This is a genomic window from Nonomuraea sp. H19 (assembly GCF_052068215.1).
Lineage (GTDB): Bacteria > Actinomycetota > Actinomycetes > Streptosporangiales > Streptosporangiaceae > Nonomuraea.
In genome coordinates, this window is record NZ_JBQHCV010000015.1 from 171,995 (window position 1) to 228,457 (window position 56,463).

General features: G+C 71.3%; 52 protein-coding genes and 2 pseudogenes (2 of these 54 only partly in view). 21 read left to right on the forward strand and 33 right to left on the reverse strand.

Annotation, left to right across the window (positions count from 1 at the left end; genetic code table 11):
* Positions 1-216: the beginning of an ROK family protein gene (locus ACTMTI_RS31265; protein ID WP_441124219.1), read on the reverse strand. The gene continues 1,098 nt to the left of window position 1, outside the view; 216 of the gene's 1,314 nt are visible here — the first part of the coding sequence; it begins with the start codon at positions 214-216; its stop codon lies off the left edge, out of view.
* A 158-nt stretch (positions 217-374) separates the two neighbouring features.
* Between ACTMTI_RS31265 and ACTMTI_RS31270 the strand changes: the two genes are divergently transcribed.
* From ACTMTI_RS31270 to ACTMTI_RS31290, 5 genes are all read left to right on the forward strand, one after another.
* Complete coding sequence (locus ACTMTI_RS31270) at positions 375-1,649, forward strand: Gfo/Idh/MocA family protein (RefSeq protein WP_441124220.1); 1,275 nt, start codon at positions 375-377, stop codon at positions 1,647-1,649.
* 70 nt (positions 1,650-1,719) lie between these two features.
* A complete protein-coding gene (locus tag ACTMTI_RS31275; RefSeq protein WP_441124221.1) occupies positions 1,720-3,084 on the forward strand; it encodes an ABC transporter substrate-binding protein in 1,365 nt (454 codons plus the stop codon).
* Complete coding sequence (locus ACTMTI_RS31280) at positions 3,084-4,040, forward strand: carbohydrate ABC transporter permease (RefSeq protein ID WP_441124222.1); 957 nt, start codon at positions 3,084-3,086, stop codon at positions 4,038-4,040. The genes ACTMTI_RS31275 and ACTMTI_RS31280 overlap by 1 nt, the downstream gene beginning before the upstream one ends.
* Positions 4,041-4,045: 5 nt before the next feature.
* Positions 4,046-4,912 (forward strand): carbohydrate ABC transporter permease, encoded by an 867-nt coding sequence (locus tag ACTMTI_RS31285; protein ID WP_441124304.1) that lies wholly within the window; start codon positions 4,046-4,048, stop codon positions 4,910-4,912.
* A gap of 233 nt (positions 4,913-5,145) precedes the next feature.
* Complete coding sequence (locus tag ACTMTI_RS31290; protein WP_441124223.1) at positions 5,146-6,489, forward strand: MFS transporter; 1,344 nt, start codon at positions 5,146-5,148, stop codon at positions 6,487-6,489.
* Positions 6,490-6,554: 65 nt separating this feature from the next.
* Here the strand turns inward: ACTMTI_RS31290 and dmpG are convergent, their stop codons facing one another.
* Genes dmpG through ACTMTI_RS31315 form a run of 5 tightly spaced genes read right to left on the reverse strand, consistent with a single transcriptional unit; the run spans position 6,555 to position 11,248 of the window.
* Positions 6,555-7,580, reverse strand: a complete 1,026-nt coding sequence (dmpG, locus tag ACTMTI_RS31295; protein WP_441124224.1) for a 4-hydroxy-2-oxovalerate aldolase — start codon at positions 7,578-7,580, stop codon at positions 6,555-6,557.
* Complete coding sequence (locus tag ACTMTI_RS31300; protein WP_441124225.1) at positions 7,577-8,512, reverse strand: acetaldehyde dehydrogenase (acetylating); 936 nt, start codon at positions 8,510-8,512, stop codon at positions 7,577-7,579. Before ACTMTI_RS31300 ends, dmpG begins: the two co-directional genes overlap by 4 nt.
* Positions 8,509-9,306 carry a 2-keto-4-pentenoate hydratase gene (locus ACTMTI_RS31305; RefSeq protein WP_441124226.1) on the reverse strand — a complete coding sequence of 266 codons (798 nt, stop codon included), beginning with the start codon at positions 9,304-9,306 and terminating at the stop codon, positions 8,509-8,511. Before ACTMTI_RS31305 ends, ACTMTI_RS31300 begins: the two co-directional genes overlap by 4 nt.
* Entirely contained in the window at positions 9,303-10,274 is a 972-nt protein-coding gene (locus ACTMTI_RS31310; protein ID WP_441124227.1) for a 3-carboxyethylcatechol 2,3-dioxygenase, read from the reverse strand. The genes ACTMTI_RS31305 and ACTMTI_RS31310 overlap by 4 nt, the downstream gene beginning before the upstream one ends.
* Positions 10,271-11,248 carry a zinc-binding dehydrogenase gene (locus tag ACTMTI_RS31315; RefSeq protein ID WP_441124228.1) on the reverse strand — a complete coding sequence of 326 codons (978 nt, stop codon included), beginning with the start codon at positions 11,246-11,248 and terminating at the stop codon, positions 10,271-10,273. The genes ACTMTI_RS31310 and ACTMTI_RS31315 overlap by 4 nt, the downstream gene beginning before the upstream one ends.
* Before the next feature lie 102 nt (positions 11,249-11,350).
* Here ACTMTI_RS31315 and ACTMTI_RS31320 point away from each other — a divergent pair, with 102 nt between their 5' ends.
* The 8 genes from ACTMTI_RS31320 to ACTMTI_RS31355 all read left to right on the forward strand — a co-directional run bounded on the left by ACTMTI_RS31320 (position 11,351) and on the right by ACTMTI_RS31355 (position 18,575).
* Positions 11,351-12,679 carry an aromatic ring-hydroxylating dioxygenase subunit alpha gene (locus tag ACTMTI_RS31320; RefSeq protein WP_441124230.1) on the forward strand — a complete coding sequence of 443 codons (1,329 nt, stop codon included), beginning with the start codon at positions 11,351-11,353 and terminating at the stop codon, positions 12,677-12,679.
* A complete protein-coding gene (locus ACTMTI_RS31325; protein ID WP_441124231.1) occupies positions 12,676-13,011 on the forward strand; it encodes a non-heme iron oxygenase ferredoxin subunit in 336 nt (111 codons plus the stop codon). The genes ACTMTI_RS31320 and ACTMTI_RS31325 overlap by 4 nt, the downstream gene beginning before the upstream one ends.
* On the forward strand, positions 13,008-14,207 hold the full coding sequence (locus ACTMTI_RS31330; protein WP_441124232.1) for an NAD(P)/FAD-dependent oxidoreductase: 1,200 nt from the start codon (positions 13,008-13,010) through the stop codon (positions 14,205-14,207). Before ACTMTI_RS31325 ends, ACTMTI_RS31330 begins: the two co-directional genes overlap by 4 nt.
* A 66-nt stretch (positions 14,208-14,273) precedes the next feature.
* Positions 14,274-14,846, forward strand: coding sequence for a 3-phenylpropionate/cinnamic acid dioxygenase subunit beta (locus tag ACTMTI_RS31335; protein WP_441124233.1), 573 nt, complete (start codon positions 14,274-14,276; stop codon positions 14,844-14,846).
* Positions 14,846-15,700 (forward strand): alpha/beta fold hydrolase, encoded by an 855-nt coding sequence (locus ACTMTI_RS31340; RefSeq protein WP_441124234.1) that lies wholly within the window; start codon positions 14,846-14,848, stop codon positions 15,698-15,700. Before ACTMTI_RS31335 ends, ACTMTI_RS31340 begins: the two co-directional genes overlap by 1 nt.
* The gene (hcaB, locus tag ACTMTI_RS31345) at positions 15,697-16,530 is read left to right on the forward strand and encodes a 3-(cis-5,6-dihydroxycyclohexa-1,3-dien-1-yl)propanoate dehydrogenase (RefSeq protein WP_441124235.1); all 834 of its coding nucleotides are present in this window, start codon (positions 15,697-15,699) and stop codon (positions 16,528-16,530) included. Before ACTMTI_RS31340 ends, hcaB begins: the two co-directional genes overlap by 4 nt.
* A gap of 10 nt (positions 16,531-16,540) precedes the next feature.
* Positions 16,541-18,127 (forward strand): acyl-CoA synthetase, encoded by a 1,587-nt coding sequence (locus ACTMTI_RS31350; RefSeq protein ID WP_441124236.1) that lies wholly within the window; start codon positions 16,541-16,543, stop codon positions 18,125-18,127.
* Position 18,128: 1 nt separating this feature from the next.
* Positions 18,129-18,575, forward strand: coding sequence for a hypothetical protein (locus tag ACTMTI_RS31355; RefSeq protein ID WP_441124237.1), 447 nt, complete (start codon positions 18,129-18,131; stop codon positions 18,573-18,575).
* Positions 18,576-18,577: 2 nt separating this feature from the next.
* Here ACTMTI_RS31355 and ACTMTI_RS31360 read toward each other — a convergent pair whose 3' ends face one another.
* Positions 18,578-19,393 (reverse strand): IclR family transcriptional regulator, encoded by an 816-nt coding sequence (locus tag ACTMTI_RS31360; RefSeq protein WP_441124239.1) that lies wholly within the window; start codon positions 19,391-19,393, stop codon positions 18,578-18,580.
* A gap of 118 nt (positions 19,394-19,511) precedes the next feature.
* Between ACTMTI_RS31360 and ACTMTI_RS31365 the strand changes: the two genes are divergently transcribed.
* Complete coding sequence (locus ACTMTI_RS31365) at positions 19,512-20,084, forward strand: helix-turn-helix domain-containing protein (RefSeq protein ID WP_441124240.1); 573 nt, start codon at positions 19,512-19,514, stop codon at positions 20,082-20,084.
* Positions 20,085-20,219: 135 nt separating this feature from the next.
* Here ACTMTI_RS31365 and ACTMTI_RS31370 read toward each other — a convergent pair.
* The 16 genes and pseudogenes from ACTMTI_RS31370 to ACTMTI_RS31445 all read right to left on the reverse strand — a co-directional run.
* A pseudogene (locus ACTMTI_RS31370) lies at positions 20,220-20,543 on the reverse strand (nitrilase-related carbon-nitrogen hydrolase); the annotation flags it as partial.
* Between the two features lie 19 nt (positions 20,544-20,562).
* Positions 20,563-21,171, reverse strand: coding sequence for a dihydrofolate reductase family protein (locus ACTMTI_RS31375; RefSeq protein ID WP_441124241.1), 609 nt, complete (start codon positions 21,169-21,171; stop codon positions 20,563-20,565).
* Between the two features lie 270 nt (positions 21,172-21,441).
* Positions 21,442-22,035 (reverse strand): hypothetical protein, encoded by a 594-nt coding sequence (locus tag ACTMTI_RS31380; protein WP_441124242.1) that lies wholly within the window; start codon positions 22,033-22,035, stop codon positions 21,442-21,444.
* 244 nt (positions 22,036-22,279) lie between these two features.
* On the reverse strand, positions 22,280-22,819 hold the full coding sequence (locus tag ACTMTI_RS31385; protein ID WP_441124243.1) for a DUF4396 domain-containing protein: 540 nt from the start codon (positions 22,817-22,819) through the stop codon (positions 22,280-22,282).
* A 172-nt stretch (positions 22,820-22,991) separates the two neighbouring features.
* Positions 22,992-23,204: a hypothetical protein gene (locus ACTMTI_RS31390; RefSeq protein ID WP_441124244.1), complete on the reverse strand. Its 213-nt coding sequence runs from the start codon at positions 23,202-23,204 to the stop codon at positions 22,992-22,994.
* A gap of 383 nt (positions 23,205-23,587) precedes the next feature.
* Positions 23,588-23,809 carry a MerR family transcriptional regulator gene (locus ACTMTI_RS31395; RefSeq protein ID WP_441124246.1) on the reverse strand — a complete coding sequence of 74 codons (222 nt, stop codon included), beginning with the start codon at positions 23,807-23,809 and terminating at the stop codon, positions 23,588-23,590.
* A 170-nt stretch (positions 23,810-23,979) separates the two neighbouring features.
* Entirely contained in the window at positions 23,980-24,930 is a 951-nt protein-coding gene (locus ACTMTI_RS31400; RefSeq protein ID WP_441124247.1) for a M56 family metallopeptidase, read from the reverse strand.
* Positions 24,927-25,301, reverse strand: coding sequence for a BlaI/MecI/CopY family transcriptional regulator (locus tag ACTMTI_RS31405; RefSeq protein WP_441124248.1), 375 nt, complete (start codon positions 25,299-25,301; stop codon positions 24,927-24,929). Before ACTMTI_RS31405 ends, ACTMTI_RS31400 begins: the two co-directional genes overlap by 4 nt.
* Positions 25,302-25,380: 79 nt before the next feature.
* Positions 25,381-26,733, reverse strand: a complete 1,353-nt coding sequence (locus ACTMTI_RS31410) for a glutamine synthetase family protein (protein ID WP_441124250.1) — start codon at positions 26,731-26,733, stop codon at positions 25,381-25,383.
* Positions 26,730-28,499, reverse strand: a complete 1,770-nt coding sequence (locus ACTMTI_RS31415) for an IucA/IucC family protein (protein ID WP_441124251.1) — start codon at positions 28,497-28,499, stop codon at positions 26,730-26,732. The genes ACTMTI_RS31410 and ACTMTI_RS31415 overlap by 4 nt, the downstream gene beginning before the upstream one ends.
* Positions 28,496-29,719: a hypothetical protein gene (locus tag ACTMTI_RS31420; protein ID WP_441124252.1), complete on the reverse strand. Its 1,224-nt coding sequence runs from the start codon at positions 29,717-29,719 to the stop codon at positions 28,496-28,498. The genes ACTMTI_RS31415 and ACTMTI_RS31420 overlap by 4 nt, the downstream gene beginning before the upstream one ends.
* Positions 29,716-31,062 (reverse strand): lysine N(6)-hydroxylase/L-ornithine N(5)-oxygenase family protein, encoded by a 1,347-nt coding sequence (locus ACTMTI_RS31425; protein WP_441124253.1) that lies wholly within the window; start codon positions 31,060-31,062, stop codon positions 29,716-29,718. Before ACTMTI_RS31425 ends, ACTMTI_RS31420 begins: the two co-directional genes overlap by 4 nt.
* Positions 31,059-32,816, reverse strand: coding sequence for an IucA/IucC family protein (locus tag ACTMTI_RS31430; RefSeq protein WP_441124254.1), 1,758 nt, complete (start codon positions 32,814-32,816; stop codon positions 31,059-31,061). The genes ACTMTI_RS31425 and ACTMTI_RS31430 overlap by 4 nt, the downstream gene beginning before the upstream one ends.
* Entirely contained in the window at positions 32,813-34,342 is a 1,530-nt protein-coding gene (locus tag ACTMTI_RS31435; RefSeq protein ID WP_441124255.1) for a pyridoxal phosphate-dependent decarboxylase family protein, read from the reverse strand. Before ACTMTI_RS31435 ends, ACTMTI_RS31430 begins: the two co-directional genes overlap by 4 nt.
* Positions 34,339-35,724, reverse strand: coding sequence for a diaminobutyrate--2-oxoglutarate transaminase (locus ACTMTI_RS31440; RefSeq protein ID WP_441124257.1), 1,386 nt, complete (start codon positions 35,722-35,724; stop codon positions 34,339-34,341). The genes ACTMTI_RS31435 and ACTMTI_RS31440 overlap by 4 nt, the downstream gene beginning before the upstream one ends.
* 55 nt (positions 35,725-35,779) lie before the next feature.
* On the reverse strand, positions 35,780-37,009 hold the full coding sequence (locus ACTMTI_RS31445; protein WP_441124258.1) for an alanine racemase: 1,230 nt from the start codon (positions 37,007-37,009) through the stop codon (positions 35,780-35,782).
* A 227-nt stretch (positions 37,010-37,236) separates the two neighbouring features.
* On the opposite strand from ACTMTI_RS31445, the gene ACTMTI_RS31450 reads away from it, so the two are divergent.
* Positions 37,237-37,689 (forward strand): VOC family protein, encoded by a 453-nt coding sequence (locus tag ACTMTI_RS31450; RefSeq protein WP_441124259.1) that lies wholly within the window; start codon positions 37,237-37,239, stop codon positions 37,687-37,689.
* 25 nt (positions 37,690-37,714) lie between these two features.
* Here the strand turns inward: ACTMTI_RS31450 and ACTMTI_RS31455 are convergent, their stop codons facing one another.
* Positions 37,715-39,022, reverse strand: coding sequence for a cytochrome P450 (locus ACTMTI_RS31455; protein ID WP_441124261.1), 1,308 nt, complete (start codon positions 39,020-39,022; stop codon positions 37,715-37,717).
* Positions 39,023-39,167: 145 nt separating this feature from the next.
* Complete coding sequence (locus ACTMTI_RS31460) at positions 39,168-40,334, reverse strand: acyl-CoA dehydrogenase family protein (protein ID WP_441124262.1); 1,167 nt, start codon at positions 40,332-40,334, stop codon at positions 39,168-39,170.
* Positions 40,335-40,490: 156 nt separating this feature from the next.
* Here ACTMTI_RS31460 and ACTMTI_RS31465 point away from each other — a divergent pair, with 156 nt between their 5' ends.
* Complete coding sequence (locus tag ACTMTI_RS31465; RefSeq protein ID WP_441124263.1) at positions 40,491-41,459, forward strand: LysR family transcriptional regulator; 969 nt, start codon at positions 40,491-40,493, stop codon at positions 41,457-41,459.
* A 10-nt stretch (positions 41,460-41,469) separates the two neighbouring features.
* On the opposite strand, the gene ACTMTI_RS31470 is transcribed toward ACTMTI_RS31465, so the two are convergent.
* The 5 genes and pseudogenes from ACTMTI_RS31470 to ACTMTI_RS31490 all read right to left on the reverse strand — a co-directional run bounded on the left by ACTMTI_RS31470 (position 41,470) and on the right by ACTMTI_RS31490 (position 47,922).
* Entirely contained in the window at positions 41,470-42,066 is a 597-nt protein-coding gene (locus tag ACTMTI_RS31470) for a hypothetical protein (protein WP_441124264.1), read from the reverse strand.
* The gene (locus ACTMTI_RS31475) at positions 42,063-42,575 is read right to left on the reverse strand and encodes a hypothetical protein (RefSeq protein ID WP_441124266.1); all 513 of its coding nucleotides are present in this window, start codon (positions 42,573-42,575) and stop codon (positions 42,063-42,065) included. Before ACTMTI_RS31475 ends, ACTMTI_RS31470 begins: the two co-directional genes overlap by 4 nt.
* Positions 42,576-42,725: 150 nt before the next feature.
* Positions 42,726-43,160 carry a LuxR C-terminal-related transcriptional regulator gene (locus tag ACTMTI_RS31480; protein WP_441124267.1) on the reverse strand — a complete coding sequence of 145 codons (435 nt, stop codon included), beginning with the start codon at positions 43,158-43,160 and terminating at the stop codon, positions 42,726-42,728.
* A gap of 403 nt (positions 43,161-43,563) precedes the next feature.
* A pseudogene (locus ACTMTI_RS31485) lies at positions 43,564-44,262 on the reverse strand (histidine kinase); the annotation flags it as partial.
* A 102-nt stretch (positions 44,263-44,364) separates the two neighbouring features.
* Positions 44,365-47,922, reverse strand: coding sequence for a hypothetical protein (locus ACTMTI_RS31490; RefSeq protein ID WP_441124268.1), 3,558 nt, complete (start codon positions 47,920-47,922; stop codon positions 44,365-44,367).
* A gap of 1,374 nt (positions 47,923-49,296) precedes the next feature.
* On the opposite strand from ACTMTI_RS31490, the gene ACTMTI_RS31495 reads away from it, so the two are divergent.
* Positions 49,297-49,788: a carboxymuconolactone decarboxylase family protein gene (locus ACTMTI_RS31495; protein ID WP_441124269.1), complete on the forward strand. Its 492-nt coding sequence runs from the start codon at positions 49,297-49,299 to the stop codon at positions 49,786-49,788.
* 88 nt (positions 49,789-49,876) lie between these two features.
* Here ACTMTI_RS31495 and ACTMTI_RS31500 read toward each other — a convergent pair whose 3' ends face one another.
* Complete coding sequence (locus tag ACTMTI_RS31500) at positions 49,877-51,574, reverse strand: purine-cytosine permease family protein (protein WP_441124270.1); 1,698 nt, start codon at positions 51,572-51,574, stop codon at positions 49,877-49,879.
* A gap of 858 nt (positions 51,575-52,432) precedes the next feature.
* On the opposite strand from ACTMTI_RS31500, the gene ACTMTI_RS31505 reads away from it, so the two are divergent.
* Complete coding sequence (locus ACTMTI_RS31505) at positions 52,433-52,870, forward strand: MarR family winged helix-turn-helix transcriptional regulator (protein WP_441124271.1); 438 nt, start codon at positions 52,433-52,435, stop codon at positions 52,868-52,870.
* Between the two features lie 113 nt (positions 52,871-52,983).
* Here ACTMTI_RS31505 and ACTMTI_RS31510 read toward each other — a convergent pair whose 3' ends face one another.
* On the reverse strand, positions 52,984-54,186 hold the full coding sequence (locus ACTMTI_RS31510; protein ID WP_441124272.1) for a glycoside hydrolase family 16 protein: 1,203 nt from the start codon (positions 54,184-54,186) through the stop codon (positions 52,984-52,986).
* Between the two features lie 147 nt (positions 54,187-54,333).
* Between ACTMTI_RS31510 and ACTMTI_RS31515 the strand changes: the two genes are divergently transcribed.
* Positions 54,334-55,089 carry an SAM-dependent methyltransferase gene (locus ACTMTI_RS31515; protein ID WP_441124273.1) on the forward strand — a complete coding sequence of 252 codons (756 nt, stop codon included), beginning with the start codon at positions 54,334-54,336 and terminating at the stop codon, positions 55,087-55,089.
* A 7-nt stretch (positions 55,090-55,096) separates the two neighbouring features.
* Here the strand turns inward: ACTMTI_RS31515 and ACTMTI_RS31520 are convergent, their stop codons facing one another.
* Positions 55,097-55,402, reverse strand: a complete 306-nt coding sequence (locus tag ACTMTI_RS31520) for a hypothetical protein (RefSeq protein WP_441124274.1) — start codon at positions 55,400-55,402, stop codon at positions 55,097-55,099.
* Positions 55,403-55,530: 128 nt separating this feature from the next.
* Here ACTMTI_RS31520 and ACTMTI_RS31525 point away from each other — a divergent pair, with 128 nt between their 5' ends.
* Together ACTMTI_RS31525 and ACTMTI_RS31530 are read left to right on the forward strand one after the other, a co-directional pair.
* The gene (locus ACTMTI_RS31525) at positions 55,531-55,935 is read left to right on the forward strand and encodes a YbaB/EbfC family nucleoid-associated protein (protein WP_441124275.1); all 405 of its coding nucleotides are present in this window, start codon (positions 55,531-55,533) and stop codon (positions 55,933-55,935) included.
* Positions 55,936-55,984: 49 nt separating this feature from the next.
* A protein-coding gene (locus ACTMTI_RS31530) for an NUDIX domain-containing protein (RefSeq protein WP_441124276.1) crosses the window boundary here: on the forward strand, positions 55,985-56,463 show its 5' end (the start). It continues 5,734 nt past the right edge of the window; the window shows 479 of its 6,213 coding nt (coding positions 1-479); the start codon lies at positions 55,985-55,987; its stop codon lies off the right edge, out of view.

A 56,463-nucleotide genomic window follows, 5' to 3' on the forward strand; every position in this document is an offset into this window, starting at 1 on the left:
CTTGGTGGTCTGCGCCAGGGTCGCCAGGCGAGGGGGCCGGTCGGCCGACCTGACCGCGGCGAGCACGGCCGCCGCGTTGGTGGCACGCAGATCCCCCACCCCGACGACCGCGGGGGAGGCGGCCGGGCCTCCCACGTGGGCGACCGGGTCGTCGCCGAGCGGCCAGACCACTTCACGGCCGGTGCCGGCGAGCGGGGCATCGCTGGTGGTTGCCACTGACCTGTCTCCTCGTGAGCCGCAACGGAGCATGACCGCAGGGGCGGCGATAACGGTTGGGTCACGCATCCTTGCCCCGGCGCTGGCCGCAGCCTATCGTCTCCCGCAATTAGATAAAGCAATTTCATTATCAAATACGCGCCTCCCGGAGGATGCCCATGCGGGCGGGTCGAACGAGCCAGGAGCCGGTGCGGGTGGCCCTGGTGGGCGCCGGCATCCGCGGCGAGATCTACGGGGCCTGGATCCAGCGGCACCCGGAGCGGGCCGACGTGGTCGCGCTGGCCGAGCCGCAGCCGGACCGGCGGCGGAGCGCCGCGCGGCGGCACCGGCTGCCCTCCGCGGCGATCTTCGAGGACTGGCGCGAGCTCGTCGGCCGCCCCCGGTTCGCCGACGCCGTCGTCATCACCACCCAGGACGCCGAGCACGTCGAGCCGGCCGTCGCCTTCGCCGAGGCGGGCTACGCCGTCCTGCTGGAGAAGCCGATCGCCCCGACCGAGGAGGAGTGCCGCCGGGTCGTGGACGCGGTGGCGCGCAACAAGGTTCCCTTCGGGGTCTGCCATGTCCTGCGGTACACGCCGTACACGCGGGTACTCCGGGCGCTGCTGGCCGAGGGCCGGATCGGCGAGATCGTCAATGTCGACCACATCGAGCCGGTGGGCTTCGCCCACTACGCCCACTCGTACGTGCGCGGCAACTGGCGCCGCGAGGAGACCAGCGCGCCGATGCTGCTGGCCAAGTCGTGTCACGATCTGGACTGGCTCCGGTACGTCGTCGGACGTCCGGTACGGTCGGTCTCCTCCTTCGGGAGCCTGAGCTTCTTCGTTCCCGAGAACCGCCCGGTGGTGGCCGCCGACCGGTGCCCGGACTGCGTACTCCAGGAGACGTGCGCGTACTCCGCGGTGCGGATCTACGGCGAGCACCTGGCGGCCGGTGACCTCGCCTGGCCGCTCAGCGTGCTCACTCCGCATCCCACCGACCACTCGGTGGCCGCGGCGTTGCGCACCGGACCCTACGGCCGCTGCGTCTGGGCCTGCGACAACGACGTCGTCGACCACCAGGTGGTCGCGCTCGAGTTCGACGGCGGGGTGACCGCGACGTTCACCATGACGGCGTTCTCCACCAGCCGGCCCCGGATGACCCACATCTTCGGGACGGTGGGCGAGATCTACTGCGATGGCTCGATCATCCGGGTCACCGACTTCCGTACCCGCGAGACGCGGACCATCGACGTCACGGCGCCGGCCACGGACGACCCGCTGCTGTCGGGCCACAGCGGTGGCGACGCGGGACTCATGAACGACTTCATCACGGCCGTGGCGACCTGGGACGACCACTGGATCGGGGACACGGCCGCCGAGGCGCTGGCGGCGCACGAGCTCGTCTTCGCCGCCGAACGGGCCCGGCGCGAGCGTCGCGTCGTCCGGCTCGGCTGATGCGGACGCAGCGGGCCCCACACGTCGCAGCCACTACACGGATCCCACCCCCCCCACCAAGGAGACCCTCGTGAGCCAGAATCCGTCGACCCTGTATACCTGGACAGGCCGTGAGATCTCGCGGCGTGCCCTGCTGTCCGGCTTCGCCGTCACGGGCGCCGCGGCACTCGCCGGCTGCGCCGCCCTGACGCCGGGAGCGGCGTCCACGCCGGCCGCGAACGCCGGTCCCCTCTCCACGGCGGTGCCGGCCGACAAGAAGATCACGCTGAAGGTCGCCGACGCCGACGACACGACCATGACTCCCGGCCTGCTGGCCGCCTTCCAGCAGAAGCACCCGAACGTCACCTTCGATCGCCAGTACACCGGCTGGGACGACTACCTCAAAAGCATCAACCTCACCATGTCGGCGAGCACCGCTCCCGACCTCGCCCAGTTCACGCCCGGGATGCAGAACCTCATCCCCGGCGGGCTGCTGCTCGACGTCACCGCGTACGGCACGGCCTACGGCTGGCCGGACAAGTTCCCCGGCCTCGACCAGATCATGTTCGCCCCCGACGGCAAGACCGTCGGCACGGGAGCGCTTTTCGGGGTGCCGGGCGGGTTGTCCTTCGAGGGCGTCTACTACAACAAGACGAAGGCGGCCAAGCTCGGCCTGACCGTCCCCGTCGAGACCGTGGACGAACTGGAGGCCCTCTTCGCCAAGGCGAAGGCCGCCGGAGAGCTGGCACTGGTGGCCGGCAATCTCGACGGCGGCCTGAACCATCCGTTCAACGAGCTGCTGTCGGTGTACCTGAAGCCCGAGGACCGCGAGGCCTGGGCCTTCGGGCACAAGGGCGCGACCATCGTGCTGCCGGAGGCGAAGACGGCGGCCACGACCCTCAAGCGCTGGGTGGACGAGGGATACCTCTCCCGCGACGTCAACGGGATCAGCGACAACGACGCCACCGCCGGCTTCGCCAAGGGGAAGGGGGTGTTCCGGATCAGCGGAAACTGGGCTGCCGCGGCGGTCTCCAAGGGCCTGGGCGAGCACGCCGGATATTTCTCCATGCCCCAGGCCACGGCCGGCTCGAAGATCCGCACCACCGGCGCCGGGGTGTACTACTGCGTCTCCAGCAAGTCGGCCAACGCCGCCGCCGCGGCAGCCTTCCTCGACTTCGTCGGGAGCGAGGAGGCCGCGAAGGTCACCGCCGACGCGGGCTTCATGGCGCCCAAGGCCGACGCGATGCCCGCCAAGACCGGGCTGCTGGGAGCGTTGCAGGAGGGCTGGCAGGAGACCGTGAGGGACAAGGGCCTGCAGCCGTTCATCCAGAACGCGTCCACTCCGACCATGGGGGACACCCTCACCACGCAGCTGCAGCTGCTCGCCGGTGGCAAGGTCACCGTGGACGACTTCCTCGCCAACGTCCAGGCCGATTTCGACAACTACCACAAGTGATGACAGCGAACAGGTTGAGCGGCCCGGCCGAGGCGAGCCGGCCGGGGCCGCTCCGGACCCGAAGCCCGCTCCCGGCCGCCCCGCGCCGCCCCGTCCGGCGCGGGCGCGCCACCGGGCTGCTCTATCTGGCGCCCGCGGTGCTCCTGTACACCCTCTTCACCATCGTGCCGACGCTGCACACTGGCTACCTGTCGCTGTTCGACTGGGACGGCGTGACCCTGCCGTCCTTCGTCGGCGTCGGCAACTACCGGCTGGTGTTCGACGACCCGCAGCTGCGCGCCGCGGCGGTGCACGCCGGCACCCTGATCATCTTCTTCTCCGTCCTGCCCATCCTGTTCGGCCTGGTGTCGGCCGCCATCGTGGCCCGCCACCGGCGCCGGGGCATGGGCCTCGTCCGGACGGTGCTGTTCCTGCCGCAGGTCGTGCCCCTGGTCGCGGTCGGCATCATCTGGCGGTGGGTGTACGCCGAGGACGGCGTGGTCAACCAGGTGCTGCGCTGGGCGGGCCTGGGGGAGCACGCACGCGCCTGGCTGGGCAGCTTCGACTGGGCCCTGCTCGCCGTGGGCGTGATCGGCACCTGGGTCGTCTCCGGGCTGTGCCTGGTGCTGTTCCTCTCCGGAACCCAGCGCATCGATCGGGAGATCTACGAGGCGTCGCGGATGGACGGCGCCGGCCCCGTCCGCGAGTTCGTCTCCATCACCGTGCCGCTGCTCCGGCCGGAGATCGCGGTCGCGCTGTCCATCACGGTCATCGCCGCGCTGTCGAGCTTCGACCTCATCTACATCACCACCGGCGGCGGCCCCGGCAACAGCACCGTCGTGCCCGGCATCCTCATCTACCGCCTGGCCTTCGGCGGCGGAGCCGTCGGCCTGGCCAGCGCGCTCGCGGTGGTCCTCACGGCCGTCATCTTCGCGATCGTGCTGACGCTGAACCGCCTGATCAGGGAGGCTCCGTGACCGTCATGAGAACGGGTCCCGGCCGGCACGGGAACCGGGGCCCGCGCCCGGGACCCGGCGTGGCGGCACGCGTGGGCGCGCCCGTGGTGCTCGTGTCGTTCATGGCGGCGGTGATCATCCCGTTCCTGCCGCTGCTGTCCGCCGCCGTGCAACCGGCCGGCACCCCGCTGACCGGCCTGGACGTGCCACGCGGCGTGCATCTGGAGAACTTCGCGGACGCCTGGGTCACCGCCGGGTTCGGCCCCCTCCTGTGGTCGAGCATCCTGATCGCGCTGGCCGTGGTGCCCGCCTCGGTGCTGTTCGCCAGTCTCGCCGGCTACGCGCTGGCGACCATGGACTTCCGCGGGCGGGGGAAGATCTTCGCCTACCTCCTGCTCGGGCTCGCGATCCCCACCGAGGTCACGATCATCCCCCTCTACTACGACCTGCGGGCCATCGGCCTGACGAACACCCGGTGGGGCCTGGTGCTGGTGGAGATCGCCGCCTTCATGCCGTTCGGGGCCTTCTGGATGCGCGCCCACTTCTCCACCATGCCGCGCGCCCTCATCGAGGCGGCCAAGCTGGACGGCGCGTCCACCTGGAAGATCCTGTGGGGCGTGCTGATGCCCAACTCCCGGCCCGCCGTCACCACGCTCGGCGTCCTGTACTTCGTGTGGAGCTGGAACCAGTTCATGCTCCCCCTCATCCTCATCCAGGACCCGGCCCAGCGCACCGCCCCGGCCGGGCTCGGGTTCTTCACCGGGCAGTACAACGTCGACGTGCCGCTGCTCGCGGCCGCCACGGTCATCGTGGTCGCGCCGGTCGTCCTCGTGTACCTGTTCTTCCAGCGGCACTTCATCCGCGGAGTCCTCGACGGCGCACTCAAAGGCTGACGATCACGTGCGATCCGCGCTGGTCAGGGGCTCGTTCGCCAAAACGTGCCGCATGGTGGAACGGCGCGTCGGCAGGCGCGCACGGCGCTCCTATCGTCCCTGTGAAGGCGGTCACAGCGAGCTCCACGGCAGGACACCGCGTCGCCGCCGATCTGCCCGCCTCCGTGCTCGCCTGACGCGAGGCGGTCCCCCGCGCCGGGTCCCACCGGCCTCCGCAGAAAGGGTCGACGACCATGCCCTTGGAACCACCCGCACAGGACACCCGCCCGCAGACCGAACCGGCGAGGGCACGCGGACGGGAGGCACGTCGCGTCGCGTTCGCCACCTTCGTCGGCACCGCGATCGAGTGGTACGACTTCTTCCTCTACGGCGCCATGGCGGCGCTGGTCTTCGGCACGCTGTTCTTCCCCGCCGGCGACGCGCAGGTCAGTCAGCTCGCCGCGCTGGGCACCTTCACCGTCGGGTTCATCGCCCGGCCGCTCGGCGGCATCGTCGCTGGCCACTTCGGCGATCGCGTCGGCCGCAAGCGCATGCTGGTCCTGTCGCTCCTGCTCATGGGCGCGGCCACCGTCGGCGTGGGACTGCTGCCCACCTACGCGGCGATCGGCCTCGGCGCGCCCGTGCTGCTCGTCCTCCTGCGCATCATGCAAGGGCTCGCCGTGGGCGCCGAATGGGGCGGCGCCGCCCTCATGGCCGTCGAACACGCCCCGCCGAACCGCCGGGCGTTGTACGGGGCCGCGCCGCAGCTCGGCGTGCCGGTCGGCGCGATCCTGGCGAACCTGATCCTGCTCCTGACCTCCGCTGCGACGGGGGACGCCTTCCTGGTGTGGGGCTGGCGCGTGCCGTTCCTGGTCAGCGTCGTCCTCGTCCTGGTCGGGCTGGTCGTGCGCCGTCAGGTGTCGGAGAGCCCGCTGTTCGCCGAGGCCGTGGAGCGAACCGGGACGCCCCGGTTCAACCCGCTCATCCGCGTGCTCACCAAGCACCCGCGCAGCCTGCTCCGCGCCGTCTTCGCCTCGATCGCCTCGGCGTCGTGGGGATACGTGATCCTGGTCTTCATCCTCTCCTACGGCAGCACCACCAAGATGTACTCCCGGCCCGCCCTGCTGACGATGATCATCGTGGCCAGCGTCCTCCAGGTGGGGGCCATGCTGTACGCCGGACTGCTGGCCGACCGCGCCGGGCGCAAGCGCGTCGCGCTTTTCGGGGCGCTCGGGCAGGTCGTCATGGGGTTGGTGTTCTTCCCGCTGTTCGACAGCGGCGTCTTCTGGCTGGCCCTGATGGCCTGCCTGCTCGCCTCGATCGCGCTGTCTGCCCAGTACGGGCCGCTGCCCGCGCTGCTGTCGGAGCAGTTCCCGACCGAGGTGCGCTACACGGGGGTGTCCGTCGGCTACATGTTCGGCAACATCCTCGGCGGCGGGCTGGTTCCCCTCGTCGGGGCCGCGCTGGTGGCGGCCACCGGGACGTCGTTCTCGGTGGGGCTCTACATGCTCTTCCTCAGCGTGGTCACCGCGGTCGCGGTGCTCCTCACACCGGAGACGGCGAGTGTCCGCCTCGACGACGAGGCGCTCAGCAGATAACGAAGGACGGCGCGACGCGAGAAGCGCCCCGGCCACGCCGTGGCCGGGGCGCTTCTCGCGTCGCCTCAATCGGCGGAGCGGGAAACGCCGTCCGATCGGAGCAGGTCGAGCGCGATGTCGACGATCATGTCCTCCTGGCCGCCCACGAGCCGGCGCCTGCCCACTTCGAGCAGGATCGTCCGCACGTCGATGCCGTACTGGCGGGCGGCGGCCTCGGCGTGGCGGAGGAAGCTGGAGTAGACGCCGGCGTAGCCGAGAGTGAGGGTCTCCCGGTCGACCTGGACGGGGCGATCCTGGAGCGGGCGGACGAGGTCGTCGGCGGCGTCCTGCAGCGCGAACAGGTCGCAGCCGTGCTTCCATTCGTTGAGGTCGGCCACGGCGATGAACGGCTCGATCGGGCAGTTTCCCGCGCCCGCGCCGTGCCCGGCCAGCGAGGCGTCCACCCGGGTGACGCCCTCCTCGACAGCGACGACGGAGTTCGCCACGGCCAGGGAGAGGTTCTGGTGGGCGTGGATGCCGATCTGGGTCTCCGGATCGAGGACGTCGCGGTAGGCGCGGACGCGCTCGCGGACGCCGTCCATGGTGAGCCGGCCGCCGGAGTCGGTGACGTAGACGCAGTGGGCGCCGTACGACTCCATGAGCTTGGCCTGCCCGGCGAGCTGTGCGGCGGGGGCCATGTGGCTCAGCATGAGGAAGCCGGACACGTCCATGCCCAGCTCGCGGGCCTTGGCGATGTGCTGGGCGGCCACGTCGGCCTCGGTGCAGTGGGTGGCGACGCGAATCGAGCGCACCCCGAGCGCGTAGGCGCGCCGGAGCTCGGCGATGGTGCCGATGCCGGGCAGCAGCAGCGTGGTGAGCGTGGCCCGCCGGATGCCGGCGGCGGCGGCCTCGATCCATTCCCAGTCGGTGTTGCTGCCGGGACCGTAGTTGAGCGAGCCGCCCGCCAGGCCGTCGCCGTGCGCGACCTCGATCGCGTCGACGCCGGCGGCGTCCAGAGCGGCGACGATGCGGGTCACGTCGGCGGGGGCGATGCGGTGCCGTACGGCGTGCATGCCGTCCCGGAGGGTGACGTCCTGGATGTAGAGCTTCACGCGGTCGCCTTGTCTGGTGAGTGGTGGGCGATGCGCTCGGCGACGCGCAGGGCGGCCGAGGTCATGATGTCGAGGTTGCCCGCGTAGGCGGGCAGGTAGTGGGCGGCGCCCTCCACCTCCAGGAACACCGACACCCTGGTCGTCACCGGTGCGGAGGTGAGCGTGTGCACGGGCTCGTCCGGCGGGATGGGGCTGAACTGCACATCCTGCTTGAGCCGGTAGCCGGGGACGTACGTGGCGACCTCGGCCACCATGTCGGCGATGGAGGCGCGGATCTCGTCCTGGCCGGCGTCGCCGATGAGGCAGAAGACGGTGTCGCGCATGATGAGCGGCGGTTCGGCGGGGTTGAGGACGATGATCGCCTTGCCGCGGGCCGCGCCGCCGACGCTTTCGAGGGCGGCCGCGGTGGTCTCGGTGAACTCGTCGATGTTGGCGCGGGTGCCGGGCCCCGCCGACTTCGAGGCGATGGAGGCGACGATCTCGGCGTAGGCGACGGGCGTGACGCGGGAGACGGCGTGGACGATCGGGATGGTGGCCTGGCCTCCGCAGGTCACCATGTTGACGTTGGCGGCGCCGAGGTGGCGGTCGAGGTTCACCGCGGGCACGACGAACGGGCCGATCGCCGCGGGGGTGAGGTCGATGAGCGTCTTGCCGAAGGGTTCCAGCCTGGCGGCGTTGGCGATGTGGGCCTTCGCCGAGGTGGCGTCGAAGACGATGCCGATGTCGTCGAAGCCGTCCAGCGCGATGAGGCCGGTCACGCCCTCGTGGGTGGTGGGCACCTTGAGGCGGCGGGCGCGGGCGAGGCCGTCGGAGCCGGGGTCGATGCCCACCATGGCCGCCATCTCCAGGGCCGCGGAATGCCGCATCACCTTGATCATCAGGTCGGTGCCGATGTTGCCGGAGCCGATCACGGCCACCTTGGTCTTGTTCATGACGGGTCCTCGAAGGTGACGGTGACGGTGCCGAGCGTGGAGATCTCGGCGCGTACGGTGACGCCGGGGGAGACCGGGACCATGGGGCCGAGCGCGCCGGACAGGATGACCTGGCCGGCGCGCAACGGGTCGCCGAACTCCCGCGCGGTGCGGGCCAGCCACAGCAGCGCGTTGAGCGGGTCGCCGAGGCAGGCCGCTCCGTCGCCCCGCGAGACGAGCTCGCCGTCGGCGTACATGCTCATGGTGGCCGCCACCGGCTCGAACGCGGTGAGCGGCACCAGCGCCGAGCCCAGCACGTACAGGCCGCTGGAGGCGTTGTCGGCCACGGTGTCGGTGAGCGTGATGTCCCAGTTCGCGATGCGGCTGTCCACGATCTCCAGGGCGGGCGTCGCGTAGCCGACCGCCGCCCGGACGGTGGCCAGGTCCAGGTGCTCGGCGTCGAGGTCGGCGGCGAGCACGAAGGCGATCTCGGCCTCCGCCTTCGGCTGGAGGAGCAGCCCCGCGGGCACCGTGCCGGAGACGTCCATGTCGTCGAAGAGCACGCCGAAATCCGGCTGGTCCACGCCGAGCTGCCGCTGCACGGCCGGGGAGGTGAGGCCGATCTTCCGGCCGGCCACCACGGCCCCGGCGGCCAGCCGGCGCTCGGTGAGGCGGCGCTGCACCTCGTAGGCGGCGGCCACGTCGGCGTCGCCGAGCAGGTCGCGGACCGGGGCGCACGGCTGCCGCTCGGCCGTCGCGGTCGCCAGCCGGGCCACGGCCGCGGCGATGGCGCGCTCGCGCTCGGGGGAGGTCATCGGCCCGCCTCCGGCTCCGCCGTGGCCACCGCGAACCCGGCGATCCATTCGGGGATCGCCCGGTAGAAGCGGGAGGTCATCCGGTACGCGCCGGTCGCGGCGAGCGAGGCGAACGCGGCGATCCACGTACGGACCTCGTGGGCGGACCCGCCGCCCTCGGCGCCCATCCACTCCACGCTCCAGCCGTCCACTTCGGTCAGGCGGCCGCTCGCCAGCGTGTCCAGGACCAGGTTGTCCCAGGTCGGGTTGATGGGGAGCATCGCGGCAGAGCCCGCCGCGTAGTCTCGCCCGGCCTGGATCACCCGCTGTTCCCCCCTCGCCCGCTGCTCGGGGGAGGGCGGGTGGCCCTCGATGAGCGCCTCTGCCACGCGCGGCGGCGCGCCGTCGAGCACCGGGACGGGCGGGTCGTGCGAGAGCCCGCCGGAGCCGAGGAACAGCACCCGCCGGTCCAGCTCGGCGGCGGCCTCGCCGACCGCGGTCCCGAGGGCGCGGACGCGGCTGACCGGGCCGAGCGGGGTGGCGACCCCGTTCACGAAGACGGGCACGACGGGGACCCGATCGATGCCGCCGAACAGCACCTCCAGGGGCTGCACGAACCCGTGGTCGACGGTCATCCGCGCCGAGACGGTGAGGTCCACGCCGCGGCCGAGCACCCCGCGCGCGATCGCGCGGGCGGCTTCGGAATCGACCGGCAGCGGGCCGGCGGCCGAGCCGAAGTCGCCGACCGCGTTCGCCTCGGTGGCCAGGCAGAAGGGCGGCATCTCCTTGTAGAAGAAGCCGTTGTAGTGGTCGGGGGCGTACAGCACGACCAGCTCGGGGTCGAAGGCGCGGACGAAGGCGCGCGCGTCGTCCACGGCGGCCCCGACGGCCGCGAGGACCTCAGGCGAGGGGTCGTTCTTCCCGATGAGAGGGGAGTGGGACAGGCCGACGGCGATGGAGCGGGTCCTGGGGAGGTGGGCGGCGGTCATGTGGTGATCTCCTTGAAGACGAGCTTGCCGGTGAGCCGCCCGTCGATCATGAGCTGGAAGCCCTTGTGGATCTCGTCGAGCGGCAGCGTGCGGTCGATCACCGGGCGCAGGCCGGTGGCGTCCATCAGCCTGAGCAGCGCGACCAGCTCGGCGCGGGTGCACCCGGTCGAGCCGAGGACGCGCTGCTGGAGGTAGAAGATCCGGCCGAGGTCCGCGGGCGGGTTCATGCCGCTGGTCGCGCCGGCGATCACGATCGTGCCGCCGGGCCGCAGGGACTTCATCGAGTGCGACCAGGTCGCCTCGCCGACCGTCTCGATGACGACGTCGACGCGCTCGGGCAGCCGCTCGCCGACCGGCACGGCGGCGCGGGCTCCCCAGGCGACGGCCTGGGCGCGCTTGTCCTCGCTGCGGCTGGTGGCGTAGACGACGGCGCCCGCGGCCACGGCCAGTTTGATCGCGGCCGAGGCGACGCCGCCGCCCGCGCCCTGCACCAGCACCCGGTCACCGGCGGTGATCTTCGCCTGGGTGAACAGCATCCGGTACGCGGTCGTCCACGCGACCGGCAGGCACGCGGCCTCGTCGAACGACAGCCACGACGGCTTGGGGATCAGGTTGCGGGCCGGGACGGTCAGGTACTCGGCGAAGGCGCCGTTGTGCTTCTCGGACAGCAGGGCCCGGTCCGGGTCGAGCGTCTCGTCACCGCCGCCGGCGTCCGGGTCGCCGATGACGGGGTGGACGATGACCTCGTTGCCGTCCTCGTCGTACCCGGCGGCGTCGCAGCCGAGGATGATGGGCAGCCGGTCGGGCGGGTGGCCCACGCCGCGCAGCGTCCACAGGTCGTGCATGTTCAGGGAGGACGAGACGACCCGGACGACCGACCAGCCGGGCCGGCGCTCGGGCTCGGGAACGTCGCCCAGGACGAGCCCGGCCAGTGGGTCGGTCGCGCTCTGGGAGACGGCGGTGGCGGCTAGCATGCCCCAACGCTGTCCGACGGCCGCCGTTTCCTGACAGCACGTGTTCCGTCGTACGGAACGAGGGTTGGAAGGGGGCCGGTCCGCTGCTGTTGTCTGGGCCGCATGACCTCGACGATCGAGCCCCCGCGGGGGGCCCTGCGGCGCCCGGCCGAGCTGGCGCGGACCATCGACGTCTCCGGGCTCGTCGACACCGAGGGCGGGCTGGTGGATCGCGTCATCTTCACCGACCAGCAGATCTACCGGCAGGAGCTGCGCCGTGTCTTCGCGCCGAGCTGGCTGTTCCTCGCCCACACCGACCAGTTCCACCGCCCGGGCGATTTCTTCACCACGTACATGGGCGAGGACCCGGTGATCGTCACCCTTGACCGGAACCGGCGGATCCGCGCGTTCCTCAACTCCTGCCGGCACCGGGGCGCCCGCGTCTGCCGCGCCGACTTCGGCACCACCCGCAACTTCACCTGCACCTACCACGGCTGGGCGTACGACCTGGAGGGCAAGCTGGTGAGCGTGCCCAACAAGGCGGGCTACCCCGGGTCCTTCGACACGGGGGAGTGGGGCCTGGTCGAGGTGCCCCACGTCGACAGCCACCGCGGCCTGATCTTCGGCACCTGGAACCCCGGCCCGGTCCCGCTGCGCGAGTCCCTCGGTGACATGGCCTGGTACATGGACGCGATGCTGGACCACGACGACGAGGGCACCGTGGTCGTGGGCGGCGTGCACAAGTGGGTGCTCGAAGGCAACTGGAAGCTGGCGGCCGAGCAGTTCGCGACCGACTGGTACCACGTCAACATGAGCCACGCCTCGGCGCTCATGGTGCTGTCGCCCACCGGCAAGGCCCCCAAGGACGAGATCGTGCACCGGGCCGGCCGCCAGTACGGCGACGCGAACGGGCACGGCGCGGGCTTCCCGGTGCACCCGAAGAACCGCTTCGACGCCAAGACCGTGCACCAGTGGACGGACTACGACGCGCTGCGCGCACGCCTGGGCGACGCCCGCGTCGAGGGCCCGCTCACCAACGGCCACGCCACCGTCTTCCCCAACTTCTCCTACCTGCCGGTCAACGGCTCCATCCGGATCTGGCACCCCAAAGGGCCCGACCGGATGGAGGTGTGGGCCTGGACGATCGTGGACAAGTCCATGCCGCACGACGTGCGCGAGGCCCAGCGCCTGTACAACCTGCGCACCTTCGGGCCGAGCGGGATCTTCGAGCAGGACGACGGCGAGAACTGGAGCGAGGTGCAGGCCGTCGCGCACGGCTTCATCACCAACGGCGTGGCGCTCAACTACCAGATGGGCCTCGGCTCCGAACGCGAGGACGGCCGCCACCCGGGCCGGACCAGCGAGCTCTACAGCGACGCCGCCGGCCGGGCCTTCTACGCGCGCTGGCGCGAGCTGATGAACACCCCCGCCTGGCACGAGGAGGACAAATGACGCACGGCATCCGCGTGGCGCGGCTGGACGACATCCCCGAGGGCGAGGGCATCGCCGTCGACAAGGCGATCACCGGCACCGCCGGCGACATCGCGCTGCTGCGCGACACCGACGGCAGCGTGTGGGCGCTGGACGACACCTGCACCCACGAGGACGCCTCGCTGGCCGACGGCTGGGTCGAGGACGGCTACGTCGAGTGCCCGCTGCATTCCAGCAAGTTCTGCCTGAAGAACGGCGAGGTCCAGGGCCTGCCCGCCACCAGGAGCACCTGCCCGCACCGCGTCGAGGTGCGCGACGGCGAGGTCTACCTCTTCCCCGGCCAGGCGCCATGAGGGTGGTCGTCGTCGGCGGCGGCATCGCCGGTGTCAGCACGGTCGCGGCGCTGCGCGCGGGCGGTTTCGACGGCGACCTCACCCTGGTCGACGCCGGCGAGCTGCCCTACGACCGCCCGCCGCTGTCGAAGGAGTACCTGGCCGGCGGCAAGGATCTCAAGCAGATCGCCCTGCAGCCCCCGCACTGGTACGACGAGCAGCGGGTACGGCTGATCAACCAGAGCACGGTCACCGCCCTGCGCCCGGCCCATGGCGCGGTGGAGCTGACCGGCGGCCTCCTGCTGCGCGCGGACCGGGTGGTGCTGGCCACCGGCGGCGGCGCGGCCCGCCCGCCCATCCCCGGCGGCGACGGCGAACGCGTGCACGTGCTGCGCACCGCCGACGACGCCGACCGGCTGCGTGCCGCGCTGACCCCCGGCGCCCGCGTCCTCGTCGTCGGCGCCGGGCTCATCGGCGCCGAGGTCGCCTCCACGGCCGTCGATCTCGGCTGCGAGGTCGTCCTGACCGATCCGGTGGCAAAGCCGCTGGCCGCCGCACTCGGCGGCGAGCTGGCGGCCTGGCTGCACGAATTGCACGCCAGACGCGGCATCGTGACCCTGCGGGCGGGCGTGGAGTCGTTCGCGGAGACCCCGGACGGCATCGAGGTCCGCTTCACCGGCGGGTTCGAGCCGTCGCGGGCGTTCGACGCGGCCGTGCTCGGCGTCGGGATGGTGCCCGTGACCGCGCTGGCCGCGGCGGCCGGGCTGGAGGCCGAGCGCGGCGTCGTGGTGGACGACCTTCAGGTCACCTCGAACCCGGCGGTGCTCGCGGTGGGCGACGCCGCGCGTACCCGCCGGGGGCCTCGGGCCGAGCACTGGGAGGCGGCGCAGCACGACGGCGCGCGGGCCGCCGCCGCCATCCTCGGCACGCGCCCGCCGGCGCCGACCGCCCCCTGGTTCTGGACGGACCGGCACGGCCGGCACGTCGAGGTCGTCGGCGCCATGGGGGCGGCGGGCCGCGTCGTAGTCCGCGGCTCATTCGACGATCCGGCCTTCTCGGTGTTCGGACTGCGGGGCGGGCTGGTCGTGGCGGCCGCCGCGGTGGACGACTCGAGCGCCGCCCGCGCCGCCCGCCGCATGATCGACCGCCGCGTCCCGGTGCATCCCAGGCGGCTGGCCGACCCCTCCGTGAACCTGCGTGCGCTGCTGCGCGCGTGACGCGCCGCCCTGCGGCACACCCCCGTTTGCCCTCTATCAGGCCCTCCAGAAGGATCGAATGACACCGTGAGCACCGCCACCGATCAGATCCGGTCGCGTGCGGGGATGCGCGCCGACCGCGACACCCACTTCGAGGTCGAGCAGTTCTACTACGAGGAGGCCGATCTCCTCGACGCCGGGCGCTATGCCGACTGGCTCGACCTGCTCGCCGACGACCTCGACTACTGGATGCCGACCCGCACCAACCGGCTGCGCCGCCAGCAGGCGCTGTCCGTCGCCGCACGTGGCGAGGCCGCCTACTATGACGAGAGCAAAGAGAGCCTGGCCTGGCGCATCCGCCGGTTCGACTCCGGCATGGCCTGGGCCGAGGACCCGCCGTCACGCACCCGCCACCTGGTGACCAACGTGCTGGTCCGGCACGTCGACCCCGCCGAGCACCCCGGATTCACCGCGGACGACCTGCTCGTGCGATCGGCGTTCCTGGTCTACCGCAACCGGCTGGAGCGGGAGGAGAACGTCTTCGCCGGCGCCCGTACCGACGTGCTGCGCCGCACCGGCGACGGCCTGCGGGTCGCCCGGCGGACCATCCTGCTCGACCAGAACATCCTGCTGGCGAAGAACATCTCCACCTTCTTCTGATGGGATCTCCCGTGATCGACCTCAAGCACCACAGCGTGCCCACCACGCTCGGCGAGATCGCCGTGGCCGAGACCGGCGAAGGCCCGGTGCTGGTGATGCTGCACGGCGGCGGCCCCGGCGCCTCCGGCGTCAGCAACTACCACCAGAACCTGCCGGCGCTGGCCGGCGGCTTCCGCGTCGTGCTCCCCGACCAGCCCGGCTTCGGCGGCAGCTACCGCCCCACCGAGGAGGACCTGGAGCAGCGGTCGATCACCGAGATCACCGTGGACGCGCTCTTCCAGGCGCTCGACGCCCTCGGCATCGACCGCTTCCACCTGCTGGGCAACAGCCTGGGCGGCGCCGCCGCGATCGCCATGGCCCAGCAGCGCCCGGACCGGGTCGACCGGCTGGTGCTGATGGCTCCCGGCGGCGGCTGGCTCCCGTTCGGTCCCACGCCGACCGAGGGGCAGAAGGAGATGTTCCGCTACTTCAACGGCGGCGGGCCGAGCGAGAAGAAGATGGCCGCGTTCATCCGCACCATGGTCTTCGACCACAAGCAGTTCGGCGAGGACGTCGTCCGCGCCCGCTACGAGGCCTCGCTCGACGAGAGCCACATCGCGTTCTACCACCGCTACAACGCCGCGTTCGCCCGGCGCGGCGGCATGGACCCGCTGTGGAAGGACCTGCACAAGATCAAGGCGCCCACGCTGCTGCTGTGGGGCCGCGACGACCGCACGATCACGCTCGACGGGGCCCAGCTCATGCTGAAGCAGATCCGCGACGTGCGGCTGCACGTGTTCGGCCGGTGCGGCCACTGGGTGCAGCTGGAGCGGCAGCGCGAGTTCGAGCACCTCGTCACCGGGTTCCTGACATGAGCGGCTGGCTCGACGGGTACGTGGCGCTGATCACCGGCGGCGGCTCCGGCATCGGCCGCGCCGTCGCCGAGCGCTTCCTGGCCGAGGGCGCCGCCGTCACCGTCCTCGGCCGCGACCGGGGCCAGCTCGACGAGGTCGTGCGCGCCGCCGCCGACCCGTCCCGGATGCACGTCGTCACGGCGGACGTACGCGACTCCGAGGGGCTGCACGCAGCCGTGGCGCAGACCGTCGAGCGCTTCGGCAAGCTCGACACGCTCGTGGCCAACGCCGGCGTGTGGGACTACCAGCGCCAGCTCACCCGGCTCACCGCCAAGGAGATCGACGCCGCCTTCGACGAGGTCTTCTCCGTCAACGTCAAGGGCTATCTCCTCGCGGCGCAGGCGGCCTGGCCGGAGCTGGTCAAGACGCGTGGCAGCATCGTGATGACCCTGTCCAACGCCTCCTTCTACGTCAACGGCGGGGGCCCGCTCTACACCGCCAGCAAGCACGCCTGCCTCGGCCTCATGCGCGAGCTCGCCTACGAGCTCGCCCCCAAGGTCAGGGTCAACGGCGTCGCCTGCGGCGGCATGAACACCGACCTGCGCGGCCCGCAGGCCCTGGCGATGGGCGAGCGCTCGATCGCCGCCTCCTTCGCCAGGAGATCGGCCGACGCCCCGCCGCCGCCCATCCCGTTGCACGACTCCAGCACCGACCCGCGCGACTTCACCGCGCCGTACGTCCTGCTGGCCGCCCGCGAGCAGAGCGGCCCGATCACCGGACACGCGATCTCCGCCGACGGCGGCATCGGCGTACGCGGATTCGCCCGCCCCGCCGGCGGCGACCACCTCTGAGGAGCCCACCGTGACTCACCCCCACCCCCCGAACTCCGGCCTCAACGCCGACGTCAACATCGCCTCGGCGGTCGCGCGCAATGCCCGCTACCACGGCGACGTCACGGTCGTCCGCTACGCGGGCGGGGACCTCACCTACGCCCAGCTCGACGAGAAGGCGGCCCGGCTGGCGACCGTGCTGTCCGAGGGCGGCGTGGCCGGTGGCGACAGGGTCGCCTACCTCGGGCTCAACAGCGCCTCGTTCCTGGTGACGATGCTGGCCTCGTTCCGGCTGGGCGCCGTCTTCGTGCCGGTCAACTTCCGGCTCGCCGGACCCGAGCTGGCGCTCGTACTCGAAAGGAGCGGCGCCGCCACGATCGTCTGCGAGGAGGGCCACCGCTCCGGCCTGGAGCAGGTGCGCGGCCGGACCTCGCTCAGCCGGTTCCTCCTGGTGGACGACGACCCGGAGGTGCCCGCCGCCGAGGGCGCCGGCGGGTGGGAGCCCTGGTCCGGCCTGATCGCCGCGGCGGAGCCGGCCGCCTCCGTGGTCGCCAAGGGCTTCGACGACCCGGCGATCCTCATGTTCACCTCCGGCACCACAGGCCTGCCCAAGGGTGTCGTCCTCACCTACGGCAACGCCTGGTGGAACTCCGTCAACGTGGACACCATGATCGACACTCGGCGTGGCGACGTCACCCACGCCGCCGCACCGCTCTTCCACATCGGGGCGCTCAACAGCTTCGTGCTGCGGACGATCGTGCGGGGTGGCACCGTGGTGGTGCGGCGCGCGTTCGACCCCGTGCGACTGCTCGACGACCTGGTCACCCACCGGGTCAACTCGATGTTCGCGGTGCCCGCCATGCTCGCCGCCCTCAGCCGCGTCCCGGGCGTCTTCGACGCCGACCTCACCCGGCTGCGCTCGGTCGTCGTCGCGGGCGCGCCCGTGCCGCCGTCCCTGATCGAGCTGTACGCGGCGCACGGCATCCTGCTGCAACAGGCGTGGGGGCTCACCGAGACCGCCCCGTTCGCCACGCACCTGCCGGTCGAGCACACCCGCACCAAGATCGGATCGGCCGGGATCCCGATGCCGTACACGCAGGTCCGCGTCGTCGACTCCCTCACCAACCAGCCGCTGAAGCCGGGCGAGGCCGGAGAGATCGTCGTACGCGGGCCCAACGTCACCCCCGGCTACTGGGAGAACCCCGAGGCCACCGCCGCCGCCTTCGACGAGGAGGGCTGGTTCCACTCCGGCGACATCGGCTACCTCGACGAGGACGGCTACCTGTACATCGTCGACCGGCTCAAAGACATGATCATCAGTGGTGGTGAGAACGTCTACCCCGCCGAGGTCGAGCGCGCCCTGGCCCTCATGCCGGGCGTCGCCGATGTCGCGGTCGTCGGAGCCCCCGACGAGCAGTGGGGCGAGACCGTCGTCGCGGTGGTGTCCCTGGCCGAGGGGACCACGGTCACGCTCGACGACGTACGGGAGTACGCTGCAGCCCAATTGGCCAGGTACAAGCTGCCCAGAAAGCTGAAGATCGTCCAGAGCATGCCGAGAAACGCCTCCGGCAAGCTGGACAAGACCGTCATCCGCCGTCTGGTGAACGAGGAGAACTGACATGACCGCGGTGCCATCCCTTCCCGCGATCGACGTCGACGACGGCTGGCAGGCCACGGTGGAGGCGTGGACGCGCCGCGCCGGCCGGCTTCACCTGCACCGCGACGGCGTGGTCGCCGATGTGCGGGTGGAGCGCTGCGCCGCGGGACGCCTGCGTGAGGCCTATCCGGTGGGCGCGCACGACCTCGAGCTCCGGGTGTGCGGCGGCCCGCTGGCCGAACTCCTCCGGACGCTGTTCGACGCCGTGACGAAGGCGGACCCGGCGTGTCGCCGGGTGGTGTACGCGGCCCAGGAAGGCGCGCTGGAGGAGGTGGCCGCGGCGCAGGCCGCCGGCTTCCGCCACGTCGTGGACGTGGACCTGGTCGATGAGCAGCTCAGCCTGCTGGTGGCCGAGCCGGCCGGGGTGCGCGGGACCGACGTGGACCTCGACCGCGTGCCCGGGACCTGATCTCAGGCGATGGCGCGCGCGGGAGCGGGCCGGTGCCGCCGGATGCGCATGAGGTGCTGGGCCGCCGCCGCGCTCACCCGGCGCAGGGTCGCGGCCTGAGCCCGGGTGTCGAGGCGGCCGGTGACCGCCGACACGGACAGGGCGGCGACGGCCCTGCCGCCATGTCCGATGACGGGGACGGCGACGCAGCTGAGGCCCAGCGTCGCCTCCTCGTCGTCGAACGCCACGCCCTCGCTGCGCACCTTGGAGATCTCCGCGGCGAGCCTGGCCGGGTCGGTGATGGTGTTGGGCGTGAGCGGCCGCAGCTCGCTTTCGAGCACCTGCTCCAGGGCCTCATGATCGTAGGCCAGCAGGACCTTGCCGACGGCCGTGCAGTAGGCGGGCACCCGGCCGCCGATGCGCGAGGGCGAGCGCACCTGCCGGTGGCCGTAGAGCTTCGACAGGTAGACCACGTCCGTGCCGTGCAGGGCCGCCAGGTGGACGGTCTCGCGCGTCAGCTCGTACAGATCGGCCAGGAACGGGATGAGCGCGTCGCGGATCTGGTCGTGATCCGGGACGTACACGTGCCGCCCCAGCTCGTGCAGCCGTTGGCCCAGCCGGTATTTCTGGCCGACCTTCTCGACGACGCCGTGGCGTTCCAGCATGCCCAGCAAGCGGAACGCCGTGGACTTGCTCAGCTCCGCCCGCCGGGCCAGCTCGCTGACGCCGATCCCGGTGCTGGCCTGGCTGCCGAAGGACGCCAGCAGGCTGACCGCCTTTTCGACGGCGGCGCGGTCGTCCCTGCTCGTCGGGGCGTTCTCGATCGCGGTGCTGCTCATGTGGGGCTCCGGGGACGGCCTAACTCTCGGGGTCATTTATATGTGACAGAATGTCCGATAAAATGCGCGTTCGTCAAGATGGACGAGTAGGTAATTAAAAGTGACGCCGGAGGCGGTCATGGATCACAACGAGCTGGTGGCGCGGAACATCCGCAGGCTCCGGCGCGAGCGCGGCTTCTCCATCGGAGAGCTGTCCCGCAGGTCCGGGCTGTCGAAGCAGACGTTGTCCAAGGTCGAGCAGGGCGACGGCAATCCCACCGTGGACACCCTGGCCGCGCTGGGCAAGGCGCTGGACGTCGCGCCCCGCCAGCTGCTGACGGAGTGGGGGAGCGCCGTCTACGTTCAGCGCCAGGACGACGGGCTGTGGCAGGAGCACGAGGGCTGGTCGGAGCGCATGCTCGACCAGACCTACGGCTCCGGCTACGTGCACACGCTGGTGATGAGGCTGGAGCGCGGAACGCCCTGCGCGCCGGTGCCCGGCCACTCGCTGGGCACGCTGCACCACATCTTCGTCTTCAGCGGCACCCTGCGTACCGGGCCGATCGAGGACCAGGTGGAGCTGTCGGCCGGGGATTTCGCCCGCTTCCCCGGCGACGTGCCGCACCAGCACACGTGCCTGTCCGACCGCGTCGTCGCCCACGTCGTCACGACGATCCCGCAGGCACACCAGTTCGGGGCCGCCGCGCGGTGATCCCCGGCGGTCAGCCCTTGTCGGGACGGACCCAGATGTCGCGTTCGTTGCGTTGGAGCGGAAGTGGCGCAGAGCGGGGATGTCGATCGTGCCCGCGACCCACGACGAGCCGCCGCTGTATCCGTGCCGGCCGACGACCTGCCCCTTGTAGTCGACGATCATCGACTGGCCGCCGAAGGTGTCGATCGGGTGCTCGGAGTCCTGGTCGAGGTAGTAGGTGCCGAGGTTGCAGGCGATGAGATAGGCGTTGTTGTCCAGGGCCCGGGCGTGGTTCTGGACCTCGTACAGGCCGTTGCCGGTGTGGGGGTGCGGATAAGGGCCGCGGTAGATGATCTCGGCGCCGTTCATGGCCAGGCCGCGGGCGTTCTCGGGGTAGGAGGCCTCGTTCGCCATCAGGATGCCGATGCGGCCGTCCTCTATGCGGTGCCGGCGGGGCAGCGCACACGCGTGCGCTGCCATCCCCGCCCATGAGCGGGTGTCAGACGAGGGAGCTGTAGGAGGGTTTGCCGGCCCACTCGTAAGTGAGGTACACGACGCCGGCGTCGGTGGTGGTCGACCCCGTGAGCTTCAGCCCGGCCGCGGCGGTTCCCGCGGCGAACAGCCGCTTTCCCTCGCCGAGGACGACGGGGAAGACCAGCAGCCGGTATTCGTCGACCAGCTCGGCCTCCTGCAGCGTACGGATGAGGTCGGTGCTGCCCTGGACGAGGATCTCGCCGTCGGTGCTCCGCTTGAGCTCGGCGACCGTCTGAGCGGCCTCGCCCACCAGGACCTGGGTGTTGCGCCACGCGGCGGTCATCGGCGTCCTCGTGGCGACGTACTTCGGCATGCTGTTGATCTTGGCGCCGCCCTCTTCGTCGGGGACGTCCGGCCAGTACGAAGACAAGATGTCATACGACTTGCGGCCCAGAAGCATGCCGTCCGCGCGGTCGAGCACGTCGCCCATGATGCGGTTGAAACCCTCGTCCACGTGGGCGGGCAACCATCCGCCTCGCTGGAAATCGTTGGAGTCGTCCTCACTGGGCCCGCCGGGAGCCTGCATGACACCGTCCAACGACACGAAAGCCCCGACAACCAGCCTGCTCGCCATCTCGTCACTCCTTGTTGCGCTGTCAGCCGCGGGCCCGTCCGGCCCCGCTGTTTTCCTCTGCCGTCAGCTTGGCGGTATCCGTTTAAGGATTCCTTACGGCTTTCCTACGGCACGAGCGGCGCTCGGCGTACACAGGCCGATCAGCTCATCCGGCTCCGGAACCCCCAGCTCAGGATGACCGGCACGGCGCCGGCGCAGTGCCTCAGGAGGTGACCCTTCCGTGTCCCATGCCACCGCAGGAGGCATGGGACACGGGGTGAGGCGCAGCGGTCAGGAGGTCGTCGTGGGCGAGGAGGACGGCGTGGCCGGGGACGTCGGCGGCTGGCCGGGCCGGTCGCCGTGGTTCCAGCGGCCCCCCTTGCCGTGGCCGCCATATCCGTCTTGCCCGCCGCGCGCGGTCGCGTCGTGGATGGCGACGGCGGTGGCCGTGCCACCCTCCACCTTCGCCATGACCATGACCTTCTGCCCGGTCTTCACCGCGTCGATGCCCGCGCTGCCGCGGTTGATCCGGGTGTCGGCGTTGACCGCGTACTCCTTGGTGTAGCCGTCCTCGCTCTTGACCGTGATCGAGTCCTGGTCGACGGCGGTGACGTCGCCGTACTGGCTGGCGACGGTCACGTACTTGCCCTCACCGTCGGGCACGACGAACTCGCCGTGGATGGGACGGCCGCCCAGGCCCATCTTGTGGCCCCCGCCCCGGCCGTATCCCGGCGCCTTGTCGGAAGGCGTTCCTGACGGGCTCGCGGACGGTGTCGCGGTGTCGCTGACCGTGGGCGTCGGGGACGGCGAGGGCGTGAACACCGCCGCGGCGGCGACGCCGGCACCAGTGACCACGATGAGCGCTGTGGTGGCGGTGAGCAACAAGGAACGAGGGAAGCGGCGCCTGGGTGGCTCGTTCGACAGTGTTTCCGCGTTGCTGAATTCGTCCGGGCCAGGTGCCATGTTTCTTCCTCCCGATAGGTACATAGAGGGATCAACACTGCATGGAGCCACCTAAGACTGCCGTAAATGCCGTTCTTGCCCCGGTGTGCACCGTCTGTGGTGAATCGCCAGGCGCCCGGCCGACGGCGACGTTCAACGACGCGGACGCGTCCAGGTGAGAGGGTGGTCAGTGGCCGTGGTGGTATTGGTGCATCACCGCATGGCCCTTGCCCCTGGAGATCAGCCACTTGTTCACCGGCGTCGTCAGCACGAAGGCCACCAGCAAGGCACCGGCCAGCGCCACCCAGAACAGCCAGCTGGACAGGCCCGCGTCCATGGCGCCGGGCACCGTCAGCATCACCGCGTTGTCCAGGATCTCCATCACCGCGATGGAGATGGTGTCCGCGGCCAGCGCGACCTTCAACGCCGCGCGGAAGTCGAGTCCGGCGCGCAGCACGCCGCGCATGGTCAACGCATAGCCGAACACGAAGGCCAACGCCACTGCCAGCACCACCGTGGCGATGTTGGACAGCCCGGCGGCGGTGCCGATGACCATGCCCAGCACTTCGCCGATGGCGCAGCCGGTCAGGCAGTGCAGGGTCGCCTGGGCGGCCATGCCCCATGTGGCCACGGGCGGCGTGGATGAGTGTGGCCGCCCGGCCGGTTCGGCCGTGTGGTGAGCGTGGTCGTGCTCAGTGGCCGGATGGTGGTGACTGCTGTGGTCCACGATTATCCTCCTTAGTCGCGAGACCCGAGTATACGGGTAGGGGGTATAGAGGGGAAGTGGGTGGTGCGACAAGGTGAATGCGTCCGTGGTCCTGTCGTGGGCGTTGGCTCAGGACCGCGTAGCGATGCTGTGACGATCAGACATAGTAGCGAGCTGCCGGCTGCGGCCCTGTTCACACCCGCGCGTGCGGTGGGGAGGGCAGGGAGATCCGCTCGGCCACCATGGCCTGGAAGTGGGAGCAGCTGGTGAAGTCCTCGTGATCGCAGTCCAGCGCGCAGTCGATGAGGTCGAGCGACGCCTGCGCCTCGGCGATGTGCCGGGCGAGCTCCGTCCGGCGACGCAGCAGGACGGCGCGCCGTTCCGCCGCGTCCGAGGTGGCCGTCATCTCGCGGATCTCCTCCAGGGTGTGTACTATCGCCGGCGCTTGCTATGCGAGCCTGTGGTTGCCGGTGGAACTGTCACTGTGGTCCGACATCTCTCAGCCGATCAGGTTGCGACGTAGGGTAATCGATCGGTAATGTTGAGTCACAGCTGGGTGCCTGACTGGCGCCCGGTCCCCGCCCCTGTTGGTGTCCGCACCACCGGGACAGCGTCCGGCGGGGCGGTGGCCCAAGAGCCGCACTCCATCCAGGAATGCGGAGTCAGGCCCCCGATAACGCGATTCTCAACCACGGTCTGTCCGGCTTGCCGGACGGACGCGGCTGCGGCTTCCACCGGATCGCTGCCCGGCCTCGGCCGGCAGGCGACGAGGCTACGCCGGTGTCCGTTTTACTTATGTAAACACAGAGAACCGAAGACGCTGAACCCGGCTTCCTTGGCACGCAAGACCATGGCCACCCGGTAGAGGTCGTCAGGCCCGTAACGGCGGCGATCCCCGCCGATGCGGGCCGGGCTGAGCAGGCCCATCGTCTCCCGGTGCCGGAGAACGTGGGTCGCCAGCCCGAACCGCTCCGCGATGTCGCCGATGCTCCTGGTCGTATTTGACTTCATGCCGACATTAAGTCGCAGCGCTGCCGATGTTCCTGGCCTCCGCCCGGCGGCCTGGGGAACAGCGCGCGTAACCGTGCCGACGCCGAGATCGGCCCGTGGCCTTCGTGCCGCTGCCTGCCGTGGGCCATCGCGGCGACGACGCGCACCGTTCGACTATGCGGTGTCGTAGGTCACAGGGTGAGCAGCGAATGGCAGTGATGGGCCAGGAAGGAGCTGAGGCCGGGCACCAGCGCGACCATCGCGGGGCCGCCCAGCAGTACGGCGACCGCCAGCCGCCCGGTCAGCCGCTCGCGGCGGCCGAGCGGCGCCTCGGGGTTGAGCATGCGGCGCACGCGGGTGAGCGCCGTCTCGCCGCCGGCGCCGAGCGTGAACGCGGGCGCTCGGCCGGTGGCCAGGCGCACCAGCGCGGCGGCGATCTGCGCGCGCGGGTGCCGGCGGGCGGCCACGTCGTCGGCCAGCAGCTCGACCAGCCGGGCGATCTCCCCCTTGGCCCGCCCGAACAGCGGCACGCCGGGAAACGCCCTGGCCAGGGCGTCGGCCGCGGCGAGCACGAGGTGGTGGCGGCCGCGCACGTGGGCCCGCTCGTGCTCCAGGACCGCGGCCACCTGCTCCGGCGCCAGCGTGCGCAGCGCGCCCGTGGTGATGACCATCTGGGCGTGCCTGCCGGGCACGCAGTACGCCAAGCGCTCGTCGTAGTCGATCACCACCGCGCCCAGCTCGCTGTCGCGCCTGCCCAGCAGGCCCAGCATCGCCGCGTGCTCGCGACGTTCCGCGCCGGCTCTGAGCAGGACGGCCGCGCCGCAGTAGGCCACCCTCGCCAGCACCGCGCCCGCCGCCAGCAGCGCACCGGCACCCGCCCACGTCAGACCGGAGCCGTCGCTCAGCATGGCGGCGCACGCCTCGAACAACCCGGCCAGGCCGTGCCCCACGACCTCGGCGGGCACGGCGATCGCCAGGGCGGCCAGCACGGCCGAGGCGACCACGGACACGCCCGCCGCCTGCCAAAGCACGATCGCCAGCCGCGGTGCCCGGTCGGCCCAGCGCACCGCCCGCGGCCCGAGCCCGGGCAGCCAGATCGCGGCGGCGATCGAGTAGAGCACCAGGACGATGGCGGCGATCACGCCTGCCTGCCCCGGTGCGGGAACACCTGCAACGCCGCCTCCAGCGCCGCGGCCTCCTCCGGCGTGAGCCGCTCCAGGAAGTGCACGAGCGTGGCGGCCTGGTTGCCGCTGCCCGCCAGCGCGCTGCGCATCAGGTCGGCGGTGTAGGCCTCCTTCGACGCCACCGGCTCGTAGACGTAGGCCCGGCCGACGGGCCGGCGCTTGAGCAGGCCCTTGGTGTGCAGCTTGTCCATCACGGTCATCACGGTGGTGTAGGCGATCTCCCGCTCCTGCCGCAGCCCCTCCAAGACCTCCCGCACCGAGGCCGGTCGGCGCCGCGCCCACATCCAATCCATGATCCTGGATTCGAGCTCACCAAGGCCGCGTACCATGCCGGTGATCCTACCGGCGATCGTAGTCTCACCGCGGCACGTGCCCGTGACCTGCGGCGGGTGCACGGGCGACCAGGCCCTACAGCCGCTCGAAGCCGCGTACCCGCTCCCAGTCCGTGACCGCCGTCTCGAAGGCCGCCAGCTCCGCCCGCGCGGCCCCGGCGTAGTGGCCGAGCACCGCGTCGCCGAAGGCCTTGGCCGCGATCTCGCTGCTCTCCCAGCGACGCAGCGCCTCGCCCAGGGTCGTGGGCAGCCGCGGCACCGAGGGGTCGGCCAGCGCGTTGGCGGCGTGTGGTGCGGGCAGGGGCAGCCGGTTCTCGATGCCGTGCAGTCCCGCGGCCAGCACGGCGGCGACGGCGAGGTAGGGGTTGGCGTCCCCGCCGGGGACGCGGTGCTCGATGCGCAGCGACGCGCCCGCGCCGACCACCCGGATCGGGCAGGTGCGGTTGTCCCAGCCCCAGGTGATGCCGGTGGGGGCGAACGCGCCCGGCTGGAGCCGCTTGTACGAGTTGACGTTCGGCGCCATGAGCAGCGCGAGCTCGGGCAGGCAGGCGAGCTGCCCGGCCACGAAGTGGCGCATCAGCTCCGACATGCCGCCGTCGTCGCCGGCGAACGGCATCGAGCCGTCCGTGCCGGAGCTCGCGCGCAGCGACAGGTGGATGTGGCAGGAGTTGCCCTCGCCCTCGTCGAACTTGGGCATGAAGGTGAGCGCGACGCCTTCCTGGGCGGCGATCTGCTTGGCGCCGTTCTTGAAGAACACGTGCTTGTCGCAGGTCGCCATGGCCTCGTCGTAACGGAAGACGATCTCGTACTGGCCCGCGTGGCACTCGGCGCGGGCGGTCTCCATGGTGAGCCCGGCGCGGACCATCTCACGGCGGATGCGGCGCACGACGGGCTCGATCTCGGCGAGCCCTTGGAGGGAGTAGTCGACGTTGTAGCGGGTGCCCGTGCGCAGGCCGTGGTAGCGGCGCTCCCAGGCGTCCCCGTAGCTGTCGCGGAAGACCAGGAACTCCAGCTCGGTCCCGGCGTACGCGGCCAGCCCGCGCTCGGCCAGCCTGTCCAGCTGCGTGCGCAGCACCTGGCGCGGAGCCACGCCGACCGGCTCGCCTCCGGGCCAGACGGCGTCGGCGATGACGAGCGCGGTGCCGGGGTCCCAGGGGAGCGGGCGCAACGTGGCGGGGTCGGGGCGCAGGACGAAGTCGCCGAAACCGGTGTTCCACGCGTCGATGGCGTACCCGGGCCCGGTGCCCATCTCGACGTCCGAAGCCAGCAGGTACACGCAGGCGCCGAAGCCCTGCCGCGCCGCCTCGTCCAGGAAGTACGGCACGGCCAGGCGGCTTCCCTGCAGGCGGCCCTGGAGGTCGGGAAGGCTGACGATCACCTCCTCGACCCGTCCGGCCTCGGCTTCCGTACGAAGCCATTCATAGGTCATCTCTGCTCCTGGAGGTTGTCGGCGAGCGGGTTGGGGACGGTGCCGTGGACCACGTCGAAGCCCTCGTCGCGCTCGGCGCGGTCGTGGAAGCCGCCGCCGAGCAGCTGCTCCCGGTTGAGCGCCACCCGGTCGAACTCGGGCGCGAGCAGGCCGAACGCCTCGAAGCTGTCCGCGAGCTCGGGGAAGCGGGCGTGGTACCGCTCGATCTCGGCGCGGACCATGCCCCAGAACTCCGCCTCCGGCACGCCGAGGTGCTCCTCGGCCAGCGGGGCGAAGAACCGGAAGTGGCCCGCGAAGACGGCGCTGAGCAGCGAGTGCGCCAGCTCGCCCGGCGGCCAGCGGAGCAGCACCGCGTCGGCGCGCGGGGACAGGCTCTTGTACTCGGGGCGCTGCTCCGGCAGCAGGTTGACGTCCTCGGCGAAGTCCTTGAGCGCGACGCCGACGGGGATGTCGGCGGCGTCGTAGAGGATCACGGTGTTCTCCCCGTGGGGGCAGTACGCCACGCCGTACCGGTAGAGGTAGTGCAGCAGGCCGGGCAGCAGAGCGGAGAAGAACCTGGCCACCCAGGCCCGCGGCTCGAGCCCCGAGCGCGCGACGAGCTCGGCCGCCAGCGCGCGCCCGTCCGAGCCGACCTTCAGCAGGGCCGCCATGGTCCTGGCCCGCTCGCCGTCGCGGAGCAGCGCCGCCACGGGCTCACGCCACACCGCGCCGAGCAGTTCGTGGTAGCGGTAGGGGGCGTCGCGCACCGCGTCGTACAGCGGGTGGCGCACGGCGACGGCGGCCACCTCGCCGAGCGGGTGGAACCGCAGCTCGTCCCGCAGGTACGGGTCCCCGTCGCGGAGCGCGTGCAACCAGGCGGTCACGTCGGGCGCGGCCCGGGTCGGCTCGGTGGACAGCCCCCGCCACACCAGCGTGTTGCGGATGGCGAGCGGCACCTTGACGTTCCTGCGCCCGGGCCGGTCCAGGTTGGCGAGGGTGCGGATCGACTGCAGCGGCCGGTAGCGGTCGGGACCCTCCCCGAGGAGGACGATCCGGCCGTCGGCGAGGTAGGGGGCGAAGAGCGTCTCGACGGCCTCGTCCCAGTGGAAGGGGTGGACGGGCAGCCAGATGTACGCCTCCGGATCCGCCAGCAGGCCGGCGAACTCCTTGCGGGTCCCCTCGTCCAGTTCCTCGGCCAGCAGCGTCTCCGCGTCCAGGCCGGGCACGCCGGAGTACGCGGCCAGCGAGGTGTGCACGGCCGCCCACAGCAGCCGTACGGCGCCGGCCGACTCGGGGGCGTAGGCCGCCGCGTCGGAGGCGGCGAAGCCCAGCCTGCCCTTGTTGAGCAGCATGCAGGGATGGCCGTCCTGGTACGCCTCGAGCTCCAGGTGGTCCAGATCGGCGAGCTCGGCGGCGGTCACGGCGCGGGAGATGAGCTCCGCCTCCGCCCGCCGGGTCGCGGTGAGCTCGCGCAGCACCTCGGCGGTGGTGGGGCCGTCCCAGCCGAGGACCGTCCTGGCGTCGAGCAGCAGCCGCTCCGGCTCGGCCTCGCCGTCGCCGGGATGCCGCCGCAACGTGCCGGCCACCAGCCGCCAGGTCCCGAAGGAGCCGCGGGCCGCGCGGAACGTCCAGCGGACGCCGTCGCCCAGCTCCAGCCGGTAGGCGTCGGGACCGGACGCGGGGTCGGGCTCCGGGCGGAGCAGCTCCTCGAAGGCGAACTCCTCGACGGCCTTGGTGAGCAGGCGGCGGCCGGCCTGCCGCCAGGCGTCGCGGGTGGGGCGGTTCATCGGGGGATCTCCTCGGAGTAGGTGAGGGCGGGTTTCGGCGGGGAGACGGGGACGCGCCGCAGGGACAGGCCGGTGGCGAGCAGGTGCACGGCCGCCGCGACCGCGATCGGCAGCGCGAGGTCGTACGAGACCGCGGCCGCAGCGGCCACCGGCGCGGCGAGCAGACCCGCGGACCGGGCGGTCTCCACGGCGGTGAACGCCGGCCCCGCGGTCCCGGTGGCCCGGAACGCCCACAGCTCCACGGCGACCTGCCCGGCGCCGAGCCCGATCCCGAAGAGCAACCGTCCCCCGGCCAGCCCCGGCAGCGAGGACGACAGCGACTGCCAGGCGAGCCCGGCGGCGCCCACGGCCAGGGCCAGCGGCAGCAGCCGGTCGCCGAGCAGGTCGTGGCAGCGGCGCACGACGGGCAGCACGGCGAGCGCGGCCACGCTGGGCAGGAAGAACAGCACGGCCGACCCGGCGGATCCGCTCCCCAGGTCGTCGGCGAACTCGGTGAAGAAGGGCCGCGCCACGTTGACCGAGAAGTCGAACGCCACCCCGATCAGCGCCGCCTGGACCAGCACCGCCAGCCCTGCGAAACGCCTGCGCGCACCGCCGTCGTCGCGCCCGTCGCCCGCTGCCGCGACGGCGTCGCCGTCCGCCGCACCGGCGGGAGCGCGTCTGCCGAGCACACGGTAGGTGAGCACGGCGAGGACCACGTCGAGCACGGCGAACGCCGAGATGCCGATCCGCGGCTCGGGCAGCGCGAGCACCCCGGCCCCCACCATCGTCGCCACCACGGTAGACAGGTGGAAGACCACCACGATCGAGCAGATCCCGGCCAGCCGGGATCGCTCCCCGCCCGCCGGGCCGGCGTCGTGTTCGGCGATGAACGCCGGATAGGCCAGCAGCAGCGCGCTGTTGGTGCTCACCACGGCCGCCGACAGCACCGTGTACGCGGCGAAGCTGGGCGCGAGCCCGAGGAGCAGATCCAGTACGGCGGAGCCGCACAGCCCGGCCAGGACCAGCCGGTGCAGCGGCCACCGCCGGGCCGCGAGGCCCCACAGCGGCAGCGCGGCCAGCCCCACGATGCGGCAGATCCACAGGTAGAGCCCGGTCGCGCCCGGCTCGTCGACGGCGTACAGCTGGTCGAACAGGCGCGGCAGGAAGGGGGTGAGCGCGGTCTCGGCGACCAGGTGCAGCCCGATCACCGAGATGAGCACGATCTTGGCGCGGCTCACCGCAGCGAGCCCACCGAGCGTGGCGCGTCCACGGCGGCGGCCTCGGGAGCTTGCGGCGCGCCGAACGTCGTCCACGCCACCCGCTCGGGGACGGGCAGCACGGTGCGCCCGGCGACCGCGTTGAGTATGGTCGCGGCCCGCCACGCACCGAGCGTGAGGTCGGGCGCGCCGACGCCATGGGTGTGCATTTCCGCGTTCTGGACGAAAATGGCCCCGGACACCCGCGGGTCGAGGGAGACCCGGTAGTGGCCGTCGACCTGGTAGCGGCCCTTGTCGTCCCAGTCCATCAGGTCGGACAGCGGCTCCAGGAACGCGGGGCGGGCCGCCGCGTAGCCGGTGGCCGCCACCACGGCCGAGGTGCGGATCTCGAAGACCGCCTCCTGCGGGCGGTGACGGCAGGTCAGCGTGTAGCCGTCGGCGTCGGCGGAGACGGCGGTGACCTCCGCTCCCGGATGCAGCGCGGCGGGCGCCGCGACGCCGCCGATGGTCCGCTCGTACAGCTCGTCGTGGATGTCGGCCAGCGTCTCCGCGCTGACCCCCTTGTACAGCTGCCACTGCTCGCGCACGAGCCGTTCCCGCTCGGCCTCGGGGAGCCCGCGGAAGTACCGGATGTAGTCGGGGGTGAAGTGCTCCAGGCCGATCTTCGAGTACTCCATGGGCGCGAACGCCGGAGTGCGGGCCAGCCAGCGCACGAACGGCCCGCACTCCCGCAGCAGATCGAGCACCACCTCGGCCCCCGACTGGCCGGCGCCGACCACGGTGACGTCGGGCAGGGTGGCGAGCCGGTCCCGGTGGAGGCCGTAGTCGGCGCTGTGCAGCACGCGACCGGCGTGCGCCTCCGTCATCAGCGGCCGCAGCGGCCCGGGGACGACCGGCTCCGTCCCGACGCCCAGCACCACCTGCCGGGCCAGCACACGGGAGACCGCCCCGGCGGAGGACCGGTACGTCACCGCGAACGCCGCGGCCGCCTCGTCCCACTCCAGCCCGGTCACCTCGGCGTCGAACCGGCAGGAAGGCAGCCGCTCGGCGACCCACCGGCAGTAGTGGTCGTACTCGCGGCGCGGGATGTGGAACCGCTCGGAGAAGAAGAACGGGAACATCCGGTCGTGGCGGCGCAGGTAGTTCAGGTACGACCAGGGGCTGGTCGGATCCGCCATGGTGACCAGGTCGGCGAGGAACGGCACCTGCAGCACGGTCCCCTCCAGCAGCAGGCCGGGGTGCCAGGAGAAGGCGCGCTTGCCGTCGAGGAAGAGCGAGCGCAGCCCCGGCACGCCGTCGCTGAGCGCGGCCAGGGACAGGTTGAACGGGCCGATGCCCACTCCCACCAGGTCGTACGTGGTCACCGCGGTACCTCCGTGAGGGGGTTGGGAAGGTCGATGTAGACGGACTGGGTACGCACGTCCCCGACGAGCTCGTCGCGGCCGTCCACGCAGGTCAGGAAGTTGCCCTTGCAACGCAGCACCGGCGCGTCGAGCAGCAGGTCGAGCAGGTTCTTCGCGCCGGGTTCCGAAGCCCGCAGCCGCTCCAGCGCGGCCCGCAGCACGCGCAGCAGGTCGCCCTCGTCGGCGAGCCCCAGCGCCCCGAACGCGCCGACCAGGCCGAGCAGATTGTTGACGCCCAGGTAGTACGCGACCCGTTCGTCCACGAAGTCGTCGTCGAAGACGAGCTCCAGGCCGTCGGCCGCCTCGGGCAGCAGCCGCTCCAGCTCGCCCGCCCTGGAGGCGGCCACGTAGTAGCCCTGGCTGTCCCGGTACCAGCCCGCGCGGGGCAGGCCGTCGCCGTCCAATGCCACCAGGGTGTTCTGGTGGTGCGGCTCCAAGGCGATGCCGTACCGCGCCTGAAGCCTGATCAGTGGTACGGCGAGCACCTCGAGATAGCGGGTCAGCCAGCGGGCCGCGGCCTCGGCGAGGGAGACGCCGTGCGCCCGGGCGGCGCGGGCCGTGGCGGCCGACAGCAGGGCGCGGTGCCGGGGCGGCGTGCCGTCGCCCGGACCCGTACGCTCGGCCAGCAGCCCGGCCACGCACTGCCCGTCGCCGGGGCCGCCGCGGAAGGGGTTGTCGCGGATCGCCGTCTCCAGCCCGGTCTCCGGCCCGTCGGCGCCCGCCGAGACCCAGGCGAAGTCGCGCAGGATCGCGAACTCCGGGTGTTCGGCGCGCAGCCAGTCGCCGGGGCCGGCGGCCAGCAGGCGGGCGGCCGCGACGCCGAGCCGCATCTCGCCGCGCAAGTTGTTCCTGCGCGAGTTGGTGATCCGCATGCCGAGGGAGAGCTTGAGCATCACCTCGGCGTCCGGCCGGTGCACGGTGCGCACCGAGGAGGTCGGATGCCAGGCGGGCCCCGCCGCCCCGAGCGGACGCAGCAGCCCCGCCTCGACCAGCGCCGCCACCTCGGGACGGCGCAGCACCTCGCGTGCCTGCCACGGATGGGCCGGCACGGGGACCATGCCCGCGGGCAGCTCCAGCCCGGCGGCCCCGCCGCTCGCGAGGCCCCGCAACAGCTCGGCCGAAGCCCGCCCGTCCGCGCTGTCTCCCACGACGACGGCGGGATCGGCGGCGAACCAGTGCAGCCGGAACGAGCCGCGCAGCTCGGGGGAGTACGCGTCGAGCTCGCCGTCGGAAGCCTCCTGCCTGCTCTTGGGCGCGGGATGGAACGGATGCCCCAGCAACAGCGCCTGCTCGGCCTCGAGGAACGGCGTCACCCCCCGCTCGCCGCCCTCGGCACGCCGTCGCTCCAGATGCGTCCCGGTACGGCGGGCCGAGTCCAGCACCCGGGCGACGGCATCGGACCCGAGATGACGCGGCAACCCCCGCCCCACGACGGACTCGCGCATCGCGACCGCGGCCACGAGCGCGGCGTCGGCAGGCTGGGACCCGACGAGCGGCTCGCCGAAGCGGTGCCAGCCGGTCGCCGACCGGTACCGCACCGGGACGCTCAGCCGCAGGCCGCTGGCGGGGAAGCCGAGCATCAGCGCCTCGCCGGCGGCCGGGACCGGGGTCGCCGTCTCGCGCACGTAGGCCCGCAGCAACGTCTCCATCGCCGCGGCCTCGCCGGCTCTGAAGGGATCGGGATGATCGAGGGGATCCGGCCGGGAGCCGTTCACAGCGTCTCCTCCTCGGCCTGGCCCGCGGCGGCGACGAGGTGGACGAGCCGCTCCACCTCGGCGGCGGTCGTATTCGGGTTGAGCAGCGTGAGTTTGAGCCGGACGCGGCCCGGCCCCTCTCCCGGCAGCTCGGTGCGGCCGACGACCGCCCGCCCCTCGCGCAGCAGACGGCGCCGGAGCCCGGCGTTCACCCGGTCCGCCAGGGCGGGATCGGCGGGCGCGTACCGGAACAGGAACGCCGTCAGCACGGGGTCGGCGTGCAGCTCGAGCCGGGGATGGGCGCGGACCGCCGCCGCCCCGGCGCGGGCCAGGTCGTGGCAGGCGTCGACGAGGCGGCCCAGGCCGTCCCAGCCGAGCGTGCGGAGCGTGACGGCGATCTTGAAGGCGTCCGGGCGGCGGGTGGTGCGCAGGGAGAGCCCCAGCAGGCTGGAGTAACCGGCCTCCTCGTCGTCGGCCGGGTTGAGGTAGGCGGCGCGCCGGGCCAGTGACGCGTACGACTCGGCCCGCCGTACCAGGAAGACGCCCGCGGCGGCGGGCTGCCAGCCCAGTTTGTGCCAGTCCAGGGACACCGAGTCGGCCCGCTCGATGTCCGCGAGCAGCGGCGCCAGCCGGTCGGAGAGCAGGGCGCCGCCGCCGTAGGCGGCGTCCACGTGCGTCCAGGCCCCGTGCTCGGCGGCCAGATCCGCGCAGGCGCCCAGGGGGTCGATCGCGCCCGTGTCGGTGGTGCCCGCCGTGGCGAACACCGCCAGCGGCAGCTCGCCCAGGCCGGCGCACTCCCGCAGCGCGCGGGCCAGCTCGTCCGGTCTCATCCGCAGCTCGTGGTCCACGGGCACGGTCACGACCGCGTCCTCGCCCAGGCCCAGCAGGGCGGCGGCGCGCCGTACCGAGAAGTGGGCGGCTTCGGAGGCGAAGATCCGCGCCTGCTGCGGACTCGCCGGCAGCCCGCTCCGCTCGACCCTGCGCCCGGTCGCGCGCCTCAGCACCGAGTCCCTGGCCAGCATCAGGCCCATGAGGTTGGACTCGGTGCCGCCGGAGGTGAGCACCCCCGCGGCTGTGGGCGGGTAGCCCACCAGCTCGGCCAACTCGCCCAGCACGAGGGTCTCCAGGGCGGTGGTCGCGGGGGCCTGGTCCCAGGAGTCCTGTGACGGGTTGAGCGCGGTGATCGCCAGGTCGGCGGCCACGGCCACGGCGAGCGGCGGGCAGTGCAGGTGCGCGGCGCAGCCCGGGTCGGCCGGGTCGGCGCTGCCGGCGGCCACCAGCTCGGTCAGCCGGCTCAGGGCGTCGTCACCGCCAGGCTCGGCGAAAGCCTGGGCGACCCGCGCGAAGAGCTCCCCGGGTGCACCGGCCGGGATCGGCCCGCCGCGCCGGGCCGCGCCTTCGGCGAGCGCGTCCAGCACGGCACGCACCAGGGGCTCCAGGGCGGCGGCGCCGGAGACGCCGCCGGACAGGGCGGACGCGGCCGTGGACGTGGTCATGCCGGACGCCCCGTGAGATCGGGAGCCGTCACCCGCGAGCGTGGCGGTCATGCCCGTCGTCCCGTGAGCCGGGGTGCCGTCACCTCGGCGATCGCGTCGGCCAGGCGGTTCAGGACGGCTTCCGCCTGCTCGTCCGTGATGATCAGCGGGGGCAGCAGGCGGACGGTGGAGTCGTGGCGGCCGCCCAGCTCCACGATGAGGCCGCGCTCCAGGCACGCGGCGCGGACCTCGGCCGCCATCCGCGGGGCCGGCGGACGGGCGCCGCAGGAGTCCGGCTCGCCTTCGGGATCGACGAGCTCGACGCCGATCATCAGGCCGCGTCCGCGGACGTCGCCGATCGCGGGCAGCTCGCCGCGCAGCCCGTCGAGCCGGGCCGTCATCTGGGCGCCGACAGCGGCGGCCCGCTCGGCCAGCCCTTCCCGGGCGACGTACCGCAGGGTCGCGGTCCCGGCCGCCATGGCCAGGGTGTTGCCGCGGAACGTGCCGGTGTGCGCGCCGGGCCGCCAGGCGTCGTAGTCCTCGCGGTAGACCACCACGGCCAGCGGCAGGCTCCCGCCGATGGCCTTGGACATCACGATCGCGTCGGGAACGATCCCGCTGTGCTCCACCGCCCAGAACGTCCCGGTCCGCCCCACGCCGGTCTGCACCTCGTCCACGATCAGCGGGATGCCGCGCTCGGCGGTGATCCGGCGCATCTGGCGCATCCAGGAGTCCGGGGCGGGCACCGCACCGCCCTCACCCTGCACCGCCTCCAGGATCATCGCGGCAGGCGGCACGACGCCCCCGGAGGGGTCGTCGAGCAGCCGCTCGGTGTAGGCCGCCGACAGCTCCGCGCCCCACTCCCCGCCGATGCCGAATGGGCAGCGGTAGGAGTACGGGTACGGCAGGCGGGTCACGTCCGCGGCGATCCCGGCCACCGGTTCCTTCACCGCGACGTTGCCGGTGGCGGCCAGGGCGCCCGCGGTCATGCCGTGGTAGGCGCCGGTGAAGGCGAGCAGCCCGCGCCGGCCCGTGGCGGTCTGCATGAGTTTCAGCGCCGCCTCCACCGCGTCGGTTCCCGCGGGCCCGCAGAAGTGGACGCGCGCGCGTTCGGCGAAGGCGGGCGGCAGGGTGGCGAACAGCGCCTCGGTGAACTCGTCCTTCTCCGGCGTGGCCAGGTCGAGCACGTGCAGCGGGGCCCCGCTGTCCACGGTGCGCCTGATCGCCTCGATCACCACCGGGTGGTTGTGACCGAGCGCGAGGGTGCCCGCGCCGGAGAGGCAGTCGAGGTAGCGGCGGCCGTCAGCGCCCTCGATCGTCATGCCTTCCGCGCGTACCGGGACGACCGGGAACGAACGGGCATAGGTCCGCGCCGAGGACTCCCGGTCGCGTTGCCGCCGCAGCACGGCGTCGATGCGGACGGCAGGGTCGAGGTCGGTCGGATGCAGAGTCATTCGGGCTCCGGATGGCAGAGAGGGACGACGGTACGGCCCGGTGGGCCGGTCGAGCTCAGAGAAGATGCCGTTCGGCTATGGGATGACCGAGAAAGGAGTGCATGGCGAACTCCCACCCGTAGGAGCCCGCGTTGGGGAAGACGACCAGGTCCCCGGCGCGTACGCGGCCGACCCGGACGTCGCGCAGCAGGGTGTCCTCCGGCGTGCAGAGCTCGCCCACGACTGTGACGTCGGTGTCCTCGGCGGCGGGCCGGGGGCAGCCCTCGGGCCAGCGCTCGACCGGCAGCACCGCCATGTTGTGCACGATGTCCCAGGAGGTGGGGAGCTGGAAGTGGTTGATGCCGCCGCGCAGGACGACGAACCGCTTGCCGTAGGAGGTCTTGACGTCGGTCACCTCTGCGGCGTACCAGCCGCAGTCGGCGACCAGGAACCGGCCGGGCTCCAGCAGCACCCGCACGCCCGGCGGCGGCTCCGCCCGCGCGGCCAGCTCACCGAAGCGGGCGACGTCGAAGGGCTTCTCGTCCTCGAACGCGACGCCGATGCCGCCGCCGATGTCGACGTGGCGCAGCTCGACGCCGTTGTCCCTGGCGGTCCGCACGCTCCACTCCAGGCACCAGCGCAGGTAGGCGGCGTGGGACTCGGCGTCCAGGTTGCCGGAGGCGGCGTGGACGTGGAAGCCGACCAGGTCCAGACCGGGCAGCCGGGCGGCGGCACGCAGCACCTCGGGCACGTCGGGCTCGGCCACGCCGAACTGGGAGGGGACGCCGCCCATGTGCAGGGAGCCGGAGACGGGCAGCTCGGCCGGGTTCACCCGCAGCGCCACCCTCGCCGTGGTGCCCCGGGAGACCGCGATCCGGCTGATCCGGTGGAGTTCGAGCAGGCTCTCGGCGTTGATCGCCTCCACCCCGGCACTGACCAGGGCGGTCAGGAAGGGGACGGACTTGGCGGGTCCGGCGGCCACGACGCGTGCCGTACCGGTCTGGCGCAGGGCGAGGTCCAGCTCGAACTTGGACGCGACCTCGAACCCGGCGACGTACGGGGCCAGCGCCGCGACGACGCCGGGGAAGGAGTTGGCCTTGACCGCGTAGTAGACGGCCGCCCACTCGGGCAGCGCCGTGCGTAACTCGCGGGCGCGCTCGGCGGCCACTGCGCCGTCGTACACGTACGCGGAGACCGGCGTCTCGGCCTGTGCCAGTTCGAGGAGGCGGTCGCGGACGGGAGTCGGGAGCATCTCCACGGGGTAGGTGGATCGCGGCGCTGCGGACGGCGGGAGCTGGATGGACATGGCTTCTTTCCCTTAAGGAAACAGCGAGAAGGTGCATGCCTCCAGAACGAGACACATATTTAGGTAAGGCTAACCTAAACTTTCTGTCCGTCTCACGCAAGACGCCTACGAGTGTGATCTGTCCCGCACCCGGCACTCCCGGACCTTCGAGCTGAGCGGAGCCGGGGACGGGATTGATCGTGCCGCGAGTTGCCCATACGGTACGCGGGGGCAGGTCCCGCGCCCGCGTGACCACGTCCTTCGGATTCGGCGAGCCAGAGAGGACCCGCGTGCCGCACTACAGCAGGCTCTGCAGGATCGTGATCGACGTCAACGAGGCCGATCACGCCGCGGAGGTCGCGTTCTGGCAGGCCGCGACCGGCCGGCCGCTGACGCAGTACCCCCAGTTCCCCGAGTACCACGGCGCCGACCTGGGCAGCGGCGAGTTCGGGCTGCTGGTCCAGCGGATGGGGGAGGGATCGAGCCGGGTGCATCTCGACATCCACACCGACGATCTGGAAGCCGAGGTCGCGCGGTTGGAGAGACTGGGCGCCAAGCGGGTGCACCATGTGAAAGGTCGCTGGTGGATCATGGAGGATCCGGCGGGCCTGCCGTTCTGCGTGATACCGGACCCTCCCGGCACGCTCGACGACGACAACGCCCAGCGTTGGGACGATCACGAGGACGCCCCCACCGAATAACCTGCCGGTCGGCCGGCGCACGGCCTCACCGCCGGGCGGTCAGGTTCATGTGGATGTCGTCGGCCGCCCACAGGACGAACCGTTCGACGGGGACGACGTCGTGCCCGGAGACCGGCTCGAAGCGGAACCTCTTCAACAGGATCGCCAGCACCAGCTCGGCCTCCACCATGGCCAGGCTCGCGCCTTCGCAGCTGCGCGGCCCGAGGCCGAACGGGATGTAGGCGTAGCGGGGGCGCCCGGCGACCTCGGCGGGAGCGAAGCGGCCCGGGACGAACGCCTCGGGATCCGGCCAGTAACGCGGGTTCATGTGGACGGCGCAGAACGGGTAGAAGATGGTCGTCCCGGCAGGGATCTCGTAGCCGGCCAGGACGAGATCCTCGGTGCTCTCGCGCGCCCCGTACGGGCCCGGCGGGTACAACCGCATCGATTCCTTGAGCGCCATCTGCAGATAGGCCAGCCGTTTGAGATCGGCGTACTCGGGGGCGGCGCGCCCCGCCAGGACCTGGTCGACCTCCGCCGCGACCCGCTCGGCCTCGCCCGGGTGCCGGGACAGCAGGTAGAGCGTCCAGGAGACCGCCACGCCGGTCGTGTGATGGGCGGCCAGCATGATCATCAAAACGGTGTCCCGCACCCGGGCCGGGCTCATCCCGGCCGCGACCAGAGCGGCGACCAGGTCGTTGCCGTCCGGCTCGGCCGAGGCGATCACGCCGTTCACGACCTCGCGCAGGTAGTCCAAGGCGTCTTGCGCCCGCTTCCTCCCCTGCTCCTCGGTGCCCGGCTCGGCCGGCTGGTACAAGCGGCCCAGGTATTCGCTGAGCACGACCTCGAAGGCCGTCACGACCTCGTCCGGATCGTTGACGTCGCCGCCGAGGGCGTACTGGCAGATCATCCGCAGCGACAGCGCGCTCAGGTCCTTCTGCAGCTCGACCGGACCGTCGCCGGCGCGCGCCGCCCACCGGTCGGACAGGTCGCCGGCCAGCGCCGCGAATCCGGCGAAGTGCGCCTCGTGCGAGCGGCGGCCGGCCAGCACGGACAGCAGCGCGCGGCGCAGTGGCGCGTGCTCGTCCGCGGGCAGGGTCTGCAGGTTGCCCGCCTCGCAGAGCGGGGCGAGGAACTCGAACAGCTTCTCCGGCCGCTTGTTGATCCTGGCGGTCGCTTCGAGCAGGACCGGATCGGCGACGGAGACCGCCGAGTCGGTGCCGGGCAGCTGAAAGCGTACGACGGGGCCGTATTCGGCGTGCAGCCGCAACTGGTAGGCGTGCAGGCCGCCTGCGGCAGCGATGTCATGCAACCCGCCGTCGTCTCGGACGGGCGGTCCGGGAATCACCGACACGCTCTCTCCTTCGCCGGGGCACGAATCTCTTCCACATATCTCTCGCAAGCGCTCGCTTGGCAAGCGTGTCACGAGCCCGGTATGCCGCAAAGAGCGCCTCAGCGGTCGGACGGTGGCCGTACGTTGCATGTTTCGTACGGCGCGGTCACACGTCGAGGCCGCCGCGCTTGACGAGCTGGCGCACGATGACGTTGCGCTGGATCTCGTTGGTCCCCTCGCCGACGATCATCAGCGGCGCGTCGCGGAAATAGCGCTCCACGTCGAACTCGGTCGAGTACCCGTAGCCGCCGTGAATGCGGACAGCGTTGAGCGCGATCTGCATGGCGGTCTCGGAGGCGAAGAGTTTGGCCATGCCCGCTTCCATGTCGACGCGGCGGCCCGCGTCGGCCTCGCGGGCGGCGTACAGGGTGAGCTGGCGGGCGGCCGAGAGGGAGGTGGCCATGTCGGCGAGGTAGTTGCCGATGGACTGGTGCTGCCAGATGGGCTTGCCGAACGACTCGCGTTCCTGCGCGTAGGCGAGAGAATCCTCAAGAGCCGCGCGCCCGACGCCAAGCGCGCGGGCGGCGACCTGGAGCCGTCCGGTCTCCAGGCCCTTCATCATCTGGGCGAACCCCTCGCCCTCGGCTCCACCGAGAACGGCGTCGGCGGGCGCGCGGTAGTCCTCGAAGGACAGCTCGCAGCTCTCGACGCCCTTGTAGCCGAGCTTGGGCAGGTCCCGGGAGACGGTCAGGCCGGGGCCGTGCTCGACGAGAAGGATGGAGATGCCCCGGTGCGCGGGAGCGGCGTCCGGATCGGTCTTGCACATCAGGGCGATGAGCTGGGAGTGGCGGGAGTTGCTGATCCACGTCTTCGAGCCGTTGATCAGGTAGCCGCCGGCGTCCTTGCGGGCGACGGTGCGCATGGCCTGCAGATCGGAGCCGCCGAGCGGTTCGGTCAGCGCCATGGTGGCCCGGACCTCGCCGGTCGCCATGCGCGGGAGGTAGCGGCGCCGCTGCTCCTCGGTGCCGAAATGCAGCAGCAGCTTGGAGACCACGGTGTGGCCGCCCATGGCGCCCGCCAGGCTCATCCAGCCGCGGGCGAGCTCCTCGGTGATGAGCACGTAGCAGGGGGTGGAGACCGGAGTGCCGCCGTACTCCTCGGGGATGGCCAGTCCGAAGACGCCGAGCTTCTTCATCTGCTCGATGAGGGCCTCGGGGTAGGTGTTGGCGTGTTCGAGCTCCCGGACGACGGGCTTGACGTCCTTGTCGACGAAGCCGCGCACCGTGCCGACGATGAGCTGTTCGTCCTCGGGCAAGACGTCGAGGGTGCTCATGAGGCATTACTCCTTGGCAGGTGTCACACGGGCTCGGCCGGCTGGTGGGCGGCGACGCCGCAGCCACACGGTTCCATCATGGACACTTATGGATGTATCAGAGAAATAGCAAAGTGTGATGCACCCATGCCGGGTGCGGATGGCAGGGAGCGACCCGTGGACGTCAAGCAGCTCAAGGCGCTCGTCACGGTGGCCGAGGTGGGCAGCGTCACGCGGGCGGCGGAGCTGCTGCACCTGGTCCAGCCCGCTGTCACGCGGCAGATCCGCACCCTGGAACAGGAGCTCGGCGTCCCGCTCTTCGAACGGACCCGGCAGGGCATGCGGCCCACGGAGGCGGGGGCCATCATGGTGGACCGCGCCCGGCGTGCCCTGAACGAGCTCGAGCGGGCCCGCGCGGAGGTGCGGCCGATCCCGGGCGTGGTGACCGGCATCGTGACCGTCGGCCTGCTCGAGAGCACGACCACGCTGCTGGCGGAACCGCTCGTGTCCGCGATCGTTCGCGACCATCCCGGCATCGAACTGCGCTTGATGACCGCGTACTCCGGATATCTGCAGCAGTGGCTCGACGGCGGCGACCTGGACCTGAGCCTGCTGTACAACCTGGACAGCACCCCGTCACTCAACGCTCACCCGCTGGTGTGGGAGCGCCTGTGGGTGGTCGCGCCGCCCTCGGACGGACTGCGGGCCGACCGTGCCGTCCCCTTCGCGCAGGCCGCCGCGCGGCCGCTCGTCATGCCGACGGGCGGCCACGCATTGCGCACACTGATCGACGCGGCCGCCGCGCGGGCGGAGACCGAGATGGACGTCGTCGTCCAGACCAACTCCATGCGCGTGCAGAAACAGCTCGTCCTGGCCGGCCACGGCTGGACCATCCTGCCCGGCGTGGGCATCGCGGAGGACGTCGCCGACGGGACCTTGAGCGCCGCCCCGCTGTGCGAACCCGACGTGTGGCGCTCGATCGTCCTCGGCACCCCGAGATGGGGCCGGACGCCGCCGGCCGCCGAAGTCGTCGCCCGGGAACTGGTCCGCCAGGTCCGCTCCGCCGTGCGTCAGGGCAAGTGGCCGTCCGCGCGCCTGCAAGCGCCCGGCGACCAGCGGAGGGTTGCGCCCGCGTCCGGCCACTGAACGCGGCCGGTCAGATCGGAATGCGATACAGCCGCCGAGTGGCGTCCAGATAGTGCTCATCGATGAACCGCCCCGAGACGCGGCCGGCCAGGATGAGCCAGTTGTCCAGCCAGAGTCCCAGGCTGCCCACCGGTTTGGCCGGACCTGCGGAGAACAGGTCTATCAGGCCGGGGCGGCTTGGCGCGAGGCCGTCGGCGTACTCGTGGAAGGGCCAGCCGGGCGCGGCGATGCGGACGGGGCTGTGCTGCCCGGCCGTGATCCCGTCCGAATAGTAGAGATCGTGCACGCCGAGGGCGTGGGCGTCCCACACCACCTGGACGAACCTGCGCCCGGCGGCGGCCAGCAGGTCGGTGCGCAGGCGCGGCCCGGCGACGGTGATGGCGTGGCTCCAGCCCGGGGCGTGCTCGCCGAGCCAGACGAGCTCCTTGAACGCGAACGGTTCGTACTCCCGCATCGCCTCGTCGAGCCCGCAGGGCACCGCTGCCGCCGGGTCGGAGCCCAGGAGGCGGGCGATCTCGTCGGGGTCGTCGCCCTCGATCCAGGTTCCGGCGAACATGTCATGGAACCCGCGCGCCGAGAGCACCCTCCACTGGTCCTCGTACGTCAAGGGGTCCTCGCTTCTGCCGAGACGCGGCACAGGGTCCGTCGTTCGGCGAGCCAGTCCCGGTCGATGAAGCGGCCGGTGAGCCGGCCGACGGCGATCAGGTGGGGATCGAGATCGTCCTCGTCACCTTGGTCGTCGTTGAGGTCCAGGTCGTCGAGCCCCTCCTCGCCGTAAAGGCCGGAGCCGGAGAACTCGCCGATCTCCCGCAGGTACCAGAGGTCGAAGACGCGCCGGTCCGGCAGGCTCTGGTCCACCGACGAACCGGCGACCACCAGAGCGAACGTCCAGCCGGGCGAGTGCTCGCCCATCCAGAGGATGGGGGTACGCGCGCCCACACCGCTCCAGCGCAGCGCGGTGGCCAGGTCGCATTCGAGCGTTGCGGTGGGGTCGAGCTTCAGTCCGGCGGCGATCGCGTCGATGTCGTCGCCTTCTATCCACATGGCCTGAAAGTCCTCCCGCAGCCCTGCGGCGGTCAGCAGCCCCCACTGACTCTCTTCAGGAAATAATTCCACTCAGCACCTCGATCTTGGGAATGGTGAGGGCATCGTATAGACCACCGGATCGGCGGGCACTGGCCCCGCCCCGCCGGTCGGTTCGCGCGCCGGGAGCGGCGAACTGGCCGAGAGGACGTGGGTGATCAAACAGGTGCCGGTGGAAGACGATCAGGTCGTGGCGCTGCGGGGTTTGACGAGGCCGCAGTCGTAGGCGAGGACGACGGCCTGTGCGCGGCTGGTCACGTTGAGCTTGGACATGAGCCGGTTGAGGTGGGTCTTGACCGTCGCCTCGCTCACGGACAGGTGATCGGCGATCTCCCTGTTGGACAGTGCCCGCCCCACCGCCCGCAGCACCTCCGTCTCGCGCGTGGTCAGGATCGCGAGATCCGGAACGGCGGGCGGAGCCGAGTCCGGAGCGCCGGTGAAGGCCTCGATGAGCATTTTGACGGCGTTGCGGGCGAGCAGCACATCGCCGGTGGCCACGGTATGGATCGCGGCGATCAGCCGCTCCGGCGGGGTGTCCTTGAGCAGGAAGCCGCTGGCGCCCAAACGCAGCGCGTTGTAGACGTACTCGTCGATGTCGAACGTGGTGAGGATCAGCACCTTCGCTCATGCCCATCAACCCGTGTCCAGGGGTCGAACCCGGCGGCGTCCCCGAGGCGCTGCCGTCGTCGGTCACGCGGATCGTCAGCTCGGCCGGCTGGTAGGACAGCACCACCTCCACATGGGCCGTCCTGGCGTGTTTGAGCACGTTGGTGAGGCCTTCTTGAACGATCCGGTACGCGCACAGGTCCAGTCCCGGGGGCAGCGGCCGCGCGATTCCCTCGACGCGGGTCTCAACGGCCGGACCGGCCAGGCGTATGCGCTCGACCAGCGGCGCGAGCCGCGCGAGCCCGGGAGCGGCGGCGTAGAGGTCACCGTCCTCGTCCTCACCGGAGGTCTCCACACGCAGGATGGACAGGATCCGCCGCATCTCGGCCAGCGCCTCGTGGGTGGTCTGGGCGATGACCTTCAGCGTGGCGTGCGCGGTGGGCGGGTCCGACAGGGCGACGTAGCTTCCCACGCCCGCCTGCACCGAGATCACGGACATGTGGTGGGCCACGATGTCGTGCAGTTCGCGCGCTATGCGGACGCGTTCCTGGGTGGCCGCGTGCGCCGCGGCGGTGGCCTGCTCCCGCTGAAGTTCGACCGCGAGGTCGGAGAGTTGCCTGGTCCGTTCGGCCAGCAGCCGTACGCTCGTGCCCATGCACACCGCCACGCCGGCCACCGCAAGGGCCTGGCCGAGCGCCGACCACGACGCGACGCCGGGATTGTGCACCGCGGCATGCGCCCACTGCCCCGTGACCAGCACCGTACCGACCGCGGCCACGGCCGGGTGGCGGTGCACGGTCACCGTATAGAGCGCCAGCAACGTACCCATGATGTTCACGCCGTAGTGGTAGCCCAGCATGTGATAGGCGAGCGCCGCACCGGTCGAGACCACCAGCACAGCGAACGGGGCACGCCTGCGCAAGGCCAGCGGCAGGTTGACAGCCGCCGTCAGCAACACGGAAACCACATCGGCCGGCCGCGTCGCCCGATCCGGCTCCAGCACCGCCCACAACAAGCTGCCGCCGAACAGCAACAGCGCCAGGCCGGTATCCAGAAGAAGGGAATCGACGGCGCGAAACCGACGGAGGATCGATGCGGCACCACCGTGCATCATCGGATGCTAACCGCGAGGCGCATCGCCGCACATCATCCTGCGGTTTGACGTGAACTACCGCGAAAGTAGGGGGTCTCCGGCGGCCGGCTTCTTCCGCGTGGCTCAGCCGGCGGAGGTGTTCCAGGCTTCCTCGAACACCTCCGGATGCGGGGAGTCGCGCAGGTCACGGAGGATCTCCCGCCACGGGTCCGCCCACTCGGTGCGCTTCCCGCCGGCCCCGGTGAGCGCGAGCGCGAACAAGGCCCCGGCCAGGTCGCCCCGGTCCGTCAGCCGCCGCGCCGCGGGCAGCGCGGCCGCGGGCGGCATCGCCGGCCGCCTGCCGTAGTGGCCGAACAGCGCCGAAATGGCCAGGTCGGCCGTCCGGGCCGCGAGGATCGGCCGGTCCCGCAGCAGGTCGGCCAGCGCACACAGGGCGTCGCCGAACCCCGCCGGCTCGCCGTCCCCGTCCGTGTCCCTCGGGAGCAGGGCCACGGCGAGCCGGACCGCTTGGGGCAGCAGCAGCGGCCGGGCGGCCAGCAGGTCCAGCGCGTCACGGGCGAGCCGCCGCTGCCACGGCTCCGCCTCGTCCTGCATCGCGACCAGAGTCCCGGTGAGGGCGGCCACGCGATCCCGCGCCGGAGTCCGCAAGCCCTCGCCGGGTACGGCGGCGGCCAGCCGGGCGAGGACGTCGAGCGTCTGGAACCGGATCGCCCCGGTCCGCAGCAGCGCCAGGAACACCTCCATGACCTGCTCGTCCGCCCCCGGGTCGGCCACGGCCTCGATGATCTCTTCGAAGCCGCCCCGGTACCAGTGCGCCCACGAGGCGAACGCCTTCGACCCGCGGAAGCGTACCCCGGGCAGATCGGCGGCCATGACCAGCCGCCGTACGAGGTCCGCGTAGCGGGGACGGACGCCGGGGGCGTACTCCATAGGGTGAGCCTGGAAGAGCGTGCGCAGCATCAGCTCGCCGGCGTGCCGGCCGGCGGCATCCCCCAGCGCGTCCAGGGTCCGCGGGTCCTCGGGCATGCCGCGCAGCACCGCGGCCACGGCCACCCGTACGTCCCGGTGCAGCCCGGGGTCCGCCCACGCCCGCAGCAGCACGTCCACCGCGCCCGGGGGGCGGTTGCGGCCCAGCTGGCGGGCGGCCAGCTTGCGCAAGGTCACCTTGCTGCCGGGGGCGGTCAGCGCCTGCTCCAGGAGCGGGCCGAGCCGGGACGGGGCGACCGCCCGGCAGCAGCGGGCCAGCGCGGCCACCGCGACACGGGAGGCCTGGCCGCCGGCGTGGCCGAGGAGCACGGGCACCGCGCGGGCAGGCACGTCAGCGGCCGCCATGGCCGTGATGGCGGCTTCGGCCAGCACCGTCTCCTCCCGGTCCGCCCATCCGGCGAGGAGGTCCAGCCCGCCGCCGATCCGGCCGGTCGCCTGGACGGCGGCCACCCGGGCGGCGATAGGCAGTCGCTCGTCGTGGACGGCGGCGGCGAGCCTGGCGCGCATCCGGTCGCGCTGGCCGGGTGTCCATCGGCCGGCGTCGCCGGCGCGGATCGGCGGCACCCACGAGGGGACGGCGAACCGGCCGCCGCCGTGCCCGTCCAGCAGCGGCAGGAGGAGGTCGGTGCGGTGCCGGGCCACCGTGCGCCAGACGGCGGGCAGCGTCACGGTGGAGGAGTCCTCGCGGGCGAGCTCGACGACCCGCTCCTCTCGCCCGGCCGCCGGCTGCGCGTGGCCGGGCATCCCCCCTCCGGGCGGCTGCTCCGGCCGCAGGGCTGTCGTGTCGTGTCCCGCCGGCCGGGATGTTCGAGCGGTGGCCCGCCAGCGGCGGTGCGGGCGGGTCAGCCACAGGCCGGCGGCCTCGCGGGCGAGTGGCTCCGGTGCCGTGCGGACGGCGGCGCGCAGGTCGTCCTGGAGGTCGGCCAGCGCCCATGAACGGCGGCCGAGCGCGTGGGCGAGGGCCACGGCCAGGGTGAAGTCCTCCCGCTCGCGGGCGGCGCGAAGGTACGGGCGCAGCACCGCGAGCAGATCGTGCTCCTGGCCCGCGCGCAGCACCCGGTCCAGACGGCGCGGCTCCGCGGGCTCTTCCATGACGCGACGACGGCGGCGGATGGGGGAGGGCGGGGGCGTCCGCGCGGGCAGACCGGCCGCGCCGTGCCGGGCCACCAGCTTTCCGTACGCGCCCAGCGCCCACCCGGTCAGCGCGGGCGCGATGGCCGGGTCGTGGTGCCGCAGGATCCGGCCGGCCAGACTCCGAAGCGCCTCCTGAGTGGCGGGGGAGGAGTCCGGGGCCTCGACCGCGTCGGTGGCGATGCGTTCCAGGGTCCCGGCGCAGGAGTCGTCGAGCAGCACCGGCGGGACGTCCCGCAGCGCGGTCAGCAGGTCCCGGCGGAGCGGGTCCTGTTCGTTGGCCGTGCGCAGGGCCAGGTCGGCCAGGAGCGCATGGAACGCCGCCCGGTCCCGGGTGCGGGCCGTGCACCGTACCAGCAGCGTCCTGGCCAGTCCGCGCCGCCGCGGGTCCCCGCCCACGGCGGCCTCACGCAGCGGCCCGACCGCCTCCTCGTACGGCAGGTAGGAGGTGAGCTTCAGCGGGATGTCCGGATCGTCCAGGCGGGAGCGGGCCGAGTGCCACACCGATCCGTGCCAGGCGAGCATGCGCCTGGCCTCGGCCGCCGCCTGCTCGGCAGGCAGCCACCTGAGCAGCCGCATCGCCCACAGCCCGGTGGATCCGCCCCGCTGCCCGGCGGACGCCTCGAAGATCGCGGCCCGGCGGGCGGGCGGCAGCGACCGCAGCACCGGGCCGAGCCGATGATCGGCCGAGGCGAGGCGCAGAATCTCCGCGTCCGAGCCCGACCGCAGGTGGCGGAGCAGCACTTCAGGCGGTGCCGGCCAGCCGGTCGAGCAGGCGTCGACGAGCAACCTCCTGGCACGTTCGGCGTCCGCCCTGAACAGCGCGTTCAGGACCGCGGCGGGAAGCCTGCGGAGGACGGGACGCAGGTCGTGCCGTTCCAGCAAGGCCAGCATGCGTGCCGGCTCGGTGAGCGAGGCGAGCTCCACGCCCGCGCCGCGGCGGTGCCACCAGGTCCACGCATGAACGCCCGTGGACAGTTCCTGCTCGGCCACCGCCATGATCGCGCCTGCGTGCCGTTTGGCCAGGGCCGTCCAGGACGTCACCGCGTGGGCGACCTCGGGCAGCCATCGCGCGACGGTCCTGGCGCCGCAGGCCGGCAGGAGCGCCGCGGCCTCGCGATCCCCCCACCGGGCATGGACGTCCGGCAGCAGGGATTCGGCCAGCGCGGGCCGGCGGGCGTGCGCCAGCGTGCGGTACAGCGCGAGCCGCAGCTGCGTGGGTGCGTCCTGGAGCGCGGCCGCCACCGCCGCATCCGGTACGGGAAGGGTGCGCACCGCGCGCAGGGCCGCGCGTCGCAGTCCCATGTCGGGCGCGGCGAGGACCTCCTGGATGAATGCGAGGTCGCGGGCCGCCATGGCCAGGTGCAGTGCCGTGCGCCGCGCGTACTGGTCCTGCGCGGACAGCTCGCCCAGGAGGATGCGCAGCTGAGAAGTGCCGGCCAGGCGGCGGGCGTGGAGTGCCAGCGCTCGCATGCGCCGTGGGTACGGCAGGGGTTCGAGACGCGCCAGCAACGCGGCAGCGGGGATGTCGATGTCGTGGGCCGGCTCCTCGGCCGGCTCCATGGGCCTCAACGGCCTGGGCGGGGACCGCCCTTTCCAGTCGTCATGCCGACGATGGTGGCCGATCACCCCCTTGCCGCGCAACCCCGCCCGCGTCACCGCTCTTCGTGCAAACGCACGGCTCCACCGAAGCCGACAAGCGATCTTGACGAAAAGTATAACGAATATAAGGTGGACCTATTTGCGAGGTTCTTGTTCGTTCGCAGGCGAAGTGCAGTCGTTCGATAACGCATCCTCCTTTGGGCGGCATGAAGAAAATCCAGCACACTGTTGATTCGCGGGCCGAGGCGCCCCTTTTGAATTCCGACTTCAAGCTGTTCTTGGTCGACCGGACCACCTCTCTCCTCGGCGACCAGATGCTCCCCGTCGCCATCACCGCGGCGATGATCCAGGCGCATCATGGCGTGAGCGGTGTCGGCTACGCGCTGGCCGCGCACGTGGCGCCGTTCGCCGCGCTGCTGATCTTCCCTGCGCGTTGTTGCTGCTGGTCCCGGCGGTTCGCAATCTCCGCAGTAAGGACCAGGAAGAGTGACGAGCAGGGGTCACCCCTCTGCGGTCATCAGCCCCCTTGGGCCGGCCTCATCGCCCACCGGTTGATCGCTTCCGTTCAGGGTGTCGAGGAAGCGTTGCTCGAACGTGGCGGTGCCGGCTGCCGTGCCGGTACCAGAGCAGGCGCCCGGAAGGCGACAGGACCGTGCGCCCGGCGGGGTGCCGCAGCACAGGTTCCCGGCCACCTTGACGGCTCCGCCCATCGAGGTCAGCCGGGAGGCGGAGGAGGGGAGGGCGGCGGCCAGGTTGCTGAGCGGGCCGGTGGCGATGGCGCTCGGCGAGGCACTTCGCGTGCCGGATCGCCCTACCCGGTAAGCCGGCGCCGTTGTTCGTCACCGTGATGGCGCGTAAGGCGATGCGGCCGGCCTTGTCCTCCTGAGCGAGGTACGCCGGCGCGGCCGCGTCGTCGAAGTCCATATCGGTGTCGAAGATGACCGCGGGCGGACGGGCATCGGCCGCCGCATGCATAGCCGCCGGCGCTTTTCATGAGTTTCCCGGATTCGAGGCGATGGTCCCAGATCCGGGTGAACCCAGAATGGCTCATGTCGATATCGGTACGGCTTCAGCTCATGCCTGGAATTGAATCCCCGGTCTCGCTGTCGATGAGATTCAGAGCCGAAACACGAAATCGCTGATCGGTCACTTGCAGCTGGTCCGCCGGTCCACGGCGTGGACCCGTACCGAGATGTCCACGATCACGTGCCGGTCGAACCGGGGTGGGCGATGACGCGTATCCCATGCAGTACGGAGGGTGCGTGGGGCCTGGTTCCGGCGGCGCGCTCGTCGCTGCGCCCGTCCTTTTTCAACGAGCGAGATGAGAGTCACGACATGTCTGTAGCCACGATTGCCACGCGGATTGCGATCAAGAACGTGACCCCGGATGTCTCCAGCGCGATGAGCGCCCTGCACGAGGCCGCCTTGGCCGCGGCGAAGGCGGCGGACATCCAGCCGGAGCTGCTCCAGCTGATCACGATCCGTGCGTCCCAGATCAACGGCTGCTCCCTCTCGCTCGACCGGCACACCCAGGACGCGCGGGCCATGGGCGAAAGCGAGCAGCGCATCCGCGAGGTGCGGGCCTGGCGGAACAGCAAGCTGTTCACCCACAGGGAGCGGGCCGCGCTGTCGCTGACAGAGGCGATCACCTTGGTCTTCGCGGGCCAGGTTCCGAACTCGGTGTACGCCGAGGCGGCGAGCCTCTTCGAGGAGACCCAGCTCGCGGCGCTGATCTGGGCCGCGACGGTGATCAACGCCCACAACCGCATCGCGATCACCACCCGCCTGGAGGGCAGCGGCGCGCCGCCGAAAGCGGCCGTCCGCTGAGGCTCGGGGCGACCCGATCACGCGACCCGGCGGTCTTGCGCAGTGACGCGTGATCGGGTGCGGGACGGCGTCCGGGCGGGCCCGGTGCTCACATGCCCGCTGCCGTCTCCTCCTTCGGTTCGGGCACGGGCTCGCGCCGCCGCGAGATGGTGAGGAGCGCGTCGCGGGGGTTCTGCTTGCAACTGTCGTGGCACGCCGCGTCCAGGCTGCAGCACAGCGAGCATATGGCGCCCTCGTGGAACGAGCAGGAGGCCATGTCCGGCCGCTCGTACGACATTCCGCAGCTCACGCAGACCAGCTCGGCGGGGTTGAGGCCCCCGTTGACGACGAGCGGCTCGGGCAGGTCGTCGACGCGGGCGATGTAGTACTTGCCCTTGGTCAGCCAGGCGATCAGGGGAGACAGGACGAAGGCCAGCCCCAGCGCGATGAACGGTGAGAACGCCTGGGCCAGATCGCCGAACACGTTGAAGAAGGCGAGGACGGAAACCGCCGAGGCGATCAGCATCGAGCCGAAGCCGACCGGGTTGAAGTTGTAGAGATGGGCGCGTTTGAACTCGATGTACGACGGGCTCAGCTTCAGCGGCTTGTTGACGACCAGATCGGCCACCACGGCGCCGATCCAGGCGATGGCGACGTTGGAGTAGAAGCCGAGCACCATGTTGAGGAGGCCGAAGACGCCGAGCTCCATCAGGGCCAGCGCGATGCCCACGTTGAAGAAGATCCACACCACCCGGCCGGGGTGGCGGTGCAGGATCCGGGAGAAGAAGTTGGCCCATGACAGGGACCCGGAGTAGGCGTTCGTGACGTTGATCTTTATCTGGGAGAGGATGACGAAGAACACCGCGAGGGCGACGACACCCGCGGGAATGATGACCCCGAAGCCTCCGATGTACTGCTCGATCGGCTCGACGGCCTTCGTCAGGCCCACCTGCCCGGCGACGAAGAAGGCGAGGAAGGCCCCGCCCAGTTGCTTGAGCCCGCCGAGCACGACCCAGCCGGGTCCGGCCGAGATGACCGCCGACCACCAGGCGACCTTGTTCTTCTCGGTCTTCTCCGGCATGAAGCGCAGGTAGTCGACCTGCTCGCCGATCTGCGCGATCAGGGACAGCGCGACGCCGGCGCCGAGTCCGAACCCGATGAGGCTGAACGTCGCCCCGCCGGGATTGTTGCCTGCGAAGTCCAGCCACTCGGCGTACTTGCCGGGCTCCTGGACGGCGATCGCCACGAAGGGCAGCACCATGAGGACGAGCCAGATCGGCTGAGTCCACACCTGCAGCTTGGACAGGGCCGTCATGCCGAAGACGACGAGCGGTAGCACGACGACGGAGCAGATCAGGTAGCCCAGCGGGAGTGGGACGCCCAACCCGGACTCCAGCGCCTGGGCCATGATCGCCCCCTCCAGCGCGAAGAAGATGAACGTGAAGCTGGCGTAGATCAGCGAGGTGATGGTCGAGCCGAGGTAGCCGAATCCGGCGCCCCTTGTCAGCAGGTCCATGTCGATCGCGTAGCGCGCCGAGTAGTAAGCGATGGGCATGCCGGTGACGAAGACGGTCACGGCGGTGACCAGGATGGCCGCGATCGCGTTGGGCACGCCGTGGGTGACCGCGATCGAAGCGCCGATCGCGAAGTCAGCGAGGTAGGCGATGCCTCCGAGGGCGGTGGTGGCCACGACGTAGGGTGACCACCGGCGGAAGGACTTCGGAGCGTATCGCAGCGAGTAATCCTCCAGGGTGCTGTTGTTGGTCCACGCGTTGTAACGCCGGGCTTTTCTGGCGGTCGCCGACATCTGATCTTCCTTTTCGGGCGGTGCCGAATGATTCGCATTCCGACGTTCCGGGAAGCTTCGGCGTCTTTTAATTTCTCCTTCGATAAGGGTCTGTTAGGTTGTTTTCACTGGCCCTTCCGGCCGTTTGTGACGAGGGGATGAACATGACTGAAGCCCGGCCAGGACTGTGCTGAGCTGCGGCGACAGCGTGCCGAAGGCTCGTACTGCCCGGCCGGGACAGGGTTTCTGTGCAACTGTGCAACGGGGATGGAAACGTCGTGTTCGCGGTCCTTGCAAAACGACGGATCAAGGAGAATGCTGCCGGTGGTTCAGGCGAGCGAATAAGTGTGCTCCCGGGAAATTCCAGTCGAGTGGGCAGGGGCGAGAGGGCGTATTTCCGGGACAATTTCTGCGATCAGGCGGGGTGTGGGCCTGCCGGAGGTCCGTGCTGGGCGACGGACGGCCCCCGGGTGGGCGTCCCGCGCCGGGCTCCTCGGCCGCGGGCCTGTCCGGCGAGACGCGTCGGCTCGAACGGGCCGCAGGCGGCGCAGTGGTACACGTGGGTCGGCAAGGCACCTCCCAGAGAATCGTTTCTACAGAAACTATTCATTTGAGAACTAATCGTCAAGCTTCCGCAGCCGTCTGATGTGCTTCTCCCACGTCGCCGGAGGTCGCGGACAGGATCTTCGATCCGGACGCCGGTACGCCGGAGGGGCTGTCTCCTCGTGTCGTCACGGCGGGTGCAGGAGGAACGCCAAGCTTACCGGAGTCAGGGCACGCGGGTTGATCTCCGGTGCGGATGAGGGGATCCGCGAGAGTGCGGCCGACTGCTAGTTGCTAGAGGAATATTTTCAGCAGGAGCGGTATCTTTGAGGGCACATGGATACGACACGGATCACCCAGCATGAGGCCGACCTGGCCAGGCTGCTCACGTTGGTCGAGCGACGGGTCGCCGGCCGGTTGGCGGCGACCCTCGAGGCGGCCGGGGCGACGCTCGAAGAGTGGCGCGTCACGTCGATCCTGGCCGACGACGCCGGACACCCGATGTCTGAGATCGCAGAGTATGCCCTGCTGCCTCCGCCGACGCTGACGAAGATCGTCGATCGCATGGTGGCGAACAACCTGGTCTACCGGCGAGTGGACGACGCCGACCGCCGGAGGGTTCTGGTCTTCCTGTCCGACCGGGGCCGCGAGCTGCACGGCAGGCTGATGGCGGCGACGGTGTCCGAACGCGAGAGCCTGGCGGCCGCCGTGGGTGCCGAGGAGTTGGCACTGCTCGGCGTTCTCCTCGCGCGTATCGCCGACCGCGCGCGCTGAGCGGCGCGGAGCGCCTGCTTGGCGGCACGCCGGCCTGCGCCGCCTGATTCAGGGCGGCCACTCCGCACCCCTCGGTCGCTCGGGCGAACGTCGCGCGCTATCAGGGCGACGCGTCACCAGGCGCGCGTGCGACCGACCCACACGTTACGAGCGTGGAAATAGGTGTCGCCGGCCGGACCCGGCTGCTCATCCCAGCCAGGATCGCCCTCCTCGATTCCGGAAGCCCAGGAGCCCATCTGCAGATTGATGATGAGCCACTGCGGGACACCGGCCCAGCCGACTCCCCGGTGGGTCGCCTTCCAGACCCCGTCGAAGTAGTAGTCGCACATGACGTCGTTTCCGTCCTTGTACATCCAGACGCGGTACTTGTGCCACTCATCGGGGTCATGGCCGCTGATCGGCTCACGCTCGACGACATTTCCCCCGCTGTCATCCTTGCTCCAGGTATTGAAGAGGTTGGTGGCGTCCCCCACGTATTCCAGGATGTCGCTCTCCGGAGGCCAGGCCGGCCAGACTCCGGTGGTCCAGAAAGCCGGCCAGATGCCCAGCCCCGTCTGCGTGCGGAATTCGCCCTCGATGTCATATTCGGGGAACTGGTCGTTGACCAGGATCTGCTCCTTGGCGTGGATGGCGCCTGAGCGGTACCACAGGGGGGCGTGCGGCGGGTGCGTGCTGCTCCCATCCGGCGCAGCCAGCCGGGTCGCCGTCAGGGTCAGCACGCCCTGAGCGAGAGAGACCTGGCTGGAGTGCATCCTGGCGGCGCCATTGTGGGTGTCGGCCTCGCCGTCCCAGGGATAGAGATAATTCCATTCCTGGTTGAAGGCCGAAGAACTGCTGAAGGAGGACTTCTCGATGATGTTCTCCCACGAGGCTCCGCTACGGCGGCTGCGGTTGGCGGCTAAGGACGTGGCGTGCGCCCCGCTGGGGACGAGTGAAAGCCCTAGGGACAGACCGCCGACGGCCGCCGACGCCAGGAACTGACGCCGATCGATTCCTTGTCCGGACATATCTTTCCTTTCTTTGATCCCGAAAGTCGTCAGGCACCGGCGTGCGCATTGATGCCGGTTGCCTGACCGAGGGGGAGTCGCAGGGGTGCTGTGGACCACATACGGCCCGCCGTACAGGTGAGCGCCGACCTCCTTGCCCGGCTTTGCCGCAAGCGGTCCCCATTCGGGGGAATGATCATGGTGGGGCGGCAACAGTATGCCTCGCGTCGGGCCGGCTGTGTCACGACTGCGCGCAGGCGACCGCCGACCGGTGAAGGCGTTGCGTGCGAACTCGCTCCGCCGGACCGCGACCCGCTGCATGATCACCATGCTGTCTCCATCGCGTCTCGAAGAAGAGCATCCCCTCCTTGAGGAGAAGGTCCCACGCAAGAATCAGGGCGGGTCGCAGACCTGAGGACAGGCCGACGAGACAGACCCGGGGCACGCTGGACGGGCGCTCCCCGGAAGGAGAACACCATGATCGACTCAAGCGTCCCGCACTCTGCTCGAATCTGGAACTACTGGCTGGGTGGCAAGGACAATTACGAGGTCGACCGCATCGCGGGGGACGAGTACAGGAAGATCTTCCCCGAAGTCGTCGAACTCGCCCGTGCGTCCAGGGCGTTCCTCGCCCGCGCCATCACTTACCTGACCGGGGAAGCGGGTCTCAGGCAATTCCTGGACATCGGCACCGGGCTGCCCACAGGGGACAACACCCACGAGATCGCGCAGCGAATCGCCCCCGAGTCGGGGATCGTCTATGTCGACAACGACCCCCTCGTGCTGGTCCATGCCCGTGCGCTGCTGGTCGGCACGCCGGAGGGCGCCACCGATTACATTGACGCGGACGTGCGCGACACCGAGACCATCTTGACGGCCGCGGCGAAGACGCTGGACTTCAGCAAGCCCGTGGCGCTCAACCTCAGCGGCATCATGGGCCACATCGCCGACCTGGACGAGGCGCTGTCGATCGTCGCACGGCTGATGGGCGCCTTGGCGCCGGGCAGCTACCTGGCACTCAACGACGGCACCAACGTACACAGCGCCGCGGGGACGGAGGCGCAGGAGCAGTACAACGAGAGCGGCGCCGTAGCGTACATCCAGCGCACTCCCCAGGAGCTCGCACGCTTCTTCGAGGGCTTGGAGCTGGTCGAGCCGGGCGTGGTGACGGTCAACCACTGGCACTCGAACGGCCGCGAGCTCGACGCCTACGGCGGGGTCGGCCGGAAGTGAGAGGCGGTCAGGTATGCAGGGCGCTGGCATCCTCGCAGGCCACGTATGCCTGCGACGCCCTCTGAACCCGGGTTTCCTGCTTTCCGAGCGCGGTCGCCAGCAGCGCGAGCCCGGCGCCGATGCTCTCCATCCGCTGGCCGCGTGCCTGCCAGTACATGCGGCCGTAGTCATCGGCGCCGAGGGCGGCGCGTGCCACGCCCGACGACGCCTCGAACCGGGCGTGCACGTCGGCCACATCACCGGCCATGCTGTCCGCTGCGCACGCCAACCGGTGAAGGTGGCTCCGGCTGTAGGCAACACCGTCGAACTCCACGGGTCGGCAGCCTAGCGGCAGGCGCCGCCATCGGATGTGCTTGATGCCGATATTCACCACAAAGTCGGGGAAAGGTGGTATTGCTGGGATGTCTGATGCTTGTGTGGCCAGATCTCTAAGGGACATAGATGACGACGGACGAGCCGTGGCGGCTGTTGGAGCAACTCGTCCAGGAGGTCAACCAGCAAACCGAGCAGCTCAGGAAGATGCACGAGAAGGTACGGGAGCTGTCGGCGACAGTCAGGTCGAAGGACGGCATGGTGACCGTGACCGTCGGCCCCCGCGGTGAAGTGCGGACGATCGAGTTCGACCCACGGGTCTACCGCAAGCTGTCGCCGTCGGAGCTGTCCGCCTTGCTCGTCGAGCAGATCGGGCTGGCGACCCGGCAGGTTTCCGGTGAGATGAAGGAGCTGATGGAGCCCTTCGTGCCGGATCTTCCGTTCGAGGACCTGTTCGGCGAGGGAACGAGCTTCGAGTCATTCCTGCCGCAACCCGGCAGACGAGAGCCGCAGGATCCACGGCCGCGATCATGATCAGCCCTAGCCGATCATGACAGTCGATCGAGAAGGATGACACCGTCTGATGGGGCTCGATCTCAGCCTGGTGCCCGACGTGGTCAAGCCGCTGGCGCAGCCGTTGACGGGCGGGGCGTTGCCGGAAGCCGACATCGACGGGATTCTTGCCGAGGCAGGGACACTGGAGAACCTGGCGGATCTGCTGGCCAAGATCAAGGCGGAGGACGCCGGCGCAGTCGTGCGGATGCTACGCGACCGGGAATGGCAGGGCTCCGCGAAGGAGGCGTTCGAGCAGGCGTTCGCCGCGCTCGGCGGGCAGGCGGGCGCCGCCGGCCCCGGTTCCGAGGAGACGCTGCTCGACCTGCTGGAGCAGGCGCTCCGGGACGAGGCGGCGGCCCTGCGCGAGCACGGCGTGCGGATGCAGCACACCGAGTGGATGATCTATGCCGCGCTGGCGCTGCTCGGCGCAATGATCGTCAGGCTGCTGGTGTGGATCTACGTCAATGGCCCGGCCGTTCTCGCGCTGATCCAGCACAACACCCTGCT

Coding starts and splice junctions, on each gene's coding strand:
- ACTMTI_RS31355 (WP_441124237.1), top strand. CDS start 18,129: ATGACCGCGGTGCCATCCCTTCCCGCGATCGACGTCGACGACGGCTGG.
- ACTMTI_RS31300 (WP_441124225.1), bottom strand. CDS start 8,512: ATGAACAAGACCAAGGTGGCCGTGATCGGCTCCGGCAACATCGGCACC.
- ACTMTI_RS31290 (WP_441124223.1), top strand. CDS start 5,146: ATGCCCTTGGAACCACCCGCACAGGACACCCGCCCGCAGACCGAACCG.
- ACTMTI_RS31310 (WP_441124227.1), bottom strand. CDS start 10,274: ATGACCGCCGCCCACCTCCCCAGGACCCGCTCCATCGCCGTCGGCCTG.
- ACTMTI_RS31515 (WP_441124273.1), top strand. CDS start 54,334: ATGATCGACTCAAGCGTCCCGCACTCTGCTCGAATCTGGAACTACTGG.
- ACTMTI_RS31270 (WP_441124220.1), top strand. CDS start 375: ATGCGGGCGGGTCGAACGAGCCAGGAGCCGGTGCGGGTGGCCCTGGTG.
- ACTMTI_RS31390 (WP_441124244.1), bottom strand. CDS start 23,204: ATGACGGCCACCTCGGACGCGGCGGAACGGCGCGCCGTCCTGCTGCGT.
- ACTMTI_RS31315 (WP_441124228.1), bottom strand. CDS start 11,248: ATGCTAGCCGCCACCGCCGTCTCCCAGAGCGCGACCGACCCACTGGCC.
- ACTMTI_RS31320 (WP_441124230.1), top strand. CDS start 11,351: ATGACCTCGACGATCGAGCCCCCGCGGGGGGCCCTGCGGCGCCCGGCC.
- ACTMTI_RS31505 (WP_441124271.1), top strand. CDS start 52,433: ATGGATACGACACGGATCACCCAGCATGAGGCCGACCTGGCCAGGCTG.
- ACTMTI_RS31435 (WP_441124255.1), bottom strand. CDS start 34,342: ATGACCGCCACGCTCGCGGGTGACGGCTCCCGATCTCACGGGGCGTCC.
- ACTMTI_RS31365 (WP_441124240.1), top strand. CDS start 19,512: ATGGATCACAACGAGCTGGTGGCGCGGAACATCCGCAGGCTCCGGCGC.
- ACTMTI_RS31375 (WP_441124241.1), bottom strand. CDS start 21,171: ATGGCGAGCAGGCTGGTTGTCGGGGCTTTCGTGTCGTTGGACGGTGTC.
- ACTMTI_RS31445 (WP_441124258.1), bottom strand. CDS start 37,009: ATGTCCATCCAGCTCCCGCCGTCCGCAGCGCCGCGATCCACCTACCCC.
- ACTMTI_RS31305 (WP_441124226.1), bottom strand. CDS start 9,306: ATGACCTCCCCCGAGCGCGAGCGCGCCATCGCCGCGGCCGTGGCCCGG.
- ACTMTI_RS31340 (WP_441124234.1), top strand. CDS start 14,846: ATGGGATCTCCCGTGATCGACCTCAAGCACCACAGCGTGCCCACCACG.
- ACTMTI_RS31510 (WP_441124272.1), bottom strand. CDS start 54,186: ATGGTGATCATGCAGCGGGTCGCGGTCCGGCGGAGCGAGTTCGCACGC.
- ACTMTI_RS31360 (WP_441124239.1), bottom strand. CDS start 19,393: ATGAGCAGCACCGCGATCGAGAACGCCCCGACGAGCAGGGACGACCGC.
- ACTMTI_RS31525 (WP_441124275.1), top strand. CDS start 55,531: ATGACGACGGACGAGCCGTGGCGGCTGTTGGAGCAACTCGTCCAGGAG.
- ACTMTI_RS31460 (WP_441124262.1), bottom strand. CDS start 40,334: ATGAGCACCCTCGACGTCTTGCCCGAGGACGAACAGCTCATCGTCGGC.
- ACTMTI_RS31330 (WP_441124232.1), top strand. CDS start 13,008: ATGAGGGTGGTCGTCGTCGGCGGCGGCATCGCCGGTGTCAGCACGGTC.
- hcaB (WP_441124235.1), top strand. CDS start 15,697: ATGAGCGGCTGGCTCGACGGGTACGTGGCGCTGATCACCGGCGGCGGC.
- ACTMTI_RS31415 (WP_441124251.1), bottom strand. CDS start 28,499: ATGAACCGCCCCACCCGCGACGCCTGGCGGCAGGCCGGCCGCCGCCTG.
- ACTMTI_RS31280 (WP_441124222.1), top strand. CDS start 3,084: ATGACAGCGAACAGGTTGAGCGGCCCGGCCGAGGCGAGCCGGCCGGGG.
- ACTMTI_RS31325 (WP_441124231.1), top strand. CDS start 12,676: ATGACGCACGGCATCCGCGTGGCGCGGCTGGACGACATCCCCGAGGGC.
- ACTMTI_RS31395 (WP_441124246.1), bottom strand. CDS start 23,809: ATGAAGTCAAATACGACCAGGAGCATCGGCGACATCGCGGAGCGGTTC.
- ACTMTI_RS31495 (WP_441124269.1), top strand. CDS start 49,297: ATGTCTGTAGCCACGATTGCCACGCGGATTGCGATCAAGAACGTGACC.
- ACTMTI_RS31405 (WP_441124248.1), bottom strand. CDS start 25,301: ATGGTACGCGGCCTTGGTGAGCTCGAATCCAGGATCATGGATTGGATG.
- ACTMTI_RS31500 (WP_441124270.1), bottom strand. CDS start 51,574: ATGTCGGCGACCGCCAGAAAAGCCCGGCGTTACAACGCGTGGACCAAC.
- ACTMTI_RS31410 (WP_441124250.1), bottom strand. CDS start 26,733: ATGACCTATGAATGGCTTCGTACGGAAGCCGAGGCCGGACGGGTCGAG.
- ACTMTI_RS31285 (WP_441124304.1), top strand. CDS start 4,046: ATGAGAACGGGTCCCGGCCGGCACGGGAACCGGGGCCCGCGCCCGGGA.
- ACTMTI_RS31440 (WP_441124257.1), bottom strand. CDS start 35,724: ATGACTCTGCATCCGACCGACCTCGACCCTGCCGTCCGCATCGACGCC.
- ACTMTI_RS31490 (WP_441124268.1), bottom strand. CDS start 47,922: ATGGAGCCGGCCGAGGAGCCGGCCCACGACATCGACATCCCCGCTGCC.